The sequence below is a fragment of the Rhizobium sp. CB3090 genome (assembly GCF_029714285.1).
Lineage (GTDB): Bacteria > Pseudomonadota > Alphaproteobacteria > Rhizobiales > Rhizobiaceae > Rhizobium.
Window position 1 is genome coordinate 2,271,688 of record NZ_CP121662.1, and the last position, 57,671, is coordinate 2,329,358.

General features: G+C 59.4%; 50 protein-coding genes and 1 tRNA gene (2 of these 51 only partly in view). 31 read left to right on the plus strand and 20 right to left on the minus strand.

Features of this window, described 5'->3' with window-relative positions; genetic code table 11:
- Window positions 1-322: the start of a response regulator gene (locus QA646_RS11035; protein WP_283055504.1), read on the minus strand. Its footprint begins 2,933 nt before the window's first position; the window shows 322 of its 3,255 coding nt (coding positions 1-322); the start codon lies at window positions 320-322; its stop codon lies beyond the left edge, outside the window.
- Between the two features lie 214 nt (window positions 323-536).
- Here QA646_RS11035 and QA646_RS11040 point away from each other — a divergent pair, with 214 nt between their 5' ends.
- Complete coding sequence (locus QA646_RS11040) at window positions 537-2,123, plus strand: trimethylamine methyltransferase family protein (RefSeq protein WP_283055505.1); 1,587 nt, start codon at window positions 537-539, stop codon at window positions 2,121-2,123.
- A 417-nt stretch (window positions 2,124-2,540) separates the two neighbouring features.
- Window positions 2,541-4,202 (plus strand): DEAD/DEAH box helicase, encoded by a 1,662-nt coding sequence (locus tag QA646_RS11045; protein WP_283055506.1) that lies wholly within the window; start codon window positions 2,541-2,543, stop codon window positions 4,200-4,202.
- 113 nt (window positions 4,203-4,315) lie between these two features.
- Here QA646_RS11045 and QA646_RS11050 read toward each other — a convergent pair whose 3' ends face one another.
- Complete coding sequence (locus QA646_RS11050) at window positions 4,316-5,209, minus strand: DMT family transporter (RefSeq protein WP_283055507.1); 894 nt, start codon at window positions 5,207-5,209, stop codon at window positions 4,316-4,318.
- Window positions 5,210-5,605: 396 nt separating this feature from the next.
- On the opposite strand from QA646_RS11050, the gene QA646_RS11055 reads away from it, so the two are divergent.
- The 3 genes from QA646_RS11055 to QA646_RS11065 are packed head-to-tail and all read left to right on the plus strand — an operon-like array spanning window position 5,606 to window position 8,801.
- The gene (locus tag QA646_RS11055) at window positions 5,606-7,015 is read left to right on the plus strand and encodes a circularly permuted type 2 ATP-grasp protein (protein WP_283055508.1); all 1,410 of its coding nucleotides are present in this window, start codon (window positions 5,606-5,608) and stop codon (window positions 7,013-7,015) included.
- 7 nt (window positions 7,016-7,022) lie between these two features.
- Window positions 7,023-7,964 carry an alpha-E domain-containing protein gene (locus QA646_RS11060; RefSeq protein WP_283055509.1) on the plus strand — a complete coding sequence of 314 codons (942 nt, stop codon included), beginning with the start codon at window positions 7,023-7,025 and terminating at the stop codon, window positions 7,962-7,964.
- Between the two features lie 12 nt (window positions 7,965-7,976).
- Complete coding sequence (locus QA646_RS11065; protein ID WP_283055510.1) at window positions 7,977-8,801, plus strand: transglutaminase family protein; 825 nt, start codon at window positions 7,977-7,979, stop codon at window positions 8,799-8,801.
- A 2-nt stretch (window positions 8,802-8,803) separates the two neighbouring features.
- On the opposite strand, the gene QA646_RS11070 is transcribed toward QA646_RS11065, so the two are convergent.
- The 7 genes from QA646_RS11070 to chvE form a co-directional block, all read right to left on the minus strand.
- Entirely contained in the window at window positions 8,804-9,280 is a 477-nt protein-coding gene (locus tag QA646_RS11070; protein WP_283055511.1) for a cupin domain-containing protein, read from the minus strand.
- 179 nt (window positions 9,281-9,459) lie between these two features.
- A complete protein-coding gene (araD, locus tag QA646_RS11075) occupies window positions 9,460-11,205 on the minus strand; it encodes an L-arabinonate dehydratase (protein WP_283055512.1) in 1,746 nt (581 codons plus the stop codon).
- Window positions 11,206-11,268: 63 nt separating this feature from the next.
- A complete protein-coding gene (locus tag QA646_RS11080; protein ID WP_283055513.1) occupies window positions 11,269-12,702 on the minus strand; it encodes an aldehyde dehydrogenase family protein in 1,434 nt (477 codons plus the stop codon).
- Between the two features lie 66 nt (window positions 12,703-12,768).
- Complete coding sequence (gene araD1 / locus QA646_RS11085; protein WP_283055514.1) at window positions 12,769-13,767, minus strand: AraD1 family protein; 999 nt, start codon at window positions 13,765-13,767, stop codon at window positions 12,769-12,771.
- 120 nt (window positions 13,768-13,887) lie between these two features.
- On the minus strand, window positions 13,888-15,099 hold the full coding sequence (gene mmsB / locus QA646_RS11090) for a multiple monosaccharide ABC transporter permease (protein ID WP_283055515.1): 1,212 nt from the start codon (window positions 15,097-15,099) through the stop codon (window positions 13,888-13,890).
- A 2-nt stretch (window positions 15,100-15,101) separates the two neighbouring features.
- Window positions 15,102-16,634, minus strand: a complete 1,533-nt coding sequence (gene mmsA / locus QA646_RS11095) for a multiple monosaccharide ABC transporter ATP-binding protein (RefSeq protein WP_283055516.1) — start codon at window positions 16,632-16,634, stop codon at window positions 15,102-15,104.
- A gap of 105 nt (window positions 16,635-16,739) precedes the next feature.
- The gene (gene chvE, locus QA646_RS11100) at window positions 16,740-17,804 is read right to left on the minus strand and encodes a multiple monosaccharide ABC transporter substrate-binding protein (RefSeq protein ID WP_283055517.1); all 1,065 of its coding nucleotides are present in this window, start codon (window positions 17,802-17,804) and stop codon (window positions 16,740-16,742) included.
- Window positions 17,805-18,076: 272 nt separating this feature from the next.
- On the opposite strand from chvE, the gene QA646_RS11105 reads away from it, so the two are divergent.
- Both QA646_RS11105 and QA646_RS11110 read left to right on the plus strand, forming a co-directional pair.
- Window positions 18,077-19,099 carry a LysR family transcriptional regulator gene (locus tag QA646_RS11105; protein ID WP_283058842.1) on the plus strand — a complete coding sequence of 341 codons (1,023 nt, stop codon included), beginning with the start codon at window positions 18,077-18,079 and terminating at the stop codon, window positions 19,097-19,099.
- 48 nt (window positions 19,100-19,147) lie between these two features.
- Window positions 19,148-19,618: a hypothetical protein gene (locus QA646_RS11110; RefSeq protein WP_283055518.1), complete on the plus strand. Its 471-nt coding sequence runs from the start codon at window positions 19,148-19,150 to the stop codon at window positions 19,616-19,618.
- Here QA646_RS11110 and QA646_RS11115 read toward each other — a convergent pair whose 3' ends face one another.
- Window positions 19,619-19,879, minus strand: a complete 261-nt coding sequence (locus QA646_RS11115) for a hypothetical protein (protein WP_283055519.1) — start codon at window positions 19,877-19,879, stop codon at window positions 19,619-19,621.
- 246 nt (window positions 19,880-20,125) lie between these two features.
- Here QA646_RS11115 and iolG point away from each other — a divergent pair, with 246 nt between their 5' ends.
- The 4 genes from iolG (at window position 20,126) to QA646_RS11135 (ending at window position 22,671) form a co-directional block, all read left to right on the plus strand.
- Window positions 20,126-21,118, plus strand: a complete 993-nt coding sequence (gene iolG / locus QA646_RS11120) for an inositol 2-dehydrogenase (RefSeq protein ID WP_283055520.1) — start codon at window positions 20,126-20,128, stop codon at window positions 21,116-21,118.
- Window positions 21,119-21,332: 214 nt separating this feature from the next.
- Window positions 21,333-21,647, plus strand: coding sequence for a metalloregulator ArsR/SmtB family transcription factor (locus tag QA646_RS11125; protein ID WP_283058843.1), 315 nt, complete (start codon window positions 21,333-21,335; stop codon window positions 21,645-21,647).
- Window positions 21,644-22,003, plus strand: coding sequence for an SRPBCC domain-containing protein (locus QA646_RS11130; protein WP_283055521.1), 360 nt, complete (start codon window positions 21,644-21,646; stop codon window positions 22,001-22,003). The genes QA646_RS11125 and QA646_RS11130 overlap by 4 nt, the downstream gene beginning before the upstream one ends.
- 44 nt (window positions 22,004-22,047) lie before the next feature.
- Window positions 22,048-22,671 carry an ATP-dependent Clp protease proteolytic subunit gene (locus QA646_RS11135; RefSeq protein WP_283055522.1) on the plus strand — a complete coding sequence of 208 codons (624 nt, stop codon included), beginning with the start codon at window positions 22,048-22,050 and terminating at the stop codon, window positions 22,669-22,671.
- An 83-nt stretch (window positions 22,672-22,754) separates the two neighbouring features.
- Here the strand turns inward: QA646_RS11135 and QA646_RS11140 are convergent, their stop codons facing one another.
- The 3 genes from QA646_RS11140 to QA646_RS11150 all read right to left on the minus strand — a co-directional run bounded on the left by QA646_RS11140 (window position 22,755) and on the right by QA646_RS11150 (window position 27,192).
- On the minus strand, window positions 22,755-24,506 hold the full coding sequence (locus QA646_RS11140; RefSeq protein WP_283055523.1) for a CRTAC1 family protein: 1,752 nt from the start codon (window positions 24,504-24,506) through the stop codon (window positions 22,755-22,757).
- Between the two features lie 63 nt (window positions 24,507-24,569).
- On the minus strand, window positions 24,570-25,943 hold the full coding sequence (locus tag QA646_RS11145) for a hypothetical protein (protein ID WP_283055524.1): 1,374 nt from the start codon (window positions 25,941-25,943) through the stop codon (window positions 24,570-24,572).
- Window positions 25,944-25,953: 10 nt separating this feature from the next.
- Window positions 25,954-27,192: an ROK family transcriptional regulator gene (locus QA646_RS11150; protein ID WP_283055525.1), complete on the minus strand. Its 1,239-nt coding sequence runs from the start codon at window positions 27,190-27,192 to the stop codon at window positions 25,954-25,956.
- A gap of 221 nt (window positions 27,193-27,413) precedes the next feature.
- Here QA646_RS11150 and xylF point away from each other — a divergent pair, with 221 nt between their 5' ends.
- From xylF to QA646_RS11245, 19 genes are all read left to right on the plus strand, one after another.
- Complete coding sequence (xylF, locus tag QA646_RS11155) at window positions 27,414-28,454, plus strand: D-xylose ABC transporter substrate-binding protein (protein WP_283055526.1); 1,041 nt, start codon at window positions 27,414-27,416, stop codon at window positions 28,452-28,454.
- Between the two features lie 291 nt (window positions 28,455-28,745).
- Complete coding sequence (locus tag QA646_RS11160; RefSeq protein WP_283055527.1) at window positions 28,746-30,074, plus strand: sugar ABC transporter permease; 1,329 nt, start codon at window positions 28,746-28,748, stop codon at window positions 30,072-30,074.
- Between the two features lie 15 nt (window positions 30,075-30,089).
- Window positions 30,090-30,872 carry an ATP-binding cassette domain-containing protein gene (locus QA646_RS11165; protein ID WP_120704920.1) on the plus strand — a complete coding sequence of 261 codons (783 nt, stop codon included), beginning with the start codon at window positions 30,090-30,092 and terminating at the stop codon, window positions 30,870-30,872.
- A gap of 167 nt (window positions 30,873-31,039) precedes the next feature.
- Window positions 31,040-31,116: transfer RNA gene (locus tag QA646_RS11170), tRNA-Arg, on the plus strand.
- Window positions 31,117-31,550: 434 nt separating this feature from the next.
- Complete coding sequence (locus tag QA646_RS11175) at window positions 31,551-33,002, plus strand: DUF3696 domain-containing protein (protein ID WP_283055528.1); 1,452 nt, start codon at window positions 31,551-31,553, stop codon at window positions 33,000-33,002.
- On the plus strand, window positions 32,999-33,904 hold the full coding sequence (locus tag QA646_RS11180; protein WP_283055529.1) for a hypothetical protein: 906 nt from the start codon (window positions 32,999-33,001) through the stop codon (window positions 33,902-33,904). Before QA646_RS11175 ends, QA646_RS11180 begins: the two co-directional genes overlap by 4 nt.
- A gap of 278 nt (window positions 33,905-34,182) precedes the next feature.
- Window positions 34,183-34,344 (plus strand): hypothetical protein, encoded by a 162-nt coding sequence (locus QA646_RS11185; RefSeq protein WP_283055530.1) that lies wholly within the window; start codon window positions 34,183-34,185, stop codon window positions 34,342-34,344.
- An 86-nt stretch (window positions 34,345-34,430) separates the two neighbouring features.
- Window positions 34,431-35,377, plus strand: a protein-coding gene (locus tag QA646_RS11190) for an IS630 family transposase (RefSeq protein ID WP_283055531.1) whose coding sequence is annotated in 2 segments (ribosomal slippage) — window positions 34,431-34,779 and window positions 34,779-35,377 — 948 coding nt in all. Because the reading frame shifts where the segments join, the coding sequence is not laid out codon by codon here.
- A gap of 234 nt (window positions 35,378-35,611) precedes the next feature.
- Window positions 35,612-36,025 carry a DoxX family protein gene (locus tag QA646_RS11195; RefSeq protein ID WP_283055532.1) on the plus strand — a complete coding sequence of 138 codons (414 nt, stop codon included), beginning with the start codon at window positions 35,612-35,614 and terminating at the stop codon, window positions 36,023-36,025.
- Window positions 36,026-36,205: 180 nt separating this feature from the next.
- A complete protein-coding gene (locus QA646_RS11200) occupies window positions 36,206-36,727 on the plus strand; it encodes an arsenate reductase ArsC (RefSeq protein WP_283055533.1) in 522 nt (173 codons plus the stop codon).
- A 180-nt stretch (window positions 36,728-36,907) separates the two neighbouring features.
- On the plus strand, window positions 36,908-37,483 hold the full coding sequence (locus tag QA646_RS11205; protein ID WP_283055534.1) for a GbsR/MarR family transcriptional regulator: 576 nt from the start codon (window positions 36,908-36,910) through the stop codon (window positions 37,481-37,483).
- Window positions 37,484-37,486: 3 nt separating this feature from the next.
- The gene (gene cydD / locus QA646_RS11210) at window positions 37,487-39,241 is read left to right on the plus strand and encodes a thiol reductant ABC exporter subunit CydD (RefSeq protein WP_283055535.1); all 1,755 of its coding nucleotides are present in this window, start codon (window positions 37,487-37,489) and stop codon (window positions 39,239-39,241) included.
- Complete coding sequence (gene cydC / locus QA646_RS11215; protein WP_283055536.1) at window positions 39,238-40,929, plus strand: thiol reductant ABC exporter subunit CydC; 1,692 nt, start codon at window positions 39,238-39,240, stop codon at window positions 40,927-40,929. The genes cydD and cydC overlap by 4 nt, the downstream gene beginning before the upstream one ends.
- 81 nt (window positions 40,930-41,010) lie before the next feature.
- A complete protein-coding gene (locus QA646_RS11220) occupies window positions 41,011-42,612 on the plus strand; it encodes a cytochrome ubiquinol oxidase subunit I (protein WP_283055537.1) in 1,602 nt (533 codons plus the stop codon).
- A 5-nt stretch (window positions 42,613-42,617) separates the two neighbouring features.
- Window positions 42,618-43,772 (plus strand): cytochrome d ubiquinol oxidase subunit II, encoded by a 1,155-nt coding sequence (cydB, locus tag QA646_RS11225; protein ID WP_283055538.1) that lies wholly within the window; start codon window positions 42,618-42,620, stop codon window positions 43,770-43,772.
- A gap of 20 nt (window positions 43,773-43,792) precedes the next feature.
- Window positions 43,793-43,918, plus strand: coding sequence for a cytochrome bd-I oxidase subunit CydX (gene cydX / locus QA646_RS11230; protein ID WP_283055539.1), 126 nt, complete (start codon window positions 43,793-43,795; stop codon window positions 43,916-43,918).
- Window positions 43,919-44,103: 185 nt separating this feature from the next.
- The gene (locus QA646_RS11235) at window positions 44,104-45,288 is read left to right on the plus strand and encodes an acetate/propionate family kinase (protein WP_283055540.1); all 1,185 of its coding nucleotides are present in this window, start codon (window positions 44,104-44,106) and stop codon (window positions 45,286-45,288) included.
- Between the two features lie 70 nt (window positions 45,289-45,358).
- Entirely contained in the window at window positions 45,359-47,773 is a 2,415-nt protein-coding gene (locus QA646_RS11240) for a phosphoketolase family protein (protein ID WP_283055541.1), read from the plus strand.
- A gap of 665 nt (window positions 47,774-48,438) precedes the next feature.
- Window positions 48,439-49,176 carry a response regulator transcription factor gene (locus QA646_RS11245; protein WP_283055542.1) on the plus strand — a complete coding sequence of 246 codons (738 nt, stop codon included), beginning with the start codon at window positions 48,439-48,441 and terminating at the stop codon, window positions 49,174-49,176.
- Window positions 49,177-49,278: 102 nt separating this feature from the next.
- Here QA646_RS11245 and QA646_RS11250 read toward each other — a convergent pair whose 3' ends face one another.
- The 7 genes from QA646_RS11250 to QA646_RS11280 form a co-directional block, all read right to left on the minus strand.
- Window positions 49,279-49,557 (minus strand): transposase, encoded by a 279-nt coding sequence (locus QA646_RS11250; protein ID WP_028751823.1) that lies wholly within the window; start codon window positions 49,555-49,557, stop codon window positions 49,279-49,281.
- A 115-nt stretch (window positions 49,558-49,672) separates the two neighbouring features.
- Window positions 49,673-51,115 carry an HlyD family type I secretion periplasmic adaptor subunit gene (locus QA646_RS11255; RefSeq protein ID WP_283055543.1) on the minus strand — a complete coding sequence of 481 codons (1,443 nt, stop codon included), beginning with the start codon at window positions 51,113-51,115 and terminating at the stop codon, window positions 49,673-49,675.
- Window positions 51,112-52,851, minus strand: coding sequence for a type I secretion system permease/ATPase (locus QA646_RS11260; protein WP_283055544.1), 1,740 nt, complete (start codon window positions 52,849-52,851; stop codon window positions 51,112-51,114). Before QA646_RS11260 ends, QA646_RS11255 begins: the two co-directional genes overlap by 4 nt.
- Before the next feature lie 125 nt (window positions 52,852-52,976).
- A complete protein-coding gene (locus QA646_RS11265) occupies window positions 52,977-53,546 on the minus strand; it encodes a PE-PGRS family protein (RefSeq protein ID WP_283055545.1) in 570 nt (189 codons plus the stop codon).
- Window positions 53,547-53,942: 396 nt separating this feature from the next.
- Complete coding sequence (locus QA646_RS11270) at window positions 53,943-55,049, minus strand: hypothetical protein (protein ID WP_283055546.1); 1,107 nt, start codon at window positions 55,047-55,049, stop codon at window positions 53,943-53,945.
- 129 nt (window positions 55,050-55,178) lie between these two features.
- On the minus strand, window positions 55,179-55,697 hold the full coding sequence (locus QA646_RS11275) for a GNAT family N-acetyltransferase (protein WP_283055547.1): 519 nt from the start codon (window positions 55,695-55,697) through the stop codon (window positions 55,179-55,181).
- A gap of 20 nt (window positions 55,698-55,717) precedes the next feature.
- Complete coding sequence (locus QA646_RS11280) at window positions 55,718-56,713, minus strand: LysR family transcriptional regulator (RefSeq protein WP_283055548.1); 996 nt, start codon at window positions 56,711-56,713, stop codon at window positions 55,718-55,720.
- Window positions 56,714-56,834: 121 nt separating this feature from the next.
- Between QA646_RS11280 and QA646_RS11285 the strand changes: the two genes are divergently transcribed.
- Window positions 56,835-57,671, plus strand: the 5' portion of a protein-coding gene (locus QA646_RS11285) for an MFS transporter (protein ID WP_283055549.1). 564 nt of this gene lie beyond the right edge of the window; only the first 837 of its 1,401 coding nucleotides appear in the window; the start codon lies at window positions 56,835-56,837; its stop codon lies off the right edge, out of view.

Consider the following 57,671-nt stretch of genomic DNA (forward strand, 5'->3'; position numbering starts at 1 on the left):
AAAGACGATCTTCAGACGGTGAAAAACTCTCGATCTGCACGCGGGAACGCTCGCGGCCCGTCGGGTCGAAGCATAGCGCCATCTCTTCCGAGCCGAAGACCAGCGCCCGGCGCTCCTTGTCTTCGCGGTCGGCTTCCTCGCCGCTGTCGAAGAGATCACGGCTGCGGTTGCCGATAAAATCGGCAAGATCGCGCCGAAAAAAGCGTGCATAGGCTTCGTTGACGGCGACGTATCGCAGATCGCTGTTCTTGACATAAGCTGGCTGATCCAGATCGACGATCCGGCGGCAGGCCATCTCCAGCAATTCACCGTCCGAGTTCAACAGGACCCCTCTTCTCGCCGCTCGTCATAGTTTACTGAAACCATGCTTTATCACAAATCGCTTTAACAAGGCGTTAACCATATTGCCAATGCGTAGAACGTCGCGTTCAGGCCACTGACTATCCCAGAACGGTCGTCCTTTGGTCGCAAACGACGGCAGCATCAAAGGTCGAACTCTGCCAAGAATCATATCGGCACAATGGTGGAGCGAGAGCATGAGCGACGATAGGAACACGGCCTTGCACGAGACTGACACTGCTACCATTCCGGTCGAGCGCCGCCGCCGGACCGGAGGTCGCGGGGCCGAGCGCATCCGCAAGCCGAGCGGCACGAAATACCTCAACCTCGTCAACAATCTCGCCCGCACCGAACTTCTGTCGCCTGGGGCGCTCGATGACATTCACGAGGCGTCGCTGACCATTCTCGAAGAGATCGGCATGGACATCATCCTGCCGGAAGCCCGCGAGCGCATGAAGGCGGCCGGTGCCGATGTCACGCCGGGCAAGGATCGCGTCCGCTTCGATCGTAACATGATCACGGAGCTGATCGCCTCCGTCCCCTCGACGTTCACCCTGCACGCCCGCAACCCGCTTAGAAACGTTCAGATCGGCGGCAGGAACCTCGTCTTCGCCCAGGTTGCCTCGGCGCCCTTCGTTGCAGATCGCGAGGGTGGCAGGCGGGCCGGCAATCAGGAAGACTTTCGCAAGCTGATCAAGCTCGCCCAATCCTACGACGTCATTCACATGACCGGCGGCTATCCGGTCGAGCCCATCGATATCCACGCTTCGGTCCGCCATCTCGATTGTCTCTCCGACATCGTCAAGCTCACCGACAAGGCATTTCACTGCTATTCGCTGGGCAGGCAGCGCAACCTCGATGCCATCGAGATCGCCCGCATCGGCCGCGGCATCAGCACGGGGCAGATGGAGCGGGAGCCGTCGCTCTTTACTGTCATCAATTCCTCCTCCCCGCTGCGCCTCGACGGGCCGATGCTGCAGGGCATCATCGAGATGTCGTCGCGGGGTCAGGTCGTGATCGTTACGCCTTTCACGCTGGCGGGCGCCATGGCGCCGGTGACCATCGCCGGCGCGCTTGTGCAGCAGAATGCCGAGGCGCTCTGCGGCATCGCCTTCACGCAAATGGTCCGCAAGGGCGCACCGGTCATGTATGGCGGCTTTACTTCGAATGTCGACATGAAGACGGGAGCACCCGCTTTCGGCACGCCGGAATATATGAAAGCCGTGATTGCCGGCGGCCAGCTCGCCCGCCGCTACGGCATTCCCTATCGCACCTCCAACACCAATGCTTCCAATACGCTGGACGCCCAGGCAGCCTATGAATCGGCGCTCTCGCTCTGGGCACTGACCCAGGGCGGCGGCAACTTCGTGCTGCATGCCGCCGGCTGGAGCGAAGGCGGCCTCACCGCCTCTTTCGAGAAATTCATCCTCGATGTCGACATGCTGCAGATGGTCGCCGAGTTCCTGACGCCGCTGGACGTCAGCAGCGAAGCTTTGGCGCTCGATGCCGTGCGCGATGTCGGCCCCGGCGGCCATTATTTCGGAACGGCGCACACGCTCGCCCGTTATGAAACGGCCTTCTATTCGCCGATCCTCTCGGACTGGCGCAATCACGAGACCTGGACCGAGGCCGGCCGGCCGACGACCTATGATCACGCCAACCGCATTTTCAAGGAAACGCTCGCCCATTACGAACGCCCGCCGCTCGATCCGGCGATCGAGGAAGAGCTGGACGCCTTTGTCGTCAAGCGCAAGAAGGAGGGCGGCGTTCCCACCGATTTCTAGTCCCGATTGCTACTGGGCATGGCGTCACGACGGCTGGGCCGGCCTTACCGCGTCGAGGCCTGCCGCTAGGCCTATGAAGATCGAGCGCGTTATGCCGCCGGATTTCCTGCGGCATTTTCGTTAGCCTTCCGAAAAGCTTTTGGCCACACCTCTTGACTTCGGCGACGAATAAGACCAAATGCGCGTCAGCTTTCACCTTCCGGCCGCCGCGTGAGCGTGCCCTGCGGGACTAGACGTACGCAAGAGAAGGACAAAAGCGCTTTTGAAATGAGACCGCACCCAAGGCGGTCGGACGCGCTGGAAAGCTTTTTCCAACTTACAAGTTCCCACTTCACGCGGGGTTCTTGACGCCAGAGACAGACCGGACCGCATGGTGCGACCCGGCCTATCTGCTTTGGCGCCCCGAAAGGTATTGAATTGACCGATTTTCACTCGCTTGGTCTTTCCAAGCAGATCGTCGATACGCTGTCGCAAAACAACTTCGCGACGCCGACGCCCATCCAGGCACAGGCTATCCCGCTTGTTCTCCAGGGCCGCGATCTCATCGGCCTCGCCCAGACCGGCACCGGCAAAACGGCCGCTTTCGGCCTGCCGATCATCGAAATGCTGCTGAAGGACGCCAAGCGCCCCGACAATCGCACCGTCCGCACGCTGATCCTCGCCCCGACCCGCGAGCTGGTGAACCAGATCGCCGACAATCTTAAGCTCTTCGTCCGCAAGACGCCGTTGCGGATCAATGTCGTGGTCGGCGGCGCCTCGATCAACAAGCAGCAGCTTCAGCTCGAACGCGGCACCGACATCCTCGTCGCCACCCCTGGCCGCCTGCTCGATCTCATCAACCGCCGCGCCCTGTTGCTCGGCCATGTCAGCTATCTCGTCCTCGACGAAGCCGACCAGATGCTCGACCTCGGCTTCATTCACGACCTGCGCAAGATCGCCAAGCTCGTCCCGGCCAAGCGCCAGACCCTGCTGTTTTCGGCCACCATGCCGAAGGCGATCGCCGATCTCGCTTCCGACTATCTGACCAATCCGCTGAAGGTCGAAGTCTCGCCTCCGGGCAAAGCCGCCGACAAGGTGGAGCAATATGTCCACTTCGTTGCCGGCCAGAACCACAAGACCGAGATTCTGAAGGAAACGATATCAGCCAATCCCGATGGCCGCGCCATCGTGTTCCTGCGCACCAAGCACGGCGCCGAAAAGCTGATGAAGCATCTCGACCATGTCGGCTTTGCTGTCGCTTCCATTCACGGCAACAAGAGCCAGGGCCAGCGCGAGCGGGCACTCAAGGGCTTCCGTGACGGTGACGTCCGCGTTCTGGTCGCAACCGACGTTGCGGCACGCGGCATCGACATTCCCGGCGTTTCGCACGTCTACAATTACGACCTGCCGGAAGTGCCGGACGCCTACGTTCACCGCATCGGCCGCACCGCGCGCGCCGGCCGCGACGGTATCGCCATCGCCTTCTGCTCTCCCGATGAGATCCGTCTGCTGCGCGATATCGAGCGCCTGATGGGCATCGAAATCGCCGTTGCCAGCGGCGAGGCTCCTGCCGACCGTGCCCGTCCGACCCGCGGCAACAACCGGGGTGGCGGTCGTGGCGGCCAAGGTCAGGGCCGTGGCGCAGGCCAGGGTCGCTCCGAAGGTCGTCCGGCTCGCCCGGCTCGTCGTCCCTTCTTCGACAAAGAAAATGGCGAAGCCCGAAGCCAGGCCGGTGAACGCCAGGAGCGTCGTCCGCGTGAAGATCGTCCGCAGCGCGAGAACAATCGCAATGCCGACTTCCGCGGCCAACGCCGCGACGAGCGGACGCCGCGGCCGGAAGCAGACAACGATCTCGTCTCGACGTCGGATTTCCGTCCGGCCAAGAAGCCGCATCATAACGGCCCGGCAAATGCTAACGGCGCTGCCCACGAAGCTGGCGCTCATCGCGGTCCCCGCCACGCTCACGGCCGCCCCTCGGGCCGCCACAATGAGGAGCGCAGCCAGGGTCACGGCCACGGCGAGCATCGCGAAGGCGGCAATGGCGGCATGAAACGCCGCGGGCCGCGCAACGGCAACGGCCAGCGCCGCGAACGCGCTTGATCGAATGAAGAAGGGGGGCAACGGCCCCCTTTTTTGCGACTATTACCGTGAATGGCGGTTTCTTCCGGCCATCCACGCGCTCGCAGCCTTCGCTCGAGCAGGTATTCTCTACCCTATTCCGGCACCACATCCGCCGTGCGCCTGTTGGTGAGATAGACACCGATGACTACGATCAACGTGCCGATAATGATCGGTAGGGTCAGCGGTTCGCCGAAGACGATCGCGGCTTCGATAGCGACGGCGGGTGGCATCAGGTAGATCAGCGAAGCGGCGCGCGACACCTGACCGCGGCGAATGAGATAGAGCAGTAGACCGACGGCGCCCATCGACAGGCCGAAGACCGACCAGCCGAGGGAAAAAAATGCTTCGTGCGTACCGTCGAAGTGCAAATCTTCAAATGTCAGCGCTAAAGGCGCGGTGACGATGATAGCGCCAACATATTGCAGCGTTGCGATAGTCCGGAGATCGCCGGTCTGCAGATGACGTTTTTGGTAAAGCGTGCCGTAGGTCACCGAGACCATCGACAATAGATTGACGCCGAGCGGAATCGCCGATTGCCAAAGATTGGCTGTATCCGATGCCAAAAGCTTCGGCGAGATGGCAATCGCGATGCCCATGAAGCCGAGCAGCAAACCAAGCCGCTGCGCCGGCTGCAGGCGCTCGCCGACCAGATAGGGCGCAGCCATCGCCGTCATCAGCGGCTGCAGCGCAGCGATGATGCCCGAAATCCCTGCAGGCACGCCGGTGGCGATCGCCCACCAGAGGCCGCCGAGATAAAATCCATGCAGAAACATGCCGGAATAAATGGCGCGGAAGACGCTGGACCAATCACGCGGCCATCGCGCACCGGTGAAAGCGCAAAATAGAACGAAAGCGAGCGCGGACAGGCTGTACCGGATCAAGAGAAAGGTAAATGGACCCGCGTGCATCGTCGCATATTTCGCAACGATCCAGCCCGTGGACCAAAGAAAGACGAAGATCGCCGGCGCGAATGTGTCGAGGGACATGGAGGCTCTGATTGAGGTTGATGTCGCAGGCTGGATCCGGACCTGATTGAAACCGGAACGTCACATGCGCAGGGGCAACCGCTGATAACCGAAGACAGTCGAAGCGTCAAAATCGAACCGCTGAACCCAACCATCAATTTTTCTTCATATCGACTTCCCGACTGTTTGGCTTTGAGGGATTCAGCGCTCCCCATGCGCCGGCGATAAAATAAGCACGCGCTTAGATTTTGATCGCAGCGCCGCGGCAACAAACTTTCGTTTACGAGAGCATCGACCCAAAAAGCCTGGAATTCCGGCATTTTCGACGGCTTCGAAATTCGTGCACGCAAACGCGCATACTTCTTGCATTGTCAAAACTGTTGTATTCAAATGGGAAAAAACATGGGGACCGCGCCTTTGGCATTTGATGAAATGATTACTGCGGATGAAGATCCGCGCACACCTTACGAAAAATACTTCGAGTGGTACTCAGGCCAGGATAGAGGCCACCTCATTGCCAAATCCCGCGATGCGGAAAATATCTTCCGAAAAACCGGCATTACCTTCGCAGTCTACGGCCACGCGGACTCCGCCGAAAAGCTCATCCCCTTCGACATTATCCCACGCATCATTTCCGGCCGAGAATGGCGCAAGCTCGCCCAAGGCATCGAACAGCGCGTCATCGCGCTCAATGCCTTCCTCGACGATATCTACCATAAGCAGGAGATCATCCGCGCCGGCCGCATCCCGCGCGAGTTGATCGAAAAGAACGATGCTTTCCTGCCCGAGATGATCGGCTTCCGCCCACCGGGCGGTGTCTACACCCATATCGTCGGCACCGATATCGTACGCACCGGCGAGGACCAGTTTTACGTGCTGGAAGACAATGCCCGCACGCCCTCCGGCGTCAGCTACATGCTGGAAAACCGGGAAACCATGATGCAGATGTTCCCGGAGCTGTTCCATCTGAACAAGGTGCAGCGGGTCGAGGACTATCCGCTGCTGCTGCGCCAGAGCCTCGCCTCGCTCGCGCCTCGCGGCTGCAACGGCAAGCCGCGCGTCGCCGTTCTGACCCCCGGCATCTACAATTCCGCCTATTACGAGCATTCCTTCCTTGCCGACATGATGGGTGTGGAGTTGGTCGAAGGCTCGGATCTGCGCGTCATCGACGGCAAGGTGAAGATGCGCACCACACGCGGCTATGAAGCGATCGATGTGCTCTATCGCCGCGTGGACGATGACTTCCTCGACCCCCTCACCTTCCGCGCGGATTCGGCCCTCGGCATCCCCGGCATCATGGATGTCTATCGCGCCGGCCACATCACCATCGCCAATGCGCCCGGTACCGGCATCTCCGACGACAAGGCGATCTATTCCTACATGCCGGAGATCGTCGAATTCTACACCGGCCGCAAGCCGATCCTCGAAAACGTGCCGACCTGGCGCTGTTCCGAGCCGGCCAGCCTGAAATATGTGCTGGAGAACCTGGCCGACCTCGTTGTCAAGGAAGTGCATGGTTCCGGCGGCTACGGCATGCTCGTCGGCCCGACCGCCTCGAAGAAGGAGCGGACCGAATTCGCCGAGAAACTGAAGGCCAAACCAAATAATTATATCGCCCAGCCGACCCTTTCGCTGTCGACCGTGCCGATCCTGGTCAACAAGGGCATAGCCCCCCGCCATGTCGACCTGCGCCCCTATGTCCTCGTGTCAGATAAGGTGCAGATCATTCCAGGCGGCTTGACCCGCGTGGCACTGAAGGAAGGCTCGCTGGTGGTCAATTCCAGCCAGGGCGGCGGCACCAAAGATACCTGGGTTCTGGAGGACTGAAACGGACATGCTTGGAAGAACCGCGAATGGCCTCTACTGGATGTTCCGTTACATCGAGCGCGCCGAAAACATAGCCCGTCTGGTCGATGCCGGCCAACGCATGTCGCTGACCCGCAGCGGTGCAGTGGAAGACGATTGGGATGGCGTCTTGCAGAGCGCCGGCGTGCGCGAAGCCTATAACGAGGTGCACGGCAAGCTGACTGGCGCCGACGCGATCGATTATCTGATCCGCGACCGCTCCAATCCGTCGAGCGTGATGTCCTGCATCGATTATGGCCGCAACAACGCCCGCATGGTCCGCACGGCGCTCACCCGCGACACCTGGGAAGCCACCAACGAATGCTGGATCGAGCTGAAGACATTGCTTGCCAAGCGCCTGAAGACCGCCGAAGTGCCGGAGATGATCGAGGTCATCAAACGCCGCGCCGGATTGATCCGCGGCGCGTTTCACGGCTCGATGCTGCGCAACGAACTTTACAACTTCGCCCGCATCGGCACCTTCATCGAACGTGCCGACAATACCGCGCGCATTCTCGACGTGAAATATTACGTGCTGCTGCCGTCGATCTCGCATGTCGGCTCGTCGCTCGACAATGCGCAATGGGAATCGATCCTGCGCTCGGTCTCGGCCCATCGCGCCTATAAATGGGCATATGATCCGGAGTACAAGCCGGCCAACATTGCCGACTTCCTGATCCTCAATGGCCAGATGCCGCGCTCGCTTGCCTATTGCTACGAAAAGATCGTCAGCAATATCGGCTATCTCGGGGCGGAGTACGATCAGCGGCTCCCCGCACACGACACGGCAGATGCCATCCGCAAGATGCTGCAAACGCTCACCGTCAAGAGCATCATGGATCAGGGACTGCATGAATTCCTGGAGGATTTCGTTTCGCGCAACAATAAGCTCAGCGCGGAAATCTCCGACGGCTACCGGTTCTATCAGTAAGCGGATCACATTATGAGACTGACGATCAGCCATACCACCGAATACCGCTACGACGAACCGGCGCAGTTTTCATTGCAGCGCCTCCGGCTCACGCCACTCACCGGTCCTGGCCAGACTGTCCTCGATTGGAAGCTGAAGGTCGAGGGCGCCCATCCGGAAGTGGAATATGAGGACCAGTTCGCCAATCGCGTGACGCTTGTTTCACTCGACGGCGCACAGGACGCTACCCGGATCGTTGCCACCGGCGAGATCGAAACGCAGGATCTGAATGGCGTCATCGGCCAGCATAGCGGCTTCAGTCCGCTCTGGCTCTTCCTGCGGGAAACGCCGCGCACAAAGGCCGGTAAGCTTACGAAGGAGCTGTTGCGCAGCCTTTCCGGCGACAACGAACTCGGCAAGATGCATGCGCTGATGGGCGCAATCCACCAGACGGTGGAATACAAGCCCGGCACCAGCGACACGGAAACGACCGCGGAACAGGCCCTGGAAAAGAAGAGCGGCGTCTGCCAGGACCATGCCCACATCTTCATTTCCGGCGCCCGCGCCCTGCGCATCCCGGCCCGCTATGTCTCAGGCTATCTCCTGATGGAAGGCGCCACCGAGCAGGCCGCGACACATGCCTGGGCTGAAGCGCATATTCCAGGCCTCGGTTGGGTCGGTTTCGATCCGGCCAATGACGTCTGCCCCGATGCGCGCTACGTTCGCATCGCCACCGGCCTCTGCTATCGCGACGCTGCCCCCGTCTCCGGCATGCGCCTCGGCACGCCGGGCGAAAGCCTCTCGGTCAAGGTGACGGTGGCGAACCAGGGACAAAGCCAAAGTCAGAGCCAAAGCTGAGTTCAGTGCGCCTCGCCATCGGGCAACAAGAATTCCAGCCCGTTGCGCCGCCCGATCTCAACCACACGCGGAATATCCGGCGGTTGCCCGCCAGGCGGCGGCAGGTCGCGCGTGCCCACCGGCATCGCCTTGCCTGCTTCTGTAAAGAAGCCATCGTGAACGCGGCCGGGTGAATTGATGATTAGAAGCCGTCCCGGCGCCGAGCCGATATTGCGGAACGCATGAATGGCGCCTGTCGGTATCTTGACGAAACTACCGGCCTGCGCCTGGACGGTCTCGCCATCGACCATGAATTCGAACAGCCCGTCAAGGATATAAAACGCCTGGTCATCATCGGGATGCCTGTTCGGCGGCGCCCCCGCCCCTGGCGCCGTCAGCGTCTCGATAAGGCAATAGGCCCCACCTGTATCGGTGCTGTGAGCATGGAAACGAAAAAGATTGCCAAAAAGATAGTAGGTATCGGCCTGCAAGGCTGACATAGCGATCCCCCGATGCCGGATTAAGGATGCGATCCGAAAGAGACTATATCATGAACTGCTGATCAAAGCAGCGCAGCCCGAACCATGCGCCGATATGCGCCGCCCATCTGCCGAACGGACGCAGCATACGAAAGGGGCGGAACTTCCGTCCCGCCCCTTTCCAATTCCAATCGCCAAACTCAGTGGCTGTCGCGATTGTTCGGGATTTCCGAGCCGCGCGGGCCGACGAGGAAATCAAGGTCGGCGCCGGTATCTGCCTGCATGACCGAATTCACATAGAGACCGCCGTAACCGCCGGTGAGCGGCTTGACCGGGGAAACCCAGGCGGCGCGGCGCTTTGCCAGTTCCTCATCCGACACTTCGAGCTGGATGGTGCGGGCAGGAACGTCGACGGCGATGATGTCGCCGTTCTGAACCAGGGCCAGCGGTCCGCCATCAGCGGCTTCCGGAGCCGTGTGCAGGATGACGGTGCCATAGGCCGTACCGGACATGCGCGCATCCGAGATGCGGATCATGTCGGTGATGCCCTTTTTCAGCACCTTCGGCGGCAAGCCCATGTTGCCGACTTCGGCCATGCCCGGATAACCCTTCGGGCCGCAGTACTTCAGCACCATGACGCAGTTCTCGTCGATGTCGAGATCATCGCGGTTGATGCGGGCGTGATAGTCCTCGATGCTTTCGAAGACCACGGCGCGGCCCTTGTGCTGCATCAGATGCGGCGAAGCGGCTGAAGGCTTGAGAACTGCGCCCTTAGGAGCCAAGTTGCCACGCAGAACCGCGATGCCGCCGGACTGCGTCAGCGCCTTTTCGCGCGGTACGATAACGTCGTCATTATAGTTGACAACATCCTTCACGCCAGCCCAGATCGTATCACCGGTGACCGTGATGGCGTCCTTGTGCAGCAGGCCCATGTCGCCGACTGCCTTAATGACGACGGGCAGACCGCCGGCATAGTAGAACTCTTCCATCAGATGCTTGCCCGACGGCTGCAGGTTCACGATCGTAGGCACTTCGCGGCCAAGGCGATCCCAATCGTCGAGTGACAGATCGACACCGACGCGGCCGGCAAGCGCCAGCAGGTGCAGAACGGCATTGGTCGAACCGCCGACGGCGCCATTGACGCGGATCGCGTTCTCGAACGCTTCCTTGGTCAGAATGTCTGACGGTTTCAGGTCTTCCTTGACCATGTCGACGATGCGGCGACCAGAAAGCTGGGAAATGACGCGACGACGGGCATCGACAGCCGGGATGGCGGCATTGCCGGGCAACGTCATGCCGAGCGCTTCCGCCATCGACGCCATGGTCGAAGCCGTACCCATTGTCATGCAGCTACCGGCTGAGCGGGCCATGCCCTGCTCCGCATCCATGAATTCTTCCAGCGTCATCTCGCCGGACTTGACCATTTCCGAAAACTGCCAGACGGCTGTGCCGGAACCGACATCCTTGCCGCGCCACTTGCCGTTCAGCATCGGACCGCCGGAAACGAGGATGACCGGGATGTCGACCGAAGCCGCACCCATCAGCAAGCTCGGCGTGGTCTTATCGCAGCCGCCGAGCAGCACGACGCCATCGACCGGATTGCCGCGGATCGCTTCTTCAACATCCATGGCCGCGAGGTTGCGGAACATCATGGCCGTCGGGCGCAGCGTGCTTTCGCCAACGGAGAAGACCGGGAATTCAACCGGGAAACCACCGGCCTCGTAGACACCGCGCTTCACGCGCTCTGCAAGATCGCGCAGGTGCGCGTTGCAGGGCGTCAGCTCCGACCAAGTGTTACAGATGCCGATGATCGGCCGGCCGTCGAACGTGTCCGCCGGAAGGCCCTGGTTCTTCATCCAGGAGCGATGCATGATCGCGTTCTTGCCGGTGCCGCCGAACCAGTCATAGGAACGCAGCTTACGCGGCCATTCAGCTTTCTTTTTCATTGTCTCAGTACCTTTTGCGTCGCCCAGGCCGCCTCGTTCGCGCCTGGGCTTTGAAGTCGTTGATCAGGCCAGCGTGTATGCGGTCTTGACGGTGGTGAAGAACTCGGCGGCATATTTGCCCTGCTCGCGCGGGCCGAAGGACGAACCCTTGCGGCCGCCGAACGGCACGTGGAAATCGACACCGGCGGTCGGCAGGTTGACCATCACCATGCCGGCTTCGGAATTGCGCTTGAAATGCGTCGCATGCTTCAGGCTCGTCGTGGCAATGCCGGAGGACAGGCCGAACGGCGTGTCGTTGGCCGTTGCCAGCGCCTCTTCGTAATCCTTCACCCGGATGACTGAAGCGACCGGCCCGAAGATCTCCTCGCGGCTGATGCGCATCTGGTTCGTCGCTTCGGTAAACAGCGTCGGCTGCAGATAGAAACCGGGCGTTTCGCGGCTGATAAGTTCGCCGCCGAAGGCAAGCTTGGCGCCTTCCTGCTTGCCGATCTCGATATAGTCCGTGTCGGTCTTCAACTGCTTGGCATCGACGACCGGACCTATATGGGTGCCGGCCTTGACGGCGTTGTCGACGTTCAGCGTCTTCAGCTTTTCCGTCAGTGCCGCCACGAACCTGTCGTGAATGCCTTCGGTGACAATGAGGCGCGACGAGGCCGTACAGCGCTGGCCGGTCGAGAAGAAGGCGGAATTGGCAGCCGCCTCGACGGCAACGGTCAGGTCGGCATCGTCAAGCACGACCATCGGGTTTTTGCCGCCCATTTCAAGCTGATACTTGCGGCCATGCTCGACTGAGGAGAGTGCCACGCGCTTGCCGGTGCCAACCGAACCGGTGAAGGTGATGCCGGAAAGAACCGGGCTGTCGAGCATTGCCTGGCCGACGACCGAGCCCTTGCCCATGACGAGGTTCAAGACACCCTTCGGCAGGCCGGCGCGGTGGAGAATATCGGCGATCGCCCAGGAACAGCCGGGCACGAGATCGGCCGGCTTGAAGACGACGGTGTTGCCGTAGCAGAGCGCCGGCGCGATCTTCCAGGCCGGAATGGCAATCGGGAAGTTCCAGGGGGTGATGACACCGATGACGCCAAGCGGCTCCCGAGTGATCTCGACACCGATGTTCGGGCGCACGGAAGGAACCACCTCCCCCGACAGGCGCAGGGCCTCGCCGGCGAAGAATTCGAAGATCTGCGCGGCGCGGATCGTTTCGCCGATTGCTTCCGGAAGCGTCTTGCCCTCTTCGCGGGCAAGCAGCGCGCCGAGTTCTTCCTTGCGGGCCAAGATCTCGTCGCCTGCCTTCTTCAGGATGGTATGGCGCTCCAGAATGCCGGAGCGCGACCAGGCTGGGAAAGCGGCCTTGGCCGCAGCAATGGCGTCGGCTACATCCTGCACGCTGGCGCTGGCATAGAGGCCGACGACTTCGTTGGTATCAGACGGATTGATATTCTCGGCGCCGGTCGTGCCGGTCCATTCGCCGGCGATCAGATTCTGATGAATGGTCATGGCTTCATGCCTTCCTGGATCTTCTTGGAAACGGCCGGTCACACAGGTGTAGCCGGCCTCGACACATTAGAGCTGGCGAACGGCCACTTTCTCTTCGGCGGCAATGGCAAGCCGATTGCGCAGCGGCAGGCCGAAGTCGGCCACTTCGATTTCGAAGACATCGCCGGCTTCCGGCTTGATGCCTTCCGCGAAGGAGAGCGTCGCTGTGCCGAACATATGGACATGGATGTCGCCGGGGATGCGGAACAGGCCGTACTTGAAATGATGGTATTCGAGATTGGCGAAAGTATGCGACATGTTCGCCTCGCCCGAGAGGAAGGGCTTTTCGAAGATCACCTTGTCGCCGCGCTTGATGCGCGAAGTGCCCCGGATATCTTCCGGCGCGGCGCCGATACGGATTTCCGGGCCGAAGCTTGCCGGACGCAGCTTGGAATGGGCGAGATAGAGATAGTTGATCCGCTCAGTGACGTGATCGGAAAATTCGTTCGAGAGCGCAAAGCCGATCCGGAACGGTGAGCCGTCCTTGGCGATGATATAAATGCCCGCCATCTCCGGCTCCTCGCCGCCATCGAGCGCGAAAGACGGAGAGATAAGCGCCGCGCCGGGTGCTGCCGCACCATAGCCGTTGCCCTTGTAGAACCATTCGGGCTGAACGCCCTTTTCGCCGTCCTTCGGCTTGCCGCCTTCGATGCCCATCTTGAACATCTTCATCGAGTCGGTCAGCGTCTCTTCAGCAGCTTCGCTCGTCTTCTTGTGCATGGAATCGCGGGTCGCAGCCGAGCCGAGATGGGTCAGGCCGGTGCCGGTCAGATGCAGGTGTGCGGCATCGGGATGGGTGATCGGCGGCAGGAAACGACCTTCGGCATACGCTTTTTCCAGATCGATCTCTTCGCCAAGCCCATGCGCCTCAATGACAGAGACGAGAGATTTGTCGTTATCGGCGGCTTCCATGGCCAAGGCGTAGACGCTGCCGGCATTCACAACAGCCTTAGCAGGGGTGCCCGGCCCATTGCGCACGGCGACGACAATTCCGCCGTTCGAACCCTTGATCTGGGAAATGAGCATGTTTTTCATCCTTTTCTAATGGAAGGAGATCGGATGCGATCTCCCGCTCCGGCTCTCAGCGAGAGCCGGACTCTGTCGTGGATTTGGTTCTAGATCGTTGGCTGGTCGCGCGAGCCGCGATCAGCCCCGGTTCTTGTTGTAGACGTCAAGGAAGACGGCGGCGAGCAGCACCGCACCCTTGACCATCTGCTGGTAGTCCGTGCCCAGGCCGTGCAGCGACATGCCGTTGTTCATGACACCCATGATGAAGGCGCCGATGACGGCACCGGTGATCTTGCCGACACCGCCGGAGGCAGAGGCACCGCCGATGAAGCAGGCCGCGATCACGTCGAGTTCCAGACCCGTGCCACCCTTGGCGGTGGCCGAGTTCAGGCGCGTTGCAACGATGATGCCGGCCAGACCGGCAAGCACGCCGATGTTGACGAAGGTGTAGAAGCTCAGGCGCTGGGTATTGATACCCGACAACTTGGTCGCCTTTTCATTGCCGCCCATGGCATAGATGCGGCGACCGATGGTCGTGCGGCGCGTGATGAAGGCATAGCCCGCAATCAGCACCAGCATCAGGACCAGAACATTCGGCAGGCCCTTATAGGTGGACAGCAGATAGCCAAGAAACAGGATCGCGACGCTGACGAGCAGATTTTGCGCCATAAAGAAGCTGAAGGGCTCGACATCGATGCCGTGGCTTTCATTGACCTGACGGCGACGCCAGGCAAGAACGAAGAGAACGACCGGGATGATGGCGGACAGCAGCAGCGAGGTGGAATGGATCGTCCCCATGTCGATGAAATCGGGAATGAAACCGGTGCTGATCAACTGGTAATCCGGCGGGAACGGACCGATGCTGGTACCGCTGCCCGCAGCCGTCATGACCGACAGGGTCAAACCGCGGAAGATCAGCATGCCCGCAAGCGTCACGATGAAGGACGGAATGCGGTGATAGGCAATGAAATAGCCCTGGGCGGCGCCGACCGCGCCGCCGAGCGCGAGGCAGATCACCGTCGCCAAAACGTAGTTCATGTGCCACTCGGCAATGAGAATAGCCGCGACCGCGCCGATGAAGCCGACGATCGAGCCGACCGACAGGTCGATGTGTCCCGCGACGATCACCAGCAGCATGCCGAGCGCAACGATGACGATGAACGAATTCTGCAGAACCAGGTTTGTGAGGTTCAGGGGCCTGAAGAGAACGCCGCCGGTCGAAATCTGGAAAAACAACATGATCGCGATCAGTGCGATCAGCATGCCGTATTCCCGGATGTTGTTGCGGATGTATTCGCCAATGGAAATTACGTGGCTGGTATCTTCGGTGGCTGGGCTGGCCGTGGTCATTATTACTTCTCCCCTGAGCGCATGATAGCGCGCATGATGCTTTCCTGGCTCGCCTCTCCCTTCGGCAGTTCGGCGACGATCCGTCCTTCGTTCATGACGTAGATGCGGTCGCAGGTGCCGAGAAGCTCAGGCATTTCCGATGAAATCATCAGAACGCCCTTCCCGTCGGCGGCAAGCTGGTTGATGATGGAATAGATTTCGTATTTGGCGCCGACGTCGATGCCTCGCGTCGGCTCGTCGAGGATGAGCACCTCGGGATCGGAGAACAGCCACTTCGACAGCACCACCTTCTGCTGGTTGCCGCCGGAAAGATTGACTGCTTCCTGAAAAACACCGGAGCTGCGGATACGCAGCTTGGAACGGTAGTTGGTCGCGACCTGCAACTCGCGGACATCGTCGATTACGGTCGCCTTGGAGATACCGAACAGGTTGGCGAGGGTCGTATTGTGCAGGATGCTTTCGTTGAGGACCAGGCCGAGCTGCTTGCGGTCCTCGGTGACATAGGCAAGACCCGCGTCGATTGCCCTGCGCACCGTGCTGACATCCACCGGCTTGCCTTCGACCAACACCTCGCCGCTGACTTTGTGGCCATAGGATTTGCCGAAGACGCTCATGGCGAATTCGGTACGGCCGGCACCCATCAGGCCGGCAATGCCGACCACTTCGCCCTTGCGGACGTTGATATTGATGTTGTGCAGCACTTGGCGGTCGCGATGCTGCTGGTGGAAGGCGTTCCAGTTCTTGACCTCGAAGATCGTCTCGCCGATCGGCACCGAACGCGGCGGATAGCGATCCGCGAGCTCGCGGCCGACCATATTGCGAATGATGATGTCTTCGCTGATCGCCTCTTCATGACAGTTCAGCGTTTTCACCGTCATGCCGTCGCGCAGCACCGTGATTTCGTCGGCCACCTTTCGCACTTCGTTGAGCTTGTGGGTGATGATGATCGAGGTGATGCCCTGATTGCGGAACTCCATGAGGAGATTGAGGAGCGCATCCGAATCGCTTTCGTTGAGCGATGCGGTCGGCTCGTCGAGAATGAGTAGCTTCACGCTCTTCGAAAGGGCCTTGGCGATCTCGACGAGCTGCTGCTTGCCGACACCGATGTCGGTCACGAGCGTGTTCGGAGATTCCCTGAGGCCGACCTTGGCGAGGAGTTGCTTGGTGCGATTGAACGTCTGCTGCCAGTTGATCACGCCATTGGCGCCGACCTCGTTGCCCAGGAAGATGTTCTCGGCAATCGACAAAAGCGGCACGAGCGCCAGCTCCTGGTGGATGATGATGATGCCGACTTCTTCCGAGTCCTTGATGGTCTTGAACTGGCGAACCGCGCCGTCATAGAAGATGTCGCCGTCATAACTGCCGGCCGGATAAACACCCGAGAGCACCTTCATCAGGGTGGACTTGCCGGCCCCGTTTTCGCCCACCAAAGCGTGGATTTCGCCCTGACGGACCTTCAGATTGACATTTTCCAAAGCGTTCACACCGGGGAACGATTTGGTGATGCTCCGCATTTCGAGGATGGTATTGTCCATTGTCCGTATCCAACGCCCCAGCCGAACATAACAGACCGGGCGATCGTCATAAATATCAGAGCCAGGGCACGCCTTTCGGCGAGCCCTGGCCGGTATATCGGAAGATTACTTCAGCTGATCAGCCTTGTAATAGCCGCTTTCGACGAGAACCTTCTCGTAGTTGGTCTTGTCGACTGCGACCGGGGTCAGCAGGTAGGACGGAACGACCTTGACACCATTGTCGTAGGTCTTCGTGTCGTTGACTTCAGGCGTCTTGCCTTCCATCAGAGCGTTGACCATGTTGACGGTGACCTTTGCGAGATCACGGGTATCCTTGAAGATCGTGGAGTGCTGCTGGCCGGCAATGATGGACTTGACCGACGGAATTTCGGAGTCCTGACCGGTAACGATCGGCAGCGGCAGGTCGGCGGTGCCATAGCCTACGCCCTTGAGCGAGGAGATGATGCCGATGGAGAGACCGTCATACGGAGACAGAACAGCGTTGACGTGTGCGTCGGTGTAGTTAGCCGAGAGCAGGTTGTCCATACGAGCCTGAGCCGTTGCCGGGTCCCAACGCAGGGTACCGACCTTGTCCATGCCCATCTGACCGGACTTGACGACCAGCTTGCCGCTGTCGATGTACGGCTTCAGGACGGACATTGCGCCGTCATAGAAGAAGAAGGCGTTGTTGTCGTCCGGCGAACCGCCGAAGAGCTCGATGTTGAACGGGCCCTTGCCGTCCTTGAGGCCGAGGCCGTCGACGATCGAGTTAGCCTGGAGAACGCCGACCTTGAAGTTGTCGAAGGTAGCGTAGTAGTCGACGTTACCGCTGTCACGGATCAGGCGGTCATAAGCGATGACCTTGATGCCGGCGTCATGGGCCTTCTGCAGAACGTCGGACAGGGTCGTGCCGTCGATAGCGGCGATTACGAGAACCTTGACGCCCTTGGTGACCATGTTCTCGATCTGCGAGAGCTGGTTCGGAATGTCGTCATCGCCGTACTGCAGGTCGGTGCCGTAACCGGCGGCCTGAAGCTGCTTGACGATGTTGTTGCCGTCGTCGATCCAGCGAGCCGAAGCCTTGGTCGGCATGGCAATACCGACGGTGCCCTTGTCTGCCGCGAAGGCAGGCGCCACCAGAGTAGCGACGCTGAAGGCAGCGGCCGCCATCAATGAGATAATGGATTTCATTACTCTCTCCCTTGTTAATAATGCGGCGGACGAAAAAACGCCCGCCCGAAACTGCGGCAGGTTCCGTAGAAGGAATGGTTACTTCTAATTGTGAGAAACGAAGTAGGTCTCCTCCACGCTCTCACGTGCATGAGCTGCACCCAGCGCACGACCGGCAAACTCGTACGATTTCGTATAACTGTCAAATAGAATAACTGGCACAACATATATCCAGTTTGGTATAATGTTAAAAAATAGTACTTTTTTGCCGATGAATGGGAAATTTGGCCATGATGGAGAAAATATATAGCGATTATCCGAGTGAAAGCATCGAGATTCATTCGGACAGTTTTCGCGACGACACATTGCTCAAGGCCGGTTTGAAGCTCAATCACCTGCGCATGATCGTCACAATCGAGGACCATGGGCAGATTTCGGCCGCCGCTGAGTCGATGAACATCTCACAACCTGCGGCTTCGCGCATGCTGTCAGAAATGGAGTCGATCGTCAAAAGTCCGCTGTACGAACGTGTCGCACGCGGCGTCGTGCTCACACCTTTCGGCTTGGCGCTCGCCAAGCGGGCGCGCAAGATCCTGCTCGAACTGCGTGAGGTGAGTCGCGAGATCGGAGAGCTCAGAACCGGCAAGGGCGGCTCGGTCTTTCTCGGCGCCGTCACCGCGCCTGCGATCAGCCTCGTCGTTCCGGCGATTCAGCGCGTGACGCGCGCCTACCCCGGCATCGAGATCAATATAGAAGTCGAGACCAGCAACGTGCTCGCGCGTGAACTGCTCGCCGCCCGCCACGACTTCATCATCAGCCGCATTCCAGATGAGCTCGATCCGCGCCTGTTCAACGCCCATGAGATCGGCGTAGAAAAGGCCTGCCTCGTGGTCCGCAACGGCCATCCGCTGCTGGAGAAGGGCGTTGCCAGCCTTCAGGACCTGCCGGGTTATGACTGGGTCTTCCAGCCACCGGGCACATTGTTGCGACGCAAGGTGGAAGACATCTTCATCAGGGCCGGCGTCCCCCTGCCGGAAAACATTATCAACACCTCTTCGCTGCTTCTGACGCTTGCTATCGTTTGCAGGACGGATGCCATTACCCCGATCGCGCTCGATATGGCGCAATTCATATGCGGGCAGACATCAAAAGCCGGCGAATCCTGCATCCTGCCCATCGATTTCGATATCGACGTGAAGCCCTACAGCCTGATTACAGCCCGCGAGCGCGCCATGCCGCCAAGCGCCCTGCTGCTGCACGACATGATCCTGCAGGAAAGCAGAAACCCTGATCCGACGATCGGTTTGCAGCCATAAGCTCCACGCCAACTTGCACGTCTATCTAGAACTCTTCTGGAGGCAGGCATGTTGTTCGGGCAATCGCTGTTTCAATCCGTCCTCGATCGTCTCGATGCGGAGGAAGAAAAGTCTGAAAAGAATGAGACGGCGCATCGCATCCGCGGTCTCAATGTGAGCTTTGCCGCAACCGTTTTCGGAGGCGAGCCGGCGGCGGCGTCCCGTCCGGATGATGCCTATGTCGACAATCTCGGCAATGACATCCCTTCCCCCGAACCAATGCCGCCGGAACCTGAACCGAAGGAGCCGGAGCCGCCGGTGATGCCGGACTATCTCGCGCGAACCTCGCGGGAAGAGGTAGCTACCGAACTGGAAATCTCTTCGCAGACCACCCTTCAGTCTCTTCACGAAAAACGCCGCGCCTTCGCCAAGGCCAATCATCCGGACAGCGTCGCTCCGCCCTTTCGCGAGCAGGCGACGATGCGCATGATGATCGCCAATCAATTGATCGACGAGGCGATACGGCGTCTCGCGCGATAGCTATTTCTTTTCGTCCGTCGGCTCCTCGTCTTCCCCCTCGTCGCTCGCAACAGCACTTTCGGGGTGGGACTTGGGCGGCTGCGGATTGAAGCTGAAGAGCAGCATCCACGCGGCGTAAACGCCAAGGGCGCCTGCGAGGACGGCCCAGAAAGGCTGCGGCCCCAGAGCCTCGACGATCGCCCAGCCTAAGCAGACGGCAACGATCAGAACCCGCACCCAAAGCGGCTTGTAGACAGGATGGTTGGGATCGATCAGTTGCATGGGCCTCGTTCGCCTGTTGGAGAGAACTTGTCTTTAGCGCATGATCCGGAAAAGTGCGAAACGGTTTTGAAGGAGATTGTGCCGATCAAATCGGGCGCAGGGCGGCGATTTGAGGAAAAGCCATTCTCCCGACATGAATTTCGGAATTGTGAAATGCTGGCGGCTTGACGTCGCCATCGGAAAATGGAATGAAAATTCCATACGGATCATTATTCGGTTTATTTGTTCCGAATTAGGGAGGTGAAGATGACTGTCAGATTTGGTCTGCTCGGCGCCGGGCGCATCGGTAAAGTGCACGCAAAGGCCGTGAGCGGCGATGCCAACGCTAAACTCGTCGCAGTGGCGGATGCCTTTCCGGCCGCCGCCGAAGCGATTTCCTCCGCCTACGGCTGCGAAGTCCGCACCATCGAAGCGATCGAAGCCGCCAAGGACATCGACGCCGTCGTGATCTGCACGCCGACCGACACGCACGCCGATCTTATCGAGCGCTTTGCCCGGGCCGGCAAGGCAATTTTCTGCGAAAAGCCGATCGACCTCGATGTTGACCGCGTCAGGGCTTGCATCAAGGTGGTCAACGAGGCGAAGGGCAAGCTGATGGTCGGCTTCAACCGTCGCTTCGATCCGCATTTCATGGCGGTCAAGAAGGCCATCGACGACGGTCGCATCGGCACGGTCGAGATGGTGACGATCACCTCGCGCGATCCCGGTGCCCCGCCGGTCGACTATATCAAGCGTTCCGGCGGCATTTTCCGCGACATGACCATCCATGATTTCGACATGGCCCGCTTCCTGCTCGGCGAAGAGCCGGTCGCTGTCACCGCCACTGCCGCAGTCCTCGTCGACAAGGCGATCGGCGAGGCCGGCGATTACGACAGCGTCTCCGTCATCCTGCAGACCGCGTCCGGCAAGCAGGCGATCATCTCCAACTCGCGCCGCGCCACCTACGGCTACGATCAGCGCATCGAAATCCATGGTTCGAAGGGCATGGTCGCAGCCGAAAACCAGCGCCCCTTCTCCATCGAAATTGCCAATGGCGACGGCTATACCCGCCCGCCTCTGCACGACTTCTTCATGACCCGCTACACCGAGGCCTACGCCAACGAGATCGCAAGCTTCATCGCCGCGGTCGAAAAGGGCTCGGCGATCACGCCATCCGGCGCCGACGGCCTCGCCGCACTCAAGCTTGCGGACGCTGCGGTTCAATCCGTCAAGGACGGGAAGCTGGTTAAGGTCGACTAAGCCGTCGCCGTACCCGCAAAAGGATATTGCTCATCTAACAAATCCGTCGCGATTTACTTCGCGGCGGGCTTTTTCTTTGGCTGCTCCGTCGCAGCGCATGATCGTGACTTTTGGCAAGCACTAGAGGGTGTGCCGCCGTCAATCCGAGACTCAATTGACCGAGCTGTCGCGGAAAGCGCTTGCGAATCACATAAGTCCGTGCTTATCTGTTGCTATGATAGAGAACGAGATATTCCGAGCTTTGGCGGACCCTACCCGCCGCGCCATCTTTGAAAAGCTGGCTGCGGGCGGCATGAACGCTAGCGGCCTGCGCGAAGGCATGGAAATCAGCCAGCCGGCGATGTCCCAGCACCTTGCTGTCCTGCGGAGCGCCGGGCTGATCAGAGAGGAACGGCAGGGGCGTTTCGTGAATTACGAAGTCGATCCGGAGGGGCTCGCCCTCATCGCTCAGTGGCTGGCGAAATACCGCGCCTACTGGCCTGCCCGCATCGAAGCTCTCAAGGTCTTGCTGAAGGATATGGACCAATGAACGAACTGGATATTCCCGCACGGAAAAGCAATATCGAACTCGAATACGACCTCAACGAGCCGCCGCAAAAGGTCTGGCGCGCAGTCAGCACCCCTGAATTGCGGGAAAACTGGTTACCCAGCAAAGCCTTGGCCGATCGCGACGCGATTTCCGTCACACCGGGCGAAGAGGTTCGCTACAGGCTGCGGGATGATGAGCCACCATTCCTCGAAAGCACAGTGACGTTCAAGATAACCCCGAACGCAAGCGGCGGCACGAGCCTGCGCATCATCCACGAGCTTGATGATGCGAGGCTTCGAAGGACTGCAAAAGCTGCGGCGAACGATAACGGCTTCTCCGTCATGCGCGCCGCCTGACACGTAAGATCTGTGAACAATTTCAATCACATTGGAGTTCGCCGATGCGCGAAGCGATGCAACTCGTCCCTATGGTCGTAGAACAATCCAGCAGAGGAGAGCGGTCTTTCGACATCTATTCCCGTCTGCTGCGCGAGAGGATCATCTTCCTGAATGGTGAGGTGAACGATGCCGTCTCGGCGCTTGTCTGCGCGCAAATGCTGTTTCTCGAGGCGGAAAACCCGAAAAAGCCGATCAGCCTCTATGTCAATTCGCCGGGAGGGGTCGTAACCAGCGGCTTCGCCATGTACGACACCATGCGCTACATCCGCGCGCCGGTGCACACCCTCTGCATGGGGACTGCCCGCTCGATGGGGTCATTCCTGCTGATGGCAGGCGAACCGGGCCAGCGCGCCGCTTTGCCCAATGCCAGCATCCTGATTCACCAGCCTCTGGGTGGCTTCCAGGGCCAAGCCTCCGACATGCTGATCCACGCTGAGGAAATCAAGCGCACCAAGCACCGCATGACGCGGCTCTATGCCGAGCATTGCGGCCGTTCCTATGATGAATTCGAACGCGCCATGGACCGCGACCACTTCATGACGGCAGAAGAAGCTCTGGAATGGGGATTGATTGACCGCATTCTGCACGTTCGCGCGGAAGACCAGTTTTTGGGCTCAGCCTATTGATTTCAATAGCGGCGCCGACGCCCCTTATGCATGAGGCTGCGTATTTGGTTGAAGGCCGGTTGCCCGGCCTTCTCCTTCATTTCCTACTTTATCACAGGTTGATTGCCCGTCTGTTGCCCAGCGGGTGCCGGCGTCACGATAGCCGGTTGCGCGGCAACCTGATTCGCCTTTGTCGGCGGCGCGAACCAGTATTTGGCGGAGGTCGTGCCCCGCTTGATGACGACGTGCTGGTTGGCGAAGATGCGATAGGGCTGGCTCCACTCCCCGTCTGGCCACTGCACGCGCACCACGGCACGTTCATTGGTTCCAAGGCCGAAATGCGTGAAGCCGACATGGCCTGACGCGTGGCCGCCGCCGACCTGCACGCGCTGTACCTGCGTCTGGGTGCCCGCCCGAACATTGATGGTGGCGCCGATGCCCATATGGTTGATCGGGCCGTTGTCCAGCTCGATTTCGGTCCAATTGCCGAGAGGGCGATAGCCCCAATCGGTCTTTGCGCCGAGATTGCGGAACAGGAAGGCGCGCTGCATGCGGTTGACCACGAGAATGTCGAGCATGCCGTCATTGTTGAAATCCTCGACCACGGCGCCGCGCCCCTTGCCGGGGAGCGCAATGCCGGCCTCGTCTCCCTTCTCGGTGAACTTGCCATCGAAGCCCCCAAGCAGAAGGTTGTCAGGATCGCTGCTGGCAAAATCCGGCATGGCCTCGACATTGCCCTTGGTCACGAAGAGATCCATGTTCGTGTCGTTGTTGATGTCGGAGAACTGCGCATGCCAGGCCGTCGATGGCCGATGGTCCTTGCCGGTATAGGGGCGATAGGCGGCAACGCCCTTCTCATAGGCCGTGTCGCGATAGGTTGGGCTGTTTTCGTCGGCCGCCTCGTCGTCGAGCTCCTGAAGCTTGTTGTCGCCCATCGAGGTGATGAAATATTCCGGCCGGCCATTCGCCTTGGGGTCGGCTTCGGCAATGCCCATGCCCCAGATCTTCAGCGATGCCCAGCCGTCGCTTGGCGTATATTGCCGCGGCGGCCTGCCGGGAGAGATATCCCAGAGCTGCTCCTGTCCCCCCCGATAATATTGCCGGTCATTGGCCACCCGCAGCGAATCCTGGCCCGAATGGTTCCAATCGGTGAACAGCATCGACAGCGTGCAATAGCTCGGCTTCAGCGGCAACGGATTGGAGTAGTCGACCTTGTCATTGCCGATAGGACGATCGAAAACATTGTCGCTGCAGGTGCCGAAGGGCGTTCCCGGCGCATAGCGGTCGACATAATTGCCGAAAGCGAGCGTCGGATATTTATTGCCGGCTTCCCAGGTGGCCGCAAAGGCGACCGTCCAGTCCTTGCCGCCATCGAAGACGAAGGTGCGATTGGCTTTTTCGAAGGTACAGTCCGGCCCACCCTTCAGGATAATATTCTCACCGAGCCGCAACAGCACGACGTCTGTATAGCCGTCATTATCGATATCGATCGGATAGACGCCGAGGACGGAGCGGAGATCCTTGTCGGAAAGATTGACCGGCTTCTCTTTGAATTTCAGAGCACCGCCCGTCTCGCTTTCATTGACATAAAGCGCCAAGGGGCTGGTGCCGCCGGCCATCATGAGGTCAGGCTTGCGGTCGCCGTTGCAATCGAAGCTGGCGACGCCGCCGCCGACGAAATATTCCCAACCGCCGGTATATTGATGATCTACGCCGGCGGCGACCGCCTCTTCCTGGAAATGCGGGACATCCATCAGGAAAGGTGCGGGTGCTGTCGTGTCCTCGGCGAAACTGCCGGGCGCGAACGAGAAGAAAATCAAGCTGGCGACGGCGAGGAGGGCTGCAATCTTCTTCATTTGTCTACGCCTGCCTGTTCGATGACCAGAGTCTTGAGGAAAGCGACGATACGGGCGCGATCGTCATCGGACGCGCCGACATAGGCATCGCGGGCAGTGCGGCCGTCGCCGCCATGGGCACGAATGACGCCGTCGAGCGTCGTGATGTCGTTGCGATGGCCATAGGGCGGCGTCGAAGCCACGCCCCAAAGCTCCGCCGTCATGAAGATCCGCCGTCATGAAGATATTGCGATCGACGAAACGTTGCGCCAGAAGCTCGTTGCCGAGCTGGTCGACCGTATTGTCGGTCATCGTATGACGCTTGAGATCGCCGAACAGCGGCACCAGCACCTGCCCCTTGTCATTGCGCTTCAGCTTCTTGGTCCAGTCGAGCTGTGACAAATCGTAGACGGCCGGGTCTTTCACCTGCGTCGTGCTGAGCGTACCCGACATGTCGTTCGGCCCCGGGTCGGAAAAGGAAAGACTGTCGAGCGGCAGGCTCGTTCTGTGGCAGGCCGTGCAACCCATGCCGTCGAACAGCTTTTCGCCGGCTGCCGCCATATCGCGCCATTGGGCATTGTCCGGCACCTTCTGCACCGGCGCCGGCAAGGTTGCCTGCCAGGCCACCATCGCCGAAACGTCGCCGTCGTTGATCTCGTCGGCATGTCCATCGCCATCGAAATCCCTGGTCCCCGTCCAGCGGCCGCCGAAGCGCTCCACCGGTTCCATGCCATGATGCTGATTTAAGGCATTGACGGTGAATTGCCGAAGCGAGGTCATCACTCCCTTCTGGCTGAACGGCCGGATCACAAGATCCATATCGACGCCGTCGAGCTCCTGCATATCGACAAGGCCATTGGGCTGCGCGGTCAGCCAGCCGAATTTGACGCCCTTGGTCTCGAGCGCAATGCGCTGGGGCTGGCCGGTTTTCGCCGCAAGCGAGATCGCCTCGGCGCGCTGGCGCTGCAGATCGACCGTCATCTCGCGCGCCAGAAGCTCGATCAGACCATCGCCGAACAGGCTGTTGGTGCCGCGCTCATTGGAGAATTGCGGATCGGTCGTGTCGAAATCGGCGCTTTCGAAACCTTCGGACACGAAGACATTGGTAGTGAAGTCGCCGGCGCCACCCGGAAAGGGCATATTGTGGCAGGAGGAACAGGCATTGGCGTCGACACCGGCCGTCCGGCTGAATTCGTTCATCACCGGATGCTTGCGCTTGGTCGGCACGATCGCCTGCGTGGCACCGGGGCGCCCTGCCCCGTCCTCCACCGTGAAGCGTGCCGTAAACAGCGCCTCGCCGATCTTGATGAGAGTCTTGAGCTGTTCGACCGTCTGATGGCCGGAAACCTCAGCGCCGGCCTGGCCCAGCGCCGCGGTCTTCTCCTCCCAAGGCTCGGCCGCGATAGCGGGCAATCCCGTCGCGGCAAGACAGAGGCACAAGAGTGCCATTCGTTTCATAATCCCCTCCTCAACCGGTCTGGCTATTCAACTCCGCGACAACACCCGATCTGACGATGTCCTCATCCATCATCGCCAGCGCGCGGTTGAGATGCCCGTCGAACACCAGCGTCGGTTCGTCCGCCATCACCCGCAGCTCCGGCATGCCCTCCATGCGCACGACATGCGATTCCGCCAGCCCCTCGGAAATCCCCTCCAACAACAGGTCGTAATAGCGCGTGCCCGGGCCGGTGATCGCGATCGGCATGCTTTCGTGCAGGCTGAGCACGCGCGACAGGCCGATGCCGAGCGCCAGCCCCGCCTGGCGGAAGGCGAGGATGTTGCGGCGGCTGCCTTGCCGGGCGCTGGCGGCGATCTTGTCGAGTTCTGCGATCGGCACGAATTTCGCGGGGATGGTATCCAGCGGCACGTCGAAGGCAGCGCGCAGGATGGCGTAGAAACCGGCATAGGCCTCGATGCAGCCGCGCGAGCCGCAACGGCAAAGCCCGCCGCCCGACATATGCAGCATATGGCCGAAATTCGGCGCCGATATCTCGTGCTTCCCCTCTTCGCCGCGGCGCACGATGCCGAGACCAATGCTATGGCCGAGCGAGAGCGCGGCAAGCGCCCGGAAATCGCGGCCCTTCTTATTCTCCTCCTCGCGGCCGACGGCAGCGGCAACGAGCAGCGTCTCGTTGCCGAGGACGACTTTCGCCGACCATTCGTCGCGAAGCACCGCTGCAAAATCGATCTGCTCGCGCCCGAAAATCGGCGACCAGCGCAGCACCGGCTCCGAACTCTCGACAAGGCCCTTGCTGCTGATCGAAATCATCAGGACCTTGTCCCGCTGCAATCGCGAGCGGGCGACGATCCGGTTCAGGGCATCGCGCAGCCCCGTGATGAAAGAGCCGACACCCGAGACGTTCTGCTGCCTCTCCTCGGTGAAGCGGTCGATCAGCCGGCCCGCATAATCCACAAGCCAATATTGCACCGCATCTGACGAAATGATGACGACGATGAGATAACCGCAATCGCGCCGCTGTGAAAACAGCACGCGCGGCCGGCCGCGGCCGCTGGCGGCCTGCTGCTCCGCCTTTTCGATAATCTGCGCCCGCTCCAGATCGGTGGTGATGACCGATATCGTCGCCGACGAAAGCCTGGTGAAATCAGAGAGTTCCGTATGGGCGAGCGGACCGTGGCGGCGCAGCGCCGTCAACACCAGAACACTGTTTTTCTGGCGGACCAATTCGGTGCTCGATTTGGCCAGCATTATCAAGCCTCCCGGTCATTCCACCCTCCTGTCCGCACTCCGGCCGGCTCTTGTTCAGCGTCCGATTAAACCTGGAGATGCGGGTGTTGACAGTTGAAAAAATCTCTGACACTAAATTTCTCGACTGTCGAGAAAAAAATCCGAACCTTTCTCGTCAGCGTTATCGCGGCGGCCGGCGGGAGCACAGGGCACGTGCGGTCGCAATCACTCGGGAGGATAATATGAGAGCTTTTATTAAGCTGGCTGCGGGCGCGGCCATCGTTTTGACCATGCAGACAGCGGCCTTCGCGAAGGATCTCGTCGTCGGCGTTTCCTGGTCGAACTTCCAGGAAGAGCGTTGGAAGACCGACGAAGCTGCCATCAAGAAGGCACTCGCCGCAGTTGGCGCCAAGTACATTTCCGCTGACGCCCAGTCTTCCGCTTCCAAGCAGTTGACCGACGTCGAATCCCTGATTTCTCAGGGCGCCAATGCCCTCATCATTCTCGCTCAGGACTCCGACGCCATCGGCCCGGCCGTTGAAAAGGCTGCCGACGAAGGCATTCCCGTTGTCGGCTATGACCGCCTGATCGAAAATCCGGCTGCCTTCTACATCACCTTCGACAACAAGGAAGTGGGCCGCATGCAGGCTCGCGAAATTCTGAAGGCGAAGCCTGAAGGCAACTACGTCTTCATCAAGGGCTCGTCGTCCGACCCGAACGCCGACTTCCTGTTCTCCGGCCAGATGGAAGTGCTGAAGCCCGCCATCGACGCCGGCAAGATCAAGAACGTCGGTGAAGCCTACACGGACGGCTGGCTGCCGCAGAACGCACAGCGCAACATGGAGCAGTTCCTGACCGCCAACAACAACAAGGTTGACGCGGTCGTCGCCTCCAACGACGGCACCGCCGGCGGCGCCGTTGCCGCTCTCGACGCCCAGGGCCTCGCCGGTTCCGTTCCGGTTTCCGGCCAGGACGCCGACAAGGCGGCTCTGAACCGCATCGCACTCGGCACGCAGACGGTTTCCGTCTGGAAGGACTCGCGCGAACTCGGCAAGCGCGCCGCTGAGATCGCCGTCGACCTCGCCAATGGCAAGACGATGGATCAGATCTCCGGCGTTCAGACCTTCAACGGCGGCCCGAAGCACGTTCCGATGAAGTCGGTCTTCCTGACCCCGATCCCGATCACCAAGGATAACCTCAACGTCGTCATCGACGCCGGCTGGATCACCAAGGCTGAAGCTTGCCAGGGCGTCAAGGCCGGCAGCGTTGCAGCCTGCAAATAAGCTGTCCTTGAACGGTTGACCCGAGCATAATAGCGACGCCGCAGCGGCACTCCGTTGCGGCGTCGAATGCGGATCAGGAGCGGACAACTCTCCCTTGCAGTCGGAGACGGAGCTTCCCGCATCGTCCTGCGCCATCGCATATCCCATTGATCAGCCGGATGGCGGTCATCGGGACCGGAACGAAGACCGGCCACACAGGCGATGACGCATTTTTTGAGATCGGCGCGATATTGCCAGCGATAGCGCAGATGCATCGCAGGCCGCGCCCAACAGTGGGAGAACGGCAAAGCGATGGCCGACATGACACAGTCCACCACATCGAGCGGTCCCCGCAATGCAGAAGCCGGTGCAATCACCCGCTTCCTGCGTGCCACCGAAATCGATACCCGCCTGCTCGGCATGATCGGAGCGCTGCTGATCATCTGGATCGGCTTCGATCTTTATCTCCGGATATTCGACGGCCGGGAATTCCTCACCGCCAGAAACCTTTGGAACCTTTCGGTGCAGACCTGCGAAATCGCGGTGCTGGCCACCGGCATGGTGCTGGTCATCGTTACCCGCAACATCGATCTCTCAGTCGGCTCGCTGCTCGGCTTCGTCGCCATGATCATGGGCGTCATCCAGGCCAAATGGCTGCCGCAATATCTCGGCTTCGACAGCTCCTGGACCTGGGTCATCACGCTGATCTGCGGCCTGGTGATCGGCACGGCCATCGGCGCCTTCCAGGGCGCGATCACCGCCTTCATGAATGTCCCCTCCTTCATCGTCACCCTCGGCGGGCTTCTCGTCTGGCGCGGCCTTGCCTGGTATGTCACCAGCGGCCAGACCGTGGCGCCGATGGACTCCACCTTTGTCATCATGGGCGGCGGCGGCGCCACCGGTTCGATCGGCGCCACCTGGAGCTGGGTGGTGGGTGTCATCTCCTGCCTGCTGATCATCCTCGGCATCGTCGGCTCGCGCCAGCAAAGAAAGCGCTTTCACTTTCCGCGCCGTCCGCTTTGGGCGGAATATTTCCTGGCCAGCCTCGGCTCGCTGATCGTGCTTGGGACGGTCTATCTCTTCAACAGCTACTATTGGCCGATCGGCATCGCCAAGCGCTACGCCACGGACCATAATATTGCCTGGCCGGAGACGGGATTGGACATTCCCTACGGCATCGCCGTTCCCGTGCTCATCGCCGTCTTCATCGGCATCGTGATGACCTTCATCTCTACGCGCCTGCGCTTCGGCCGCTATGTCTTCGCCATCGGCGGCAATCCGGAAGCTGCCGAGCTCGCCGGCATCAAGACCCGCTGGGTCATCGTGAGGATCTTCGCGCTGATGGGCTTCCTCGCCGCCGTCGCGGCCGCCATTTCCACCGCGCGCCTCAACTCGGCCGTCAACTCGCAGGGCACGACCTACGAGCTCTTCACCATCGCCGCGGCGGTCATCGGCGGCACCTCGCTTGCCGGCGGCAGCGGCACGGTCGCCGGCGCCATGATCGGCGCCCTCGTCATGCAATCGCTGCAATCGGGCATGGGTCTCGCCAATGTCGATACGCCAATTCAGAACGTCGTCGTGGGCATTGTCCTGGTGGTCGCCGTCTGGCTCGACATCGTCTACCGCTCGCGCGCCAAGTAAAAGGAATTCGGAACCATGACGGATCAAACCACTCCGCTTGTGGAAATGAAGAACATTTCCATCTCCTTCGGCGGCATTCACGCCGTCGACAACGCCTCGGTCGACCTCTTCCCCGGCGAAGTCGTGGCGCTGCTCGGCCATAACGGCGCCGGCAAGTCGACGCTGATCAAGATTCTCTCCGGCGCCTACAAGCGCGACAGCGGCGAAATTCTGATCAACGGCGAACCGGCCGATATCCGCACACCGCGCGATGCCAAGAAATACGGCATCGAGACGATCTACCAGACGCTCGCCGTCGCCGACAATGTCGACGCCGCCGCCAACCTCTATCTCGGCCGCGAGCTGCAGACCCGCTGGGGCACGCTGGACGACGTCGCCATGGAAGCTTCCGCCCGCAAGGTGATGGGACGGCTCAACCCCAACTTCAAGCGCTTCAAGGAGCCGGTAAAGGCGCTCTCCGGCGGCCAGCGCCAATCGGTGGCGATCGCCCGCGCCATCCTCTTCAATGCTCGCATCCTGATCATGGACGAGCCGACGGCAGCCCTGGGCCCTCAGGAAACCGCGCAGGTGGGCGACCTGATCAAGGAGCTGAAGAAGGACGGCATCGGCATCTTCCTCATCAGCCACGACATCCACGATGTCTTCGACCTCGCCGACCGCGTCTCGGTGATGAAGAACGGCCAGGTCGTCGGCCACGCCCGCACCGAAGACGTCACCAAGGACGAAGTCCTCGGCATGATCATCCTCGGCAAAGTCCCGCCCAAAGCCATCCCCGGCCCCGGCGCGATGAAGAGCTGAGCCCGATATCGCAAGCCAACGAACAGGGCCGCGCTCCCCAGCGATTGCGGCCCTTTTTCATTCAAACAAACCGATATGTGCTTTCCCGCATTTTCCGCATTGAAGCCAAACGCCGTCTAGGCTAAGAACCACCTCATCGGACAGGCGAGTCAGATCGCCAAAGGCATGCACCCGTAGCTCAGCTGGATAGAGTGTTGGATTCCGATTCCAAAGGTCACAGGTTCGAATCCTGTCGGGTGCGCCAACAATTTCAACCACTTACCACCAGCTTGATAGAACAGACATATTCCGCAGGAAGCATATAGGAAGCAAGCGTTTAGTCATAGCGTAGCTACTATTCATGTGTGTGTACGACACACGCGATAGTCATAACCTCTACCGTCTCACACGCAGCAAAGACGTCCTGCACCACAGTACCGAAAATGGCAGGCCCGGAGGGCCTCATAATTCGCAATATAAATAAGGCCACGAATGTATCATATGTGTTCGCGTATTCGCGGCTAACATTGAACAGCAGTTGCTTGCCAGAAGACAGCGCAGCGCGCTGTATGCACAGCACCTAAGCGCAAATAAATAGTTTGTTTCGAAAGTGCCAACACCTTAATCAAACATGAAAGATCTTGACATACATCAAAGCTCAAGGTTGCATCTGGCTGGGTTAAATTCTGGGATTTTATCGTGCTCAATGCTGTCCGCTATAAAAATTTTAAACGATATGATGACACCACGCTCGATCTCTCAAAACGGCTGACAATACTTGTTGGACCTAATAGCTCCGGTAAATCATCGCTGATCAAGGGTATACTTGCATTTAAACAAACCTATGGAGACCCTTCCGACCACGCCGGTTTCGTCGCTCAAGGGCAATATGTGGATATCGGCAATTTTGTCGAATATGCCAAGGATCACGATATTAGCCGGAACACCACATTTGTTTTCTCGATCCGGACGGATGGCGCAGTCCGTCACTCGCTATTGGTAGAAGAAGCTTTCATCGAAATTGAGCATGCGAACGATCCTCAGACGGGACATGGACGAGTAGAATCCTACTCTCTATATCTGCCGGCTCCCAACAGTGGGGTAACAATCGATAACTATGCGGATTGCGAATGCGTAATACAATTCAAAAGGATGAATAAAACGGATGAAAGCTTCAGGGTATCTTTCACTGAAGATTTTTATATCCTTCTTATCAACAAATTTAAGTTTATTGCTCCTGGTACTTCAAAGGTGGATTACCAAAAAATAAGCCAAGCGCTTAAACTGGGCGTGTTTCAAGGAAAGCGCGACAACAAGAATGGAATGAGTATTTCGCCCGAGCGCGAACCGCTGCGCGAGGAATTTTTCAACTTTGTCTTTCCAGCCGAGCGATTTGTTCTGCTACCCCTTCACAATCAACTTTTCGAATCGCTAACTGAAGCGACGTACGCACTGGCTTCCCTTCGTGAAAAGCCAGTCCGGTCAATGACGCTGACAGACGAAAGAAGAGTTGTGGGTCCAACCGGGGCCCACACTGCCGCTGTTTACCATTATATGCGGCAGAGATCAGTTAAAGCCGGCAAACGCCAAGCGCGCATCAAAGATGACTACAACCGCTTGGACATGTGGCTTTCGCGCTTAAAGTTGGGGCGAGATATCGAAATTAATAATTGGCGCGATCTTATCGACCTCAGGATGAAATCAAATGATGCCTCCCTCGCCAGCGACTCGGTTGTGGACGTTGGGGTCGGATTTTCTCAAGCCGCACCAATTCTAGTCCAGTTGGCCGCCATGCCTGACGATACAATGTTGATTGTCGAACAGCCGGAGCTTCACCTCTATCCCTGGTCTCAAACACGTCTCGGCGAAATTCTTTGCGAGGAGGCGCACCGAGGCAGAAAGCGCATTGTGCTTGAAACTCACAGCGAACACTTGATTCACGGAATTCAATTGCACGTCAGCAATGTTCGCGCGGGGAAGATTGAAGGGCTGAGACCAGAAGACGTGCAGATCGTCTACGTTTCCGGAGACTCTTCACTCTCGCAAATCACTCTTAACGAGTACGGCGAATTCGTCTCAGATTGGCCAGACGGATTTTTCGATCAAACGCTTCGTGTATACAGAACACTCATTGAAAATAGAAACAAATGAAGCCCGTAGTAGCGTCGGAAGTAAATTTTGTAAGAAATATTTTGATTGAAGCCGGCGGAGTGCCGACGAATTACTTACGATATATGCTCCTTCCAAATGAATTCGGGGAGATTTTGAATACCGTTACAAATCCCTCATCAACTGAAGGTCAAATACTGTCGGGACTAATCAATGCCAGGGTTATTAACGCGGTAAATTCTTCGGATATGACCAAGAATATTAAAGCAAATTTGGTCGATATTGATCCGAAGTATATCGAGTTATCACTCATGTGCGGAAAGCATTTCGTACATTTCATCGAAATTACTCAGAAAAATGCGAGTGAATTTTTAAAATATGATATAACAACACATCACGCTGATAACATTAATTACACTGATATATTGGGTGAGCACAAAACAAACGTAATAAAATCTTGGAATTTGGTAGACGGAGATACTCAATGTATTTCAGATCATGCGCTAAAATATTTAAATCATATAGCGTCAATTAAAATTTATGATCGATATTTTACGCCTCACGCATTGAAAGCTTTGGAAACATTATTCTCAAAATACGCCGGTATATTCGGAAAATTCCCCGGAAGCCTGAGTATATATTTAGGAGCGGGTCCATCGGGAGGCCTCAGTATCCCAGGCATCACGGGAGTAATGTCATCGTGGGTAGACGCATCGAAGTTACGCATACTAACGTCCAGCCGTGTTGGCAATTTGTTTGTACACGACAGAGTAATGCAGCTTGATAATGATTATACCTTTGAATTCACCGCAGGCTTGAACTGCTATTTTGAGAATGGTGGAAAGAACAGAACAAGCACTGTACATCTTAGAAGCATAGTTGCGGATTATACTGAATTCGAAATCAAAGATCAGTCCGGTAACATTATAAAATTTCGTTTCTGATCAACATTGTATTGCAACTCTCTTGAGACCAAAAGCTGGTGCAACCTAGTCCTTTGTTGACTCGGCTCCAATGCAAAGCAGAAAAGAATGAGTGAAACTATCCGCCACGGGGATATTGTGCGCACAAAGGGAATACGGTTGCGACGGTAAAAGCTGACGGCAGGCACCGTCTATCCAGCCCTCCACTCCCCCACCCCCATCCATGAACAAACCGTAACTTGCCCCTCCGCCCCTTGAGCGCGACACTTCCATCGCGCCGGATAACGGAGATGATAGACATGTCGAATTTGGAAATGCTTGTCAGACGCCGGATCGAAGATGAGCGGGCCAAGGGGACATCCCCGGAGCGGATAACGCAGCTCGTTCAGGAACTCTTCAACAGCATGGACGCCGCGCAGGCAAATGCTTCCCATGCGGTTTCGCGCGATCGGAATTCTTAGAGCGCTTCCCTGACTGATTGAATCGAATTGCTTTTCAAATCACTTGCATTCTGATTCAACCTATCTGCCGATGGAGGTCGGCAGATATGTCGAAAGCCCTTTCCGTTGATCTTCGCATACGTGTGCTTGCCGCCGTCGATGGCGGAGCATCTCATAGGGAGGCAGCCGAGCGTTTTGGTGTGAGCGCAGCCAGCGTGAGCCGTTGGCGTAACCTGCAAATTCGGCATGGAAACGTTCGTCCCGGTCCGCTTGGTGGCGACCGCAGTTCCCATAAGATTGAAGCTCATGCCGATCTGATAATGGCTTGGCTTGCAGAGCACCGGGATGGGACGCTATTTGAGCTTCGTGACGCTCTTGCGGCCCAAGGCATCATCGCGAGCAAGTCGGCCCTGCACCGGTTTCTCGTTCGGCACAACCAGACGCGCAAAAAAAGACTGGCCATGCGGTAGAGCAGAGCCGTCCGGACATCCTGGAAAAGCGGCAAGCCTGGTTCGAGGACCAACTCGATCTCGACCCGGAGCGGCTTGTGTTCATCGACGAGACCTGGACGGCAACCAATATGGCCCGCACTCATGGACGATGCCGCAAGGGTGAGCGGTTGCGAATGGGGTTTCCGCATGGTCACCGCAAGACAACCACACTGGTTGCAGGCCTACGCAGCACGGGAATAGTGGCACCGCTTGTCATCGACGGGCCGATCAACGGTGAGTGGTTCGAAGCCTATGTCGCTCAGGTCCTGCTTCCAACCTTGAAGCCGGGTGATGTCGTCATTCTCGATAATCTATCCAGCCACAAACGACCGGCGGCGCGAGAGATGATCGAAGCGGCAGGTGCGACCATGATGTTCCTTCCGCCCTACAGCCCGGACTTCAATCCCATAGAAAAGGCCTTCTCCAAGCTGAAGGCACTCCTGCGAAAAGCTGCCGAGAGAACCGTAACCGGTCTATGGGATCGCATCGGCAAGCTGATTGGGCGGGTCGACCCACAAGAGGCCCGAAACTACTTCAACTCATGTGGATACGATCCAGCATGAATGGGAAACGCTCTAAGCCGGATTGCGCATCTATCACCTCGCCGGCCCGAAGCTTGATATCTTCGCGCCGGCGCTCTCCTTCGAAGTTGCTTCGGCTCTATCATCCGATCTGACTGCCAACGCGAAAACATTTCCCGCACCGTGTCGGAAATGCAGCCTATCTTCCGTCCTTGGGCGAGAACGGCGATGCCGTAATCTGCATCGCCGAATAGTCGAAAAACGGAGGATATCGACATGGGCAAGACAATCGCAATCTGCATCGCCAGATTGATCTTCGGCGCCGTCTTCGTGATGGCGGCCGCCTTTAAATTCGCCGACATGCAATCGACGGCAGGCTATATAGCCTCGGCCGGTTTCCCGCTTTCCCTATTCCTCGCCTGGATCGCCGCCTTCTTCGAAAGCGCTCTGGCGATCTGCCTGCTGACGGGGGCTTTCTTCTCGGAAGCCGCGCTGCTTGCCGGCATCTACGTCATCTTCCTTGCCTTCAGCTTCCATGGACCAAGCCGCTGGAGCGGCAATCAGGCGGAATTCGGCTTCTTCGTCGATCATTTCACCTTCCTCGCCGGCCTGCTGTTTGCGGCGGTTCACGGCCCCGGAGAAAGACTGGCCGTGCGCATCGGCATGTTGCGATCAGATACCGGCATCTGATCGCAGCCGCTTTCTTCAAGAGTGACGCATCTTTCGCCCTATAGTGTATAGTCGCTGCTGCGATGCTTCCGACGGTTGGCGCGCCTCCTGAAAAGGGTGGCTGCGCCCGCCATCCGGAAATCCGCGTATCGCCTGCCATGACCGTCACCCGCTTGACACGATACATGGGGAGAAAGCGCAATGAGCGATGATCGCGTCTATAATGTTCTGTTCCTCTGCACGGGCAATTCCGCCCGTTCAATCCTGGCTGAATCGATCTTGAACACCGAAGGCAAGGGCCGCTTCCGCGCCTTTTCGGCCGGCAGTTCTCCCAAGGGAAAGATAAACCCCTGGGCCGTCAGGACACTGGATGCCTTCGGCTACCCCTCCTCCGGCTTCGCTTCGAAAAGCTGGGATGTCTTTGCCGAACCGGGCGCGCCGCAGATGGATTTCATCATTACCGTCTGTGACGACGCGGCAGGGGAAGCCTGTCCGGTATGGCCCGGCCATCCTGCTTCTGCGCATTGGGGCATCGAGGACCCCTCCACCGTCGAAGGTTCCGAACTGGACAAAGGCCGCGCCTTTGCGCAGGCAGCTCGTTACCTGAAAAACCGGATCATGCTTTTGGTCAACCTGCCGGTCGCATCGATCGACCGGCTGGCACTGGAAGCGCATCTGCTCGAGATCGGCCAGATAGAAGGCTCGACATCGCTGCGGACCTGAGCGGAACGCCGCGGCTTTGATTTCGGTCAAAGCTCGCGCGCGCCAAACCCTCCATGATCGGAGCATCGAAGCTTGCTCGCGCGGATTGACGCATGGATGACATACCGATTGCAAAGTGGGCCGGCTTACAAATACAGTGATTTCAGAAATTTCTGAAATCACTGATAATGAGGTATAGCCATGAATCTTCCGCCTCTCGTACAATCCTTCGTGCTTCATTTTGGGGAAATGGGTTCGCGCTGGGGCATCAACCGCACGGTTGGGCAGATCTATGCCCTGCTCTTCGTCTCCCCGACACCCGTTTGCGCCGAGGAGATCGTCGAAGCCCTTGGCATTTCCCGCTCGAACGTCTCCATGAGCCTGCGCGAATTGCAGGCCTGGAACCTCGTGCTCCTCAAACACAAGCCGGACGACCGCCGCGACTTCTTCACGACGCCGGATGATGTCTGGCAGATCCTGCGCACGCTCGCCGAAGAGCGTAAGAAGCGCGAGATCGACCCTACCCTTTCGATGCTACGCGAAATCCTGATGCAACAGCCGGCAAGCGACGCCGAACGCCATGCGCAGGCACGGATGGGCGAGATGTACGGCCTGATCGAGCGCCTGACCAACTGGTACGAGGACGTCAAGCAGTTGGAAACCGAGCGGCTTGCGACCCTTCTGCTGCTCGGCTCGAAGGTGACGAAGCTGCTGGAGGCGAAGGACCGCGTCGTCTCGCTCGGCCGCCGCCGCTCCAAGACGGCGCAAGAGGATTGAACAATGACGACGGCTTTCTTTGATCCCGACCTCACGCCGGAAGAAATACAGCCGACCGTGCCCGATGCCGTGCCTGCCGCGAAGCGAAATCGGCCAGGCCGGCCACGAAAGCCGGCGGGGCTTTTGCTGGCCGCGGGCCTGCAGACCGCGGCAGCGCTGATCTGGATTCCGCAAGCAGCCCTCCTCGCCTTCAGCGTCGGCGTCATAAGCGATGGCGGCAATACGATGGACGTGGCGTTTGCAGCGCTGGCGATATTGGCGCTCGGCTTCGTTCGCGCCGCCCTCGATGCCGCCGGCGGACGCGTCGCCTTCCGCACGGCAAGAGGCGAGCTGACATCGCGACGCAATCGCGCCGTTGCTGCACTTGCGGCCCGATCGCCGCTCGATATCGGCAAGCCGGCCTCCGGTCTCGCGGCAAGCGTCGTCGGAGAACAGGCAGAGGCGATCGTCCCCTATCTCGCCCGTTTCCAGCCGGTGCGCATGAAGGCAAGCGCGGTGCCGCTCGTCACCCTCGCCTGCGTCCTTACGATTTCCTGGGTTGCGGGTCTTATCCTGCTTGTCTCGGCACCACTTATCCCGATTTTCATGGCTTTGATCGGCTGGCGCGCCAAGGCTGCCAGCGAAAAGCAACTGGCCGAAACCGGCGGCCTCAACGCTTTTCTGCTCGACCGCCTGCGCGGGCTTGCGACGATCCGGGCGCTCGGCGCCGTCGATGTCACGGCCATACGATTGCGCGCCGATGCGGATTCCCTGCGACGGCGTACGATGGCGGTATTGAAGATCGCCTTTCTATCCTCTGCCGTTCTCGAGCTTTTCGCTGCCCTGGGCGTTGCGGCAACCGCCGTCTACATCGGCTTCAGCCTGTTGGGGTCGATCGATATCGGCATGTGGCACGGCCGGCTGACGCTGACGCAGGGGCTTTTCATCCTCCTGCTCGCGCCGGCCTTTTTCGAACCCTTGCGCGAATTCTCAGCCGTTTGGCACGATCGCGCCAATGGCGAAGCGGCGCTTGCGGCACTCGACGCTCTCTCCTCGCAAGGATCTGCGATTCTCGATGGCGATGAACAAGATGTCAGCGACAGCCGGATGGTGCCTGCTGCTCCCTCCGTAGAGATCGACGGGCTTGTTTTCCGCTACACACCGGATCGTCCGGCCGCGATCGGCAACCTCTGTCTCGATGTTGCCGCCGGAGAACATGTTGCGCTTTGGGGCGCCAGCGGCTCCGGCAAGACCACTATCCTCTCTCTGATCGCAGGGCTCGCGCCACGGGAGGCTGGTATGATCAGGATCGGCGGCATCCCGCTGGCGGATAATAATGCCGCCTCCCTTCGCCGTCGCATGGCCTGGATCGGACAACGGCCGCATATTTTCTCTGGCAGCCTGAAGCGAAATGTCAGCCTCGGCCGCGCGGATATCGACGACAGCGCCATCGAAGACGCACTTCGTACCGTGCGGCTGGACAGCGTGATTGCTGCGAACGAGATCGCCGCGGTCGGCGAAAGCGGTTTAGGCCTTTCCGGCGGCGAAGCGCTGCGGCTGGCGCTGGCCCGCGTGGCCGCCAACCACGAGGCCGGCATCATCCTCGCCGACGAGCCGACCGCCCACCTCGACGCCGTCACAGCCGCCGAGGTGACCGAAGCTTTGCTGGCGCTGGCAAAGGGCCGGACACTGATCGTCGCAACACACGATCCGCTGCTTGCATCACGCCTCAACCGCACCATCCGGCTTGAAACACAGCACAAGGAGATTGCCGCATGAGACGGAGCCTCTCGACGCTTCTCCCAATCATCCGCCTGTTCCATGCCGAGCGCGGACGTGGTCTCTGCCTCGGCGCGGCGCTATCGGCTATGGCCGTGCTGGCCGGAGCTGGATTGCTCGGTCTCTCCGGCTGGTTCATTACCGCGACGGCGCTCGCCGGTGCCTCGGCCACGACCGCCATCGTCTTCGACGTCTTCGCGCCATCGGCCGGCATCCGCCTGCTCGCCATCGGCCGCACGGCAGCGCGTTATGGCGAGCGGCTGGTGACCCATGACGTGACGCTCCGCGTTCTCGCCGCCTTGCGCGAAAGGCTCTTTCGCGGCTGGGCAACACCGGGCAGCGCCGCAGCCATGCTGCGTCGCCCGGCCAAGCTGCTATTCCGGCTCACAGCCGATATCGATGCGCTGGATTCGCTTTATCTGCGGGTGCTGCTGCCTGCTGGCGTCGCCCTGCTGTCGGCGCTTGCTATCAGCGTTGCGCTCGGCCTGATGCAGCCGCTCTTCGGGATTTTGGTCGGCCTCTGGCTCGTCACCACAGGCCTCGGCATACCCTTGATCGCCGGCCGGATGGCAATGAAGCCCGGACGCGGCCGTGCCCACGCGATGGAAGCGCTGCGTGCGCGTATCATCGATCTGGTCGCCGGCCAAACGGATCTCGCCATGACCGGCCGCCTGCAGGCGCAACGCGTCGCCATCGGCGATGCCGACAGACGGCTCGCGGAGGCGGACCATGCGTTGAACAGGATCGAGAATGCCGTGGGCATCGGCTTCTCGCTCGCCTCCACACTTCTGTTGACGGCGACGCTTCTGACGGTCGCGGCGCTTGAGAAACGCGGCATGATCGGCGCTCCCGCAGCCGCTTTCGGCTTGCTGATCGCCGTTGCCGCTACGGAACCTTTCGCAGCACTTCGTCGTGGCGCGTTGGAGCTCGGCCGTACGCTGCTGGCCGCCAAGCGTATTGTACCACGCCTGGCCACCCAAAACGTAGCCTACGAGATCGCACGGCCGCGTGAAGGCTATGCTTTCCAGTTGGAAGCCGTCAGCGCCCGTTACGAGAGCGCCCGGCATCCGGCGATCGGGACCCTTACGCTATCACTGCTTGCTGGCGAGCGACTTGCCCTTGTCGGTGCCAGCGGCGTCGGAAAATCCACGATATTGGCTCTGCTTGCCGGCGAAATCGCCCCCGCATCCGGCACGGTCGCCTGCCTCGAAACAACGACGCTGACGCAACGCACCCAGCTCTTCGACGATACGATCCGCGGCAACCTGCTGCTCGCCGATCCGCGTGCAAGCGACGAACAGCTCTATGAAGCTCTTAAGGCCGCAGGCCTGCTTGCCGACATCAAGGCATTGCCGAAAGGCCTTTCGGCTCGACTCGGCGAAAGCGGAATCGGCCTGTCAGGTGGTCAATCGCGCCGGCTGGCGCTGGCCCGGCTTTTCCTGCGCGACACGCCCCTCTGGCTGCTCGACGAACCGACGGAAGGGCTCGACGCCGAAACTGCGCGCGCGGTGTTGCGAGAGATCGCCGCCAACGCTACCGGCCGCAGCCTCGTCATCGCCACGCACATACGCCGCGAAGCCGCGATCGCCGATCGCATCGTCATGCTCGAACACGGCCGGATCACGGCAACGGCCCGACGCGGGGAACAGGAATTCGACGCCATCCTGAACCGGTTGCGGCCGGACTGAGACGGCAAACTGAAATTAAAAAATACGGCGCTCCAAGTAACGCCGCACCGACCAAATCCCGTTGGACTGTGGGAGAAGACTATGGAACTCGACATCGTGGCGCTGTCGCGCCTGCAGTTTGCCATGACGGCGCTTTATCACTTCCTGTTCGTGCCGCTGACGCTCGGCCTTTCCGTGTTGCTCGCCATCATGGAGACGACCTATGTGATGACGGGGCGGCAGATCTGGCGCCAGATGACCAAATTCTGGGGCACGCTATTCGGCATCAACTTCGTGCTTGGCGTCGCCACCGGCATCGTCATGGAATTCCAGTTCGGCATGAACTGGAGCTATTACAGCTATTACGTCGGCGATATCTTCGGTGCTCCGCTGGCGATCGAAGGGCTGATGGCCTTCTTCCTCGAGGCGACCTTCGTCGGCCTGTTCTTCTTCGGTTGGGACAAGCTCTCCAAGGTCGGGCATCTCATTGCCACCTGGGCGGTCGCGCTCGGCTCCAACTTCTCGGCACTCTGGATCCTCATCGCCAATGGCTGGATGCAAAATCCCGTCGGCTCGGCACTCAATCCGCAGACCATGCGCATGGAGATCACCAGCTTTTTCGACGTGGTCTTCAACCCCGTCGCCCAGGCAAAGTTCGTTCACACGGTATCGGCCGGCTATGTCTGCGCCTCCATCTTCGTGCTCGGCGTTTCGGCCTGGTACATGCTGAAGGGCCGCCACATCGAGATCGCCAAGCGCTCGATGACGGTCGCCGCCTCCTTCGGCCTGGCTTCGGCCCTGTCGGTCGTCGTCCTCGGCGACGAAAGTGGCTATCTATCCACTGAACACCAGAAAATGAAGCTCGCGGCGATCGAGGCCATGTGGGAGACCGAGCCGGCGCCCGCGGCCTTTACCGCCTTCGGCTTTCCGGATCAGAAAGCGCGCGAAACCCATTATGCCGTGCATATACCGTGGGTCATGGGCTTGATCGGCACGCGCTCGCTCACCACCGAAATCCCCGGCATCACCCAGCTTGAGGAGCAGGCGAAGACCCACATCCGCGACGGCATCAAGGCCTATGACGCGCTGATGAATATCCGCGCTGCCCAACCGGCCGCCGCCGGTGCCGCGGCTCAGGATACGTCCACTCAGCAGGCGCGCGCATCCTTCGAAGATATTGGCCATGAGCTCGGTTATGCCCTGCTTCTGAAGCGCTACGTTGACGATCCCCGCCAGGCGACCGACGCCCAGATCGATCAGGCCGCCCGCGATACCATCCCGAACGTGCCGACCCTCTTCTGGACCTTCCGCGTCATGGTCGGCCTGGGCGTGTTCTTCATTCTGCTGACGGCGACCTTCTTCTGGCTTTCGGCCCGCCGCCACCTCGACCGTTATCCCCTATTGCTGAGGATCGCCGTGTTTGCCATCCCGCTTCCCTGGGTTGCCATCGAGTTCGGCTGGGTCGTCGCTGAATTCGGCCGCCAGCCCTGGGTTATCGAAGGCGTGCTGCCGACCGCCGCCGCCGTCTCCAATCTCGGAGCCGGTAACGTGCTTCTCACTCTGCTCGGCTTCGCCGCGATCTACACCGCGCTGATCGTCATCGAAATGAACCTGATGATAAGAGCCATTCGCAAAGGCCCGGAACCGGACGACGAGCCGGAAGCCGACCTTGTGTCCGAAACCCTCGTTCCTGCTAGGGAGTAATCATCATGATCCTGCATCAACTGATCGACTATGAGACTTTGCGCATCATCTGGTGGTTGCTGCTCGGCGTCTTGCTGATCGCCTTTGCGGTGACAGACGGCTTCGACCTGGGTATCGGCACCCTCCTGCCCTTCGTCGCGAGGACGGATACCGAGCGGCGCATCGCCATCAATTCGATCGGCGCGACCTGGGAAGGCAATCAGGTCTGGCTGATCCTCGGCGGCGGCGCCATCTTCGCCGCTTGGCCGCCGCTTTACGCGGTTTCCTTCTCCGGCTTCTATCTGGCGATGTTCGCGATCCTCTTTGCGCTGATCCTCAGGCCGGTGGCCTTCAAATATCGCTCCAAGCGCGAGAGCGCTCGCTGGAAGACCGGCTGGGACTGGGCACTGTTCATCGGCGGCTTCGTCCCTTCGCTGATCTTCGGTGTCGCTGTCGGCAACGTGCTGCAAGGTGTACCGTTCCGCTTCGCCGATGACATGCGGATTTATTACGAGGGCTCGTTCCTTGAACTGCTCAATCCTTACGCCCTGCTTTGCGGCCTGCTCTCCGTCGCCATGCTCACCATGCATGGCGCGGCATGGCTGCAGTTGAAGACGGACGGCGGCGTCGCCGAACGGGCCCGCAGTTTTGGCAGCCTGGCAGCGCTCGCCACGATCGCGCTCTTCGCTCTCGGCGGCCTCGCCCTCTGGTACGGCATCGATGGCTATCACATCACCAGCGAGATCAACCCGATCGGCCCGTCCAATCCGCTGTGGAAGACCGTCGATCACGCGCCCGGCGCCTGGTTTGTCAATTATGGCAGCCATCCCTGGATGATGATCGCTCCGATCTTCGGCCTCCTCGGCGCGATCGCCGCCCTGCTGTCGATGCTTGCCCGTCGTCAAGTGGCACCGTTGCTCTTCAGCAAGCTTGCCATCTTCGGCATCATTTCGACGGTCGGCCTCTCGATGTTCCCCTTCATCCTGCCTTCCTCGCTCGACCCGCGCTCCAGTCTCACGGTCTGGGATGCATCTTCCAGTCATATGACTCTGTTCGTCATGCTGGTCGCGACGCTGATCTTCCTGCCCATCATCTTTCTCTATACGGCCTGGGTCTACCGGGTGCTCTGGGGCAAGATCGACGCCAAGACGATCAGCGACAAAAGCGGCCACGCCTACTGATCTCATAAAGGAGAAAGAACATGTGGTATTTCGCCTGGCTCCTCGGCTTCCCCCTCGCCGCCGCCTTCGCCGTACTTAATGCAATGTGGTATGAAATCGTCGACGACAACGCAAAGAGGCAGGGATTGCCGAAGAAGGCCCCCTAAGCTCGAGCTTTCGGAATTCGCCAGGCGCGGCCCTTTCGTCGCGCCGGGCGGTTCGGTTCGATGGAACAAACAGCAGTCGAACTGTCTTTTGCTGCCGTGAATCCTGCAGTTTGACAGCGCTCCAATCTTCGCTTTGCGCGTAGCCGTAAGTTTGCGTCCCTTACTCTCTCGACGAGGCCGGCCCCATGACGAACGGAAACCTGCTTCTGACTTTCAATGCCGGATCCTCGACGGTCAAAATCGGCGTGTTTGAGGTCCAGGCAGACAAGGCCCGCCGCATCGGCAAAGGGTTGATCGACTTTCGTCGCCGACCCCTCGCCTTCCATTTGACGGAGGGTCCCGCGGACTTCGATCGCTCTCTAAAAACGGATGCGGGCGAGCAGTTGCACGAGGTCGTGGACGAAACTTTCGGCATTCTCGGCGAGCATTTCGACATGTTAGGGGTAAACGCGGTCGGCCATCGCGTGGTCCACGGTGGCGATATCTTCACCGGTCCCGTGCGCATAAACGATGACCGTATCCGCGATATCGAAGGCCTGACTGTGCTCGCGCCGCTGCACCAGCCGCAGGCGCTGCGCCTGATCCACGCCGTCAGGCATTTGCGACCGGCGCTCGCACAGATGGCTTCCTTCGACACTGCCTTCCACACGACCCAGAGCAATCTCGTTCGCCGCTTCGCTCTCCCGCGCGCGCTGTATGATCAAGGGATCAAGCGCTACGGCTTTCACGGCCTTTCCTATGCCTTCATCACCGCCGAGCTGCGGCGGAGGGCACCCCAGGCCGCTTCCGGCAAGGTCATCATCGCCCACCTTGGCAGCGGGGCCAGTCTCTGCGCCATAGACAACGGCGAAAGCCGGGATTGCAGCATGGGGTTTTCAACGCTGGACGGCATTCCCATGGCGACGCGTTGCGGCGATCTCGATCCCGGCGTGCTGCTGCATCTTCTCGGGCCGCAAGACCGTACCCTGAAAGATGTTGAAGACATGCTCTACCACCAATCCGGCCTGCTTGGTGCCTCCGGCATCAGCGCCGACACGCGCGACCTCTTGAAGAACGAGAAGCCGGAGGCACGGGAGGCGATCGATCTGTTTTGTCTGCGCATCGCCGGCGAAGTCGGGCGAATGGCTGTAACGCTCGGCGGGTTGGACAGCATCGTCTTCACCGCCGGCATCGGCGAGCATCAGCCGGAAATTCGCGCTGATATCTGCGACCGCCTGCGGTGGCTACGCCTTGATATCGACAGCCAAGCGAACTTGGTCAATGCGCCTATCATTAGCACATCATCAAGTTCTGTTGCCGCTTTCGTCATTCCGACGGATGAAGAGCAGATCATTGCCGATGAGGCCCTGTCGATTTTTGCGGGTGCGTGATCCAGATCATAAGCGCCCCGCTCTATCGGCGATAGTTTCGTATTCAACCCCATTGAATTGGAGCAATCACATGAAAGAGCAGGTAACCGCACCCTCCGCCACCGTGCTTGACACCGCCGAACTCGACCTTATCGACCGCTATTGGCGCGCCGCCAACTACCTTTCTGTCGGCCAGATCTATCTTCTCGACAATCCGCTGCTGCGCGAGCCGCTGAAGGCCGAGCATATCAAGCCCCGGCTGCTCGGCCACTGGGGCACGACACCCGGCCTAAATTTCATCTATGCTCACCTCAATCGCGTGATCCGCAATCGCGATCTCGATATCATCTATATCTGCGGGCCCGGCCATGGCGGTCCCGGTATGGTTGCCAATACCTATCTCGAGGGCACCTACAGCGAAATTTATCCGGATATATCCGCGGATGCGGACGGCATGCGCAAATTGTTCCGGCAATTTTCCTTTCCCGGTGGCATTCCGAGCCACGCAGCACCGGAGACGCCCGGCTCGATCCATGAGGGTGGCGAACTCGGTTATGCCCTCGTCCACGCCTATGGCGCCGTGTTCGATAATCCCGATCTGATCGCCGCCTGCGTCGTCGGCGACGGCGAGGCCGAAACCGGCCCGCTAGCGGCAAGCTGGCATTCCAACAAGTTCCTCAATCCGGCCCGTGATGGCGCCGTGCTGCCGATCCTGCATCTGAACGGCTACAAGATCGCCAACCCCACCCTTCTCGGCCGCGCCAGCGACGACGACCTCCGCCAACTCTTCACCGGCTACGGCTATGAGCCATTCTTTGTCGAAGGTTCTGACCCCCGCCAGATGCATCAGGACATGGCCGCAACTTTCGAACAGACCTTTGATTGCATCCGCGCCATACAGCAGAAGGCCCGCAACGGCGCGGCCGGCGACCTCTGCCCGCGCTGGCCGATGATCGTATTCAGAAGCCCGAAGGGCTGGACAGGTCCCAAGGAGGTTGATGGCAAGAAGGTCGAAGGTTTCTGGCGAGCGCATCAGGTGCCGGTCTCCAATTGCCGCGAGGATGCCGGCCATCGGAAGATCCTCGAAGATTGGATGCGAAGCTACGATCCGCAGGATCTCTTCGGCGCCGAAGGATGTCTGAAGGATGAGTTGCGTGCGCTCGCACCGGCAGGCAAACGGCGCATGGGCGCCAATCCCCATGCCAATGGCGGCCTCCTGCGCCGCGAACTCATAACACCCGCGATCGGCGATTACGCGGTTGCCGTCAAAGAGCGCGGCAGAACAGTGGCGCAATCGACGGAAATCCTCGGCCGTTATCTGCGCGATATTCTGACGCTCAACGCAGACAACGCCAATTTCCGCATCTTCGGCCCCGACGAAACGGAATCCAATCGTCTCGGCAGCGTCTTCGAAGTGACCAACCGTGTCTGGATGGAAGAAATCAAGCCCTATGATGTCGGTCTGGCCCATGACGGCCGGGTGATGGAGGTCTTAAGCGAACACCTATGCCAAGGCTGGCTGGAAGGATATCTGCTGACCGGTCGGCATGGCCTGTTTTCTTGCTACGAAGCTTTCATCCATATCGTCGATTCAATGTTCAACCAGCATGCCAAGTGGCTGAAAGTGTCGCGCGAACTGCCGTGGCGCGAACCGGTTTCTTCGCTGAACTACCTGCTGACATCGCATGTCTGGCGACAGGATCATAACGGCTTCAGCCATCAGGACCCTGGCTTCGTCGATCTTGTCGCCAACAAAAAGGCCGACATCGTGCGCATCTATCTGCCGCCGGACGCCAATACGCTGTTATGCACAGGCGACCATTGCCTGAAGACCTATGATCGCATCAACGTCATCGTCGCCGGCAAGCAGCCGGAACTGCAGTGGCTGCCGATGGATGAAGCCGTCAAGCATTGCGAGGCGGGCATCGGTATCTGGCATTGGGCAAGCAACGAACAGAACGCCGTGGAGCCTGATGTCGTCATGGCCTGCGCCGGCGATGTGCCGACCATGGAGACGCTTGCCGCGGCCGATCTTCTCCGCCAGAACATTCCGGAACTGTCGATCCGTGTCGTCAACATTGTCGACCTGATGGCGCTCCAATCCAATGAGCAGCATCCGCACGGCCTGACCGATGCGGTCTTTGACAAGCTATTCACGCCGGATCGGCCTGTCATCTTCGCCTATCACGGCTATCCCTACCTGATCCATCGCCTCACCTACCGGCGAACCAACCACGACAACATCCATGTCCGCGGCTTCATCGAGGAAGGGACGACGACCACCCCGTTCGACATGACCGTTCTCAACGAACTGGACCGCTACCATCTCGCCATCGAGGCGATCGAGCGCGTGCCGGGACTGAAGGAAAAGGCGGCCGATGCGATCAAGCTTTTCCGCGACAAACTCGAAGAGCATCATCACTACGTCCGTCAGCATGGCGAGGACATGCCGGAAATCAGCAGATGGAAGTGGCCCTATGACAGTAATGGAACACGTCTTACCTGAGCGGATCGGCAAAAAAGCAAGATATGAGAGTCTTGATAGGCAGCTCTCCCCTGCGGCTCGGCATGGTGGAAGACGACCGCCGCAGCTCGCTCCTTGAATTTTATCGGATACCGATCAAAGTCTAGCAAGTTTGTTGATAGGATAGGTGCGGAATCTTACATTGCGTTGCACAACCCACACTGTCGGCAGAGGACGTGCCGGTAACAGGACCAAGAGAGCTAGCCCCGGATACGCTTCCATCTGCCGGTTGAATTGTAGCCTCAGTCACCATCCGCATTCGAGCCGTGCGCCGATTGGGATTGGGCGATCTCGCCATTCTTGAGGTCGCCTATTTACCCGAATTGCGCCAGGCTGTCAGAATTTTCCTTATTTTTCAATACCTAACGCCTCTAGCTCAGACAGCGGTGGATATTGTTGCGCGACTGCAATCAAGCCCTTCAAGCCGCCGACAGTGGAGGTAATGGCACCTGCAAAAGGTCTTACGAGCGTCCCCGTTTAAATTAAGGGGTTCGCATAATAGCGTCTCAGGGTTGTGATTAGAGGATGCTTACAGGACGTCACATTGAGTCGCGGGGGGATTAATCCCCATTTTATCATGACATGACACAACAGGCGGTATAATATTCGCCCCGAGATGGAACGCATTTATCCTTGGGGGGCGACACGTGTCCATCAGTTCACGAACGAAACGCCGGATCGGACGCAACGCGCCGACAGTCATCATTATAGATCATCATACACTTGCCCGTACGACCATCGTGAAACTTCTTGAGCACGAACTCGCCGGCTGGGAATTTGTTGATATGGTCTCTACTGAGAGTCTTGATAGGGCTCTCGGAATGGATGTGCGTCTGATTGCTTTGGGTTTGGAGGGCAGGAGCGTAGAGAGCGCCGGTCTGCTTGATGATCTCGCGGCGATCACCGAACGCTTTTCCGAAGCGCCGATAGCACTGCTGTCGAGTACGGACGATGCCTCGATTGCCTCTCAGGCGCTGAAAATGGGCATTCGTGGCTTTTTCACCACCTCCATTCCCATAGAGATCGCCCTTGCCGGGCTGCGGCTCGTTCTTGCAGGCGGCATATTCTGTCCGCAGCCGCTGGATACGCTGACGAACGGCTTAACCAGGCACGTAGACTCTCATGACGATGATCACAAGATGATAGAGGCGCGGGCGCATAGTCCCGATCTTGCCGACTTCACACCGCGCGAAGCGGATGTGCTTGCCGAGCTGCAGCGCGGCTGTTCGAATAAGGTCATCGCGGGAAAGCTCAACCTGTCTGGCCATACGGTGAAAATGCATGTGCAGCACATCATGCGAAAGTTGCAGGTCCAGAACCGGACCGAAGTCGTTGCCCGTTTAGGATATAGACTGGCCAACGGACATGATGCGGCGGCGTCCTAAGCAAGAGCAATTCCAGGAATAAGTGCGAAGCGGTTTCCGTCCGGAAGGCGTAGAAACAATGGGATAGAGCGGGAAAGCGATTCTGTGGAACGCTGAACCGCTCTAAGCGCTTTCCTTGGATGTCTTTTCAAGCATTTCGCTTAACGTTGCCGCTGCCAGCATGGTTTCCGCCAGCAGCTTCTTGAGCTTCCGGTTCTCCTCCTCCAGAGCCTTCAGCCTTTTCACGTCGAAGCCGACATTCTTGAGCTGCAGGGATTGCCACCGATAGAACGTCGGTTCGCTGATCCCGTATTTGCTGCACACGTCCGTCACGGTCATGCCACCCTGATGCTCCTTCAGAATGTCCATGATCCTGTCATCATTGAATTTTCTCTTACCCATCACTGCGTCCCTTCGACGGCGACATGCTAGAAATTCAGAGGCGCCAGGAAGGAATGGTGGGAGTACCAATCCATATTCGCGTCGCATTTCCGAGTCTTCGGCTCCGGAGCTCACTTCAATCCTCACGAAACGCTCTGTTGAAGCTATCCAGAAGCGGTCTGATTGCGTAAAATGCGACACTGCTCTTGCCCGTTTCGATCAATGCTTGGGCGGGCATGCCCGGGACCATCGCAACATCGTGCATCTTCGCCAGTCGTTCGTCTGTAATGCGGATCGTCGCTGCATAGTAGGCCTGACCGGTCTGCTTATCGACAAGGCGATCCGCAGAGACATAGTCCACGATACCTTTCAGCAGCGGAACCCGCCGCTGATTATAAGGTAGAAGATGAACTTGTGCTTCCAACCCCGAGTGCACCAAATTAATATCTTCCGGCCGCACATGTGCCGATATCACGAGACGCGCTTGGCGCGGCACCAGATCGACAAGCGGTTCGCCCGCGCCGACCACGCCGCCTGGCGTGTGAAAGCGCAGGTCCATGATCACCCCGTCCTCGGGCGCCCGGATTTCGGTTCTGGCAAGCTGATCGTCGATCGCACGCAAGCGTTCGCTCAATTGCAGGATCTGACCTTCCGTATCGCGCAGCCCCTGAGCGACTTCGTTCAACCGATCGCTTTGCAGCTTCACCAGGTTGGCCTGTGCCTCGCTGATTACTTGATAGGCGCGCGATATCTGGGCATCCACCTCGCCGGCTTGACCGTCAATGTCGGCCTTCTCGCGCCCAAGATTGAAAATCCTGCTCTTTTTCTCTGCCCCTTTGGAGACGAGGCTGCTGGCCGACTCCATCTCCTGCCGCGAGATTTCGGCCCTGTCGGCGAGCGAAGTTTTCTGCGCGCCAAGCCCGATGATCTCCTGCTGGACTTGCCGCATCTTCTCCTGTGTGATCCCTATCTCGGACTGCATCACCTGGCGGCGCGTCTCGAATATCCTTTGCTGCCCAACCATGATGGCTCTGACAGACGGCGTGTCGTTCATCAGCGCTACGAGATCCGATGGAAAGGTGATCTGGTCGGTACCGTTCTGTTCGGCAACAAGGCGAGCGTGCATGCCCTCGGCATCCCAGAGCTGCCCTTGAATGCTGTCGCGCTCGGAGCGCGACTTCGTATCGTCGAGTTCGATGAGCACCTGCCCCGAAGTGACGGCGTCGCCGTTCTTGACCAGAATCTGTCGTATGATTCCGCCCTCCAGATGCTGGATGGTCTTGCGGCTGAACTCCGGTTCCACGACACCGGATGCCACCGCCGCGCTCTTGAGTGGAGCCAGGAGCGACCATATCCCGAAACCCAGGATGAACACGCAGATCAGCAGGTTGCCCGTCCGCTTCACCGACCGCAGTACCGGCATCGGCGACGGCGGTGCCAGCCTCGTGAAATCCGCATCCAGGACCGGCGCATAGCTGAGGAACTTCTTGGCGGCCTCCAATCTCTGCGCAGACCGGCTGCTCGGGTTTGACGCGCTGATGAATTTGGCTGACGTGCCGGAAGGGAGGATGGTGGTCATGGCGCAGCCTTTCCTTCCAATGTCTGCGCCGGCGATGGTGGGCGAAGGTAGGTGTCGTATATATGCTCGCTCTCTCCGAACGCATTGACCATGCCATTGCGCACAATCGCGATCTTGTTGGTGACGGGCAGAACTCCCATCCGGTGGGTAATTATGACGACGATCATTCGTCTCGATCTCATGCGCTCGATCGCGTTGAACAGGATGCGTTCGCCTTCATAGTCCAGACTGGAATTCGGATCGTCGAGCACTACGAGCGACGGATTTCCATAGACTGCGCGCGCCAATCCAAGCTGCTGCCGCTGAGCGCGCAGCAACAAGTTTCCACCCTCGCCGATGTCGGTCTCGTAGCCCTGCGGCAGCCGCATGATCGTTTCGTGCAGTCCGACGAGCTTTGCCGCTTCGATGACCCTTGTGGGGTCCGCACCGTCCAGGCGCCCGATGACATCCTTGATGGCTCCTCCGAAAAGTTCGATATCCTGTGGCAAATAGCCGACATGACGCGTGCTGCCGCACAGGCGTAGCGCGGAAATGTCGACGCCTCCCAGAAGCGTGCATCCGCTCGTCGGGTGCAGGACACCGGCCATGATGCGCCCAAGCGTCGACTTGCCGGATCCGGATGGGCCGATGAGCGCAACGCAATCACCAGGCACCAGGCGTAACGTGACGCCTTTCAATATGGGCCGATCGGCAAATGGCAGGGCGTAACCGACATTGTCCAGGATGAGGCCGCTGGGTTCGGGAGTGGGTATCGTCCGGGCATCGTCCTGCGAAGAAACAAGGATCAGCATCTTGTTGAGACGATTGAAGGAATTGCGGGCAAACGCAAATGAGCGCCACGCGCCGATCGCGCCCTCGACCGGCGCAAGACCGCGGCCGAGCAACAGGCTCGCGACAAAGATGATGCCGGGGCTGCTGTTATCCGCGAGCACCAGCCAGGTGGCCGCTCCCATGACCAGAATCTGGGTTAAAGTCCTGATGGATTTCGAGAACCCCAGAATGATCTCAGTCCGATGCATGGCGGTGTCCTGCGCTCTTCTGGCCGCCTCGGCATCGCGGTAGACGATCTGCGCTGCACCGTCCTGCATTCCCATGGCCCGGATCACCTGGATATATCGAAGGGCGGTCGCAAGCCGCATGTAGCTCCGCGACAGCGCAAGATTCGCCTGTGCGATCGGCTGCTGCGTCGCCAGTTCCGTCAGGAGGGCGAGCGACAGGAGAGCGACTGCGCTCAGAAGGCCGATCACGCCCAGCAGGGGATGAACGAGAAAGAGCAGCAGCAGGAATACCGGTGCCCAGGGAATATCGAAGAGAAGCGCACTTGCCGGTGAATCGAGGAACTGGCGCAACGTGGCAAGGTCGCGGTAACAATCGGCCGCAACACTGGTATCGGCACGGGACGCATATTCGAATGAAGCGTTCAGGACGTCCGGACGCAAACGATGGTCCAGCCAACTGCCGATGCGCGAAAGCGCTGCTCTACGCACGATATCAAGGGTGGAGCCGACCACCACCGCAACGGCGACGATGAGCGTCAGCATCAACAGCGTATCGACGCTGCGGCTCGACATGACCCGGTCGTATATTTGCAAAAGATAAATGGAAGGGGCGAGAAGAAAGAGATTGTAGCCGCTGCTATAGAGAAAGACCAAGCCGAAGGCCCCGGCGCAGGCCCGAAGTGCCATGACCAGTTGAGTTTGCTGGCGCTGGGGTTGTGCAAGATTTGTTGGCGTCATCAGATCTCGCAGCTCCGGATTCCGACAAGACAAATGCTTGATCGGAGCCTCATAAATACGAGGATCGCTGGCCGGAACCTGCGATCCTCAGGACCCGAATTATCGGGCCGGTTGGCATAAGTCGATCACGTACCGAGGTGGTGCACGTCGATAGTGCCAAAAGAGTTGTCGAAATGATCGAAAGCATTCGATACGGCCGTGCTGAGCGTGTCCGTATGAACCAATGCAGTCGAGATGCTGCCGCCCTCGGCCAGGTTGCCGTTACCGCCGTTACCACCGGCGCCGGACACGATAGTGGCATGCTGGTCGATCAACGACGTAGCGTTTTGCGTGGCTGTCGTGGCTGCCGAAACAGCAGCTACGTCGCCGCCGCTCACAGAGCCTTGGCTACCGTTCGAAGTGGCGCTCCCGCCAGCTCCACCGGTGCTGGTGATTCCGGAAAACGCGTTGTTTAAAGCTTGAGCCAATCCGCCAGCTCCGCCGCCGCCGGCATCCCAGTCAGCCGTCTGGTGAACGTGATCGCCATTATGGAGATCAGTTGAGGCGCCATCGACATACTGGTAGTTATTGACATAGGCACTGGGATCATAATGGATATTACCATTGCCGTATCCATCGCCGCCATTGCCGGCATTTGCATTGCCTGCAGACGGATCGGTGAGATTGATCGTATCAGTTATCTGTGGAATAGGCATAGTGTAGCTCCTCTCCTATTCGGTCCGAAAGTCTCCCACGGCCCGATGCCGGTACGTCGTTACCAGGCAAAAAAACCGCTTGCAGACAGTGCTCGCAATTCAACCGGTGAACCAGCCGGATATTCGGAGATGTCCCTTTGGGTGGGGTATGGCCGGGAAAGAGGATGTATCCCAAATGGTTACGCCGAAATAACAGCAGGCACAGGGCTCGACAGAAGGGGGCGATGCTCTCTACGAACACTTTCGTTGAAGTTGGAACGCGGAACTGAAATGATCTGCGCGTGTTCCTGCGAACACGCGCTTTTGACGCAATTTCGACAAAAGTGCTGAGCGGCTTTTCCGTCCGCGACTGCGAAAAAACAAAAGATAAAGCAGTCTCTGAAAAGCTAAGCCGATCTAGGTATGCATGAAATTGAGAATGTCGTCGACGAGGGCCGAATGGGCGTCCGTCAGATTGCCTTCGCCGCCATGGCCGCCAATGCCCGCCAGTTGCAGCGTATGCTGATCAGTGAGGATATGGTCGATCTGCTGGGCATCGGCCGTGCCGCCGGCAGGAACAGCGATGTTGATCGGATGGAAATACCCGAGGCTGACATCGACGAAACTGCCTGTCGAAGAACCCGATCCGCCGCCGCCACCCACGCTATTTCCGGTGAAGATCGTATCAGACGACAAGTTGAAACTGCCGCCGTTGCCGCCGATACCCGCCATCTGGATACCGCCTTGGTCGAAAATCACATCGTTCGTCTGATGGGCTTCCGCCGAGCCGCCAGCAGCGCCGACCGCGATGTTGATTGGCGAAAAGATGGCGACGTTCACATCGATCATACTGCCGATGAAATGGCCGTCGCCGCCGTGGCCGGCATAGTTGTCGCCGGCGAGAATGAGCGTATTTCCAGAGTTTGAACCGGCACTCTCCGACCCGCCACCAGCGGCCAGATTATGGTCGCCGCCCGAGCCGCCGACGCCGCCGATCTGGGTTGCGCCTTGCAGAAACGCCGCGTTGTTCGTCTGTTCCGAATGCGCCACTGATCCCTCACCCCCGGCGACGGCGGTATTCACCGGAGCGAAGACGGCAACATCCGAACTGACGATACCGCCGAAAAACAGGCCATTGCCGCCAGTTCCGGCATGGTTGACGGAGGTGCTGCCGATACCGCCGAGCGCGATATTGCCGCTGCCGCCATCGCCGCCTATGCCGGCCATTTCGGTGGAGTGTTGGTTGAAAAGCGCACCACTGCCCTGAAAGGCGTCCGCTGTCGAATGAGGGCCGGCTATCGCCGTATTGGATGGGGTGAAGATAGCGAGGGGATTGCTGCTGATAATGCCGGTCGCGATTCCGTCGCCGCCGCTTCCCGCGGAATTGACGTTCGAGTTGGGCGCAAGATCCAACGGCATCCATGTGGGAACCAGCGCCAGATGTCCTGCACCGGAACCGGAGAGCACGTTTTGATTCGTGCTCGCGTTGGACGCGTCTTCCCCTGTCAGACGAGTTTCCGTCATCGCGGTCTCCCCCTTGCACTCTCGCGCGTGGCGCGGATTGTCGAGCCCCATTGTGGAATGGGACGAGCAAAAAGAAGAGCCTGCAATTCGTCTACGCCCATATGGGCGGGGATAACAGCCATTTGGCCGTCATACCATTTGGCTGTAGGCGGTGAGCACAAAGAGATTGGTCGGCGCGCCGCGCAGCATGACTTCACGCTCGAAGGCGAAGCCGCATTTTTCCAGGACACGCCTGGAAGCGACGTTGGCCGAGCGGGCGAGGCCGATGACCCGTTCTGCATGTAAGTCATTGAACGAAAAGACCAACGCCTCCTTCACCAGTTCGGTCGCATAGCCGTGTCCCCAGCTATCCGGATGCAGGTGATAGGACAGGTTGAGACCATCGAATTCCTGCGACACCGTCACGCCACCGAACCCAATCAGCCTGCCATCTGCCTCGACAGCCCAGCGGCCGAAACCGTGGTTATGCCAATGATCGATGTCACGATCGAGACGTCGGGCACTTGCTTCCGGTGTATCCGGCGTCGGATCGGGCCGGTGCGCGACGAGCTCCGGCCGTACAAAGAGAGCCGTCACAAAATCGAGATCCGCCTCCGCGGGCATGCGCAACAGCAAGCGTTTCGTGCGCCGATCCAATGGTGATGGCATAGAACCACTCTCTCGAAGCCTCATACCGCCTCTGCCAAAGGAACCTGGTCGAAGCAGCAGGCAGCCGTGGAAACGCCCACAAGGCATCCGGATGCCTCCAATGACTCTGCCACGATTTCCACGAATAGCCGGCGAAACCACACCGCCCGGCTGTCCGTCCGGTCGACGCGACGGTAGAGCATCGTCACCGGCTCGGCCGGCAGCTCGAGCGGCGGCTTCGAAATGGCCAGGCCATGAAGCTGGGCCATGCAACAGGCGATCGATTCCGGGATCGTGGCGATGGCCGGCATTGCACGCAAAATCGTCGGTAAGGCCGAAAAGCGAGGCACGGTGGCCACCACCTGCCGGCGATGACCGGTGCGGGCCAGAGCGACATCGACATTGCTCGACGTATTGCCTTCAAAGGACACGGTGACATGAGCGGCGGCGGCAAAATCCTTGAAGTCGAGCGGTGTCGTGAGCCTTGTCTGGTGAGGGTCATAGATGCAGACCGACGCTTGCTCGAACAATGGCGCGCGGATATGCCAGGATGCCGGCTCGTCATGCACCGAGACACTGAAATCATAGGCGCCCTCGTCCAGCAAACGTCCGGCGTCGCGCTTGTCGAAAGCCACCCCGATCAAGCGCGCCCCTGGCGCCAGCAGCCGCAACCGAGCCACCAGCGGGCCGAAGAAAGCGGATTCGAGATTGTCGCACATACCGACGCGGAACTCGCCCTGCCAGCTTGCCGGATCGAAGGCTGTCGGCGGGCGGATGGCGCGCTCGATGCCCGAAAGCGCATCCTCGATGGCGGGGGCAATGGAAAGAGCACGCGGCGTCGGCTGTAAACCGCGACCGACGCGCACGAACAATTCGTCATCGAGTGTCTCACGCAACCGGCGCAGCGCAGCGGACAGGCCCGGCTGGCCGAGCAATAGGCGCTCGGCGGCGCGGCTCACATTCCTTTCCTGCATGAGCACGGAAAAGGCGAGCAACAGATTGAGGTCGATTTTTCGAAGCGTGGCATCATTCATCATCGCCAGTAATACCTGACATGGTTACTATCAATTTGCAAGAGGGTTAGAAGCTGTACATTTTCTCGTTCCCTGCCGCCCGCCAACCTCCCGAGAGGCGGCAGCATACGAAGGAACGATTCCGATGACTTATTCCAAATCAAGAAGTGGGGCCGGGCTGGCGTTGCTGCTGCTTTGCGCCGCGAACTTCCTGGATGCTATGGATGTCTCCACCATCGGCGTGGCGCTGCCAGCAATCCAGACCGAACTCGGCATTCAGGCGACATCGCTGCAATGGGCCGTCAGCGCCTATGTGCTCGGCTATGGCGGCTTTCTGCTGCTCGGCGGCCGCGTCGCCGATCTTTTCGGCCATCGCCGCGTCTTCCTCTGGTCGCTCGGCGTCTTCGCCGCCGCCAGCATCGCCGGCGGTTTCGTCGACAGTGCGCCAACCTTGATCGCCGCACGCCTGATCAAAGGCATAGCCGCAGCCTTCACGGCACCGGCAGCACTCGCCCTCCTTCTGTCCGTATTCGGCGAAGGAAACGCCCGCGCCAAGGCGCTCGGCGTGTTCTCCTCCACCGGCGCAGCCGGCTTTGTGCTCGGCATGGTGCTTGGCGGAGCCGCGACCATCATTAGCTGGCGGGCGACGCTGGTCATGGGAGCACCCGTTGCCATCCTCGCACTGATGCTCGCGCCCTTTGTCCTGCCTGCCGATCATCGGCGAACCGGGCCGCGGCCTCACTTCGACTGGGCCGGCGCGCTGACGATCACGCCTGGATTGCTGCTGTTCGTCTTTGGCATAACCAACGCCGCAGCCGCCGGCTGGCAGGCATTTCCCACCTGGGGAGCATTGGTCGCGGCCCTGGTCCTCATTCTGCTCTTCCTGCTGGTCGAAGCTCGGCACAGGGAGCCAATGGTGCCGCTTGCCATCTTCCGGCGGGCGAAGCTCAGCCATGCCAATGCTCTCGCCGCTTTGTTCCAG

What these genes read in the sequence shown, in the direction of transcription:
- QA646_RS11040 (WP_283055505.1), top strand. Translation starts at nt 537, where the DNA reads ATGAGCGACGATAGGAACACGGCCTTGCACGAGACTGACACTGCTACC.
- QA646_RS11050 (WP_283055507.1), bottom strand. Translation starts at nt 5,209, where the DNA reads ATGTCCCTCGACACATTCGCGCCGGCGATCTTCGTCTTTCTTTGGTCC.
- QA646_RS11060 (WP_283055509.1), top strand. Translation starts at nt 7,023, where the DNA reads ATGCTTGGAAGAACCGCGAATGGCCTCTACTGGATGTTCCGTTACATC.
- QA646_RS11065 (WP_283055510.1), top strand. Translation starts at nt 7,977, where the DNA reads ATGAGACTGACGATCAGCCATACCACCGAATACCGCTACGACGAACCG.
- QA646_RS11070 (WP_283055511.1), bottom strand. Translation starts at nt 9,280, where the DNA reads ATGTCAGCCTTGCAGGCCGATACCTACTATCTTTTTGGCAATCTTTTT.
- araD (WP_283055512.1), bottom strand. Translation starts at nt 11,205, where the DNA reads ATGAAAAAGAAAGCTGAATGGCCGCGTAAGCTGCGTTCCTATGACTGG.
- QA646_RS11080 (WP_283055513.1), bottom strand. Translation starts at nt 12,702, where the DNA reads ATGACCATTCATCAGAATCTGATCGCCGGCGAATGGACCGGCACGACC.
- araD1 (WP_283055514.1), bottom strand. Translation starts at nt 13,767, where the DNA reads ATGCTCATTTCCCAGATCAAGGGTTCGAACGGCGGAATTGTCGTCGCC.
- mmsB (WP_283055515.1), bottom strand. Translation starts at nt 15,099, where the DNA reads ATGACCACGGCCAGCCCAGCCACCGAAGATACCAGCCACGTAATTTCC.
- mmsA (WP_283055516.1), bottom strand. Translation starts at nt 16,634, where the DNA reads ATGGACAATACCATCCTCGAAATGCGGAGCATCACCAAATCGTTCCCC.
- chvE (WP_283055517.1), bottom strand. Translation starts at nt 17,804, where the DNA reads ATGAAATCCATTATCTCATTGATGGCGGCCGCTGCCTTCAGCGTCGCT.
- QA646_RS11105 (WP_283058842.1), top strand. Translation starts at nt 18,077, where the DNA reads ATGGAGAAAATATATAGCGATTATCCGAGTGAAAGCATCGAGATTCAT.
- QA646_RS11110 (WP_283055518.1), top strand. Translation starts at nt 19,148, where the DNA reads ATGTTGTTCGGGCAATCGCTGTTTCAATCCGTCCTCGATCGTCTCGAT.
- QA646_RS11115 (WP_283055519.1), bottom strand. Translation starts at nt 19,879, where the DNA reads ATGCAACTGATCGATCCCAACCATCCTGTCTACAAGCCGCTTTGGGTG.
- iolG (WP_283055520.1), top strand. Translation starts at nt 20,126, where the DNA reads ATGACTGTCAGATTTGGTCTGCTCGGCGCCGGGCGCATCGGTAAAGTG.
- QA646_RS11125 (WP_283058843.1), top strand. Translation starts at nt 21,333, where the DNA reads ATGATAGAGAACGAGATATTCCGAGCTTTGGCGGACCCTACCCGCCGC.
- QA646_RS11130 (WP_283055521.1), top strand. Translation starts at nt 21,644, where the DNA reads ATGAACGAACTGGATATTCCCGCACGGAAAAGCAATATCGAACTCGAA.
- QA646_RS11135 (WP_283055522.1), top strand. Translation starts at nt 22,048, where the DNA reads ATGCGCGAAGCGATGCAACTCGTCCCTATGGTCGTAGAACAATCCAGC.
- QA646_RS11140 (WP_283055523.1), bottom strand. Translation starts at nt 24,506, where the DNA reads ATGAAGAAGATTGCAGCCCTCCTCGCCGTCGCCAGCTTGATTTTCTTC.
- QA646_RS11145 (WP_283055524.1), bottom strand. Translation starts at nt 25,943, where the DNA reads ATGAAACGAATGGCACTCTTGTGCCTCTGTCTTGCCGCGACGGGATTG.
- QA646_RS11150 (WP_283055525.1), bottom strand. Translation starts at nt 27,192, where the DNA reads ATGCTGGCCAAATCGAGCACCGAATTGGTCCGCCAGAAAAACAGTGTT.
- xylF (WP_283055526.1), top strand. Translation starts at nt 27,414, where the DNA reads ATGAGAGCTTTTATTAAGCTGGCTGCGGGCGCGGCCATCGTTTTGACC.
- QA646_RS11160 (WP_283055527.1), top strand. Translation starts at nt 28,746, where the DNA reads ATGGCCGACATGACACAGTCCACCACATCGAGCGGTCCCCGCAATGCA.
- QA646_RS11165 (WP_120704920.1), top strand. Translation starts at nt 30,090, where the DNA reads ATGACGGATCAAACCACTCCGCTTGTGGAAATGAAGAACATTTCCATC.
- QA646_RS11180 (WP_283055529.1), top strand. Translation starts at nt 32,999, where the DNA reads ATGAAGCCCGTAGTAGCGTCGGAAGTAAATTTTGTAAGAAATATTTTG.
- QA646_RS11185 (WP_283055530.1), top strand. Translation starts at nt 34,183, where the DNA reads ATGTCGAATTTGGAAATGCTTGTCAGACGCCGGATCGAAGATGAGCGG.
- QA646_RS11195 (WP_283055532.1), top strand. Translation starts at nt 35,612, where the DNA reads ATGGGCAAGACAATCGCAATCTGCATCGCCAGATTGATCTTCGGCGCC.
- QA646_RS11200 (WP_283055533.1), top strand. Translation starts at nt 36,206, where the DNA reads ATGAGCGATGATCGCGTCTATAATGTTCTGTTCCTCTGCACGGGCAAT.
- QA646_RS11205 (WP_283055534.1), top strand. Translation starts at nt 36,908, where the DNA reads ATGAATCTTCCGCCTCTCGTACAATCCTTCGTGCTTCATTTTGGGGAA.
- cydD (WP_283055535.1), top strand. Translation starts at nt 37,487, where the DNA reads ATGACGACGGCTTTCTTTGATCCCGACCTCACGCCGGAAGAAATACAG.
- cydC (WP_283055536.1), top strand. Translation starts at nt 39,238, where the DNA reads ATGAGACGGAGCCTCTCGACGCTTCTCCCAATCATCCGCCTGTTCCAT.
- QA646_RS11220 (WP_283055537.1), top strand. Translation starts at nt 41,011, where the DNA reads ATGGAACTCGACATCGTGGCGCTGTCGCGCCTGCAGTTTGCCATGACG.
- cydB (WP_283055538.1), top strand. Translation starts at nt 42,618, where the DNA reads ATGATCCTGCATCAACTGATCGACTATGAGACTTTGCGCATCATCTGG.
- cydX (WP_283055539.1), top strand. Translation starts at nt 43,793, where the DNA reads ATGTGGTATTTCGCCTGGCTCCTCGGCTTCCCCCTCGCCGCCGCCTTC.
- QA646_RS11235 (WP_283055540.1), top strand. Translation starts at nt 44,104, where the DNA reads ATGACGAACGGAAACCTGCTTCTGACTTTCAATGCCGGATCCTCGACG.
- QA646_RS11240 (WP_283055541.1), top strand. Translation starts at nt 45,359, where the DNA reads ATGAAAGAGCAGGTAACCGCACCCTCCGCCACCGTGCTTGACACCGCC.
- QA646_RS11250 (WP_028751823.1), bottom strand. Translation starts at nt 49,557, where the DNA reads ATGGGTAAGAGAAAATTCAATGATGACAGGATCATGGACATTCTGAAG.
- QA646_RS11255 (WP_283055543.1), bottom strand. Translation starts at nt 51,115, where the DNA reads ATGACCACCATCCTCCCTTCCGGCACGTCAGCCAAATTCATCAGCGCG.
- QA646_RS11260 (WP_283055544.1), bottom strand. Translation starts at nt 52,851, where the DNA reads ATGACGCCAACAAATCTTGCACAACCCCAGCGCCAGCAAACTCAACTG.
- QA646_RS11265 (WP_283055545.1), bottom strand. Translation starts at nt 53,546, where the DNA reads ATGCCTATTCCACAGATAACTGATACGATCAATCTCACCGATCCGTCT.
- QA646_RS11270 (WP_283055546.1), bottom strand. Translation starts at nt 55,049, where the DNA reads ATGACGGAAACTCGTCTGACAGGGGAAGACGCGTCCAACGCGAGCACG.
- QA646_RS11275 (WP_283055547.1), bottom strand. Translation starts at nt 55,697, where the DNA reads ATGCCATCACCATTGGATCGGCGCACGAAACGCTTGCTGTTGCGCATG.
- QA646_RS11280 (WP_283055548.1), bottom strand. Translation starts at nt 56,713, where the DNA reads ATGATGAATGATGCCACGCTTCGAAAAATCGACCTCAATCTGTTGCTC.